This window comes from Halioglobus sp. HI00S01, from assembly GCF_001635445.1.
Lineage (GTDB): Bacteria > Pseudomonadota > Gammaproteobacteria > Pseudomonadales > Halieaceae > Halioglobus > Halioglobus japonicus.
In genome coordinates, this window is the sequence record NZ_LWEE01000387.1 from 115344 (window position 1) to 172160 (window position 56817).

Below are 56817 nucleotides of genomic sequence, written 5' to 3' on the forward strand. Positions count from 1 at the left end.
GCGGCACAGGGCCACGCGGCGGCGTTCACCACCGGAAAGGGTGGTGACGTCGGCGTCCCAGGGCGGCAGGCGCAGGGCGTCGGCGGCCACTTCCAGGCGGTGGTCGAGGTTGTGGGCGTCGGTGGCCTGGATGATGTCTTCAAACTCGGCCTGCTTCTTGGCGAGGGCGTCGAAGTCGGCATCGGGCTCGGCGTAATCGGCGTACACCTTCTCCAGCCCCGCCAGCGCATCGATGGCGTCCTGAACGCCTTCTTCCACGTTGCCGCGCACATCTTTTTCCGGATCCAGCTGCGGCTCCTGGGGCAGGTAGCCGATCTTGATGCCGGGCTGGGGGCGCGCCTCACCGATAATGTCGGTGTCGATACCGGCCATGATTTTCAGCAGGGTGGACTTACCGGCGCCGTTCAGGCCCAGTACGCCGATCTTGGCGCCGGGGAAGAACGACAGGGAGATGTCCTTCAGGATTTCTTTCTTGGGCGGCACGATCTTGCCGACACGGTTCATGGTGTAAACGTATTGGGCCATGGGCGGGTTAATCTCTGGGAGGTTTTGAGACGGGGAATTCTAGCAGATTTTTTAGTCTTCGCTGACCCGGCTTACGTCGACCGAGACGTCTAGCGCCGGCGCGCTGCCACCGCCGAAAATCACACCCTTTACCGGCGTCACGTCGAGGAAGTCGCGGCCGTAGGCTGTGACGATGTGTTGGGTCTGGGCGGCAGTGTCATTGGTGGGGTCGAACTCCAGCCAACCTTCGTCCGGGCAGAAGTAGGCAACCCAGGCGTGGGTGGCATCTGCGCCCACCAGCTTTTCCTCGCCCGGCGCCGGCAGCGTCTCGATATAACCGGACACATACTTGGCGGGAATACCTACGGCGCGCAGGCAACCTACCTGCAGGTGGGCGAAGTCCTGGCAGACACCGCGTTTGTGTTCCAGTACCTCGCTCAGGGGCGTGGCAATGGTCGAGAACTCCGGGTCATAGGTGAAGTCGCTGAAGATGCGGGTGGTCAGCTCCGCCACACAGGACTTCAGTGAGCGGTCAGGGACGAATGAGGGTTGGGCGTAGTTGGTCAGTTCTTCAGTCGCAGCAATCATCGGCGAGTTCAGCAGGTACTCGCGCGCTTCCAGCGCGTGGTGCGAGCGGTTACTGCGCATGTAGTGCAGGGCCTGGGCATAGGAGATGCCGAAGTCCAGGTTGAGATCCGGTTGCGCTTCTGAAATCTGGATCTCGCTCTCGGCGGTAATCACCAGTTCCTTGTGGGCCTTCTGGATCTCAAACTGGTAGGCGTGGTTGCCGAAGTAGTCGGTGCGCGAGCGGCTCACCGCCGGCATCGGCGACACCGTGACTTTGCTGTCCAGGCAGCGCTGGCGCCGCGTGTCTCGCGGCAGCACATTGGCCAGGTTGTAACAGGAGGTTACCCGGGCCGGGTAGCTGTAGCGGGTAGTGTGGCGAACCTTATACCGCATCAGCTGTCACTCCGCGTGTTGGTGAATAGCTGCTGTGGGCCACTGCGATGGTCGAAGTGTTTGTCGCTGATAAAGCGGCTGAACTCGCGCAGCAGCCCGGCCAGCTGGGTCATCAAGGTCTCCACCTCAGGGCGGCGCTTGCCCGCGACCTGCAGCAGATGCGGCACGCGGGTCAATTGCAGGGTGGTCATGGCCTCCAGCAGGCAGCGGTTCTCCTCGTCGAGTTCACCCGCCAATGGCTCGGCATTCGGTAGTTCGGCGAGGTGTTCCTGCAGGCGTTCCATCTGGAATAGCAGCGAGCGCGGGTTGGTGCGGTCCAGCAGGACCAGATCGGCACCCAACTCCAGGCCGCGGTGCTGGCGCCCGCGTCGGCGGTAGGTGATCAGCGCTTCCATCGATGTGAGCATGGCGGTCAGCAGGGTCGCCTGTTCGGTCTCTCCACACGCTTCCGAGAGCAGGCCGCGCACGGTGGCAATGGTCTGCAACGAGCGCTCGATGCGCTTGCCCATGTCCATGAACCGCCAGCCTACGCCGCGAATCATGGATTCCTGGGTAAGGCCCGCGAGGCCTGCCAGGGATGTCACGAGCGGGTCAAGGGCTTCTTCCGGCGCCGAGGCCAGGCCGCCGGACAGGTCTGCGTCTAGGTTGTCCAGAGCGTCCTGCAGGTCGTTGATGACCCGGATCGTGTCAGTGGACAGTAACTCCTTGGATTCGTCGGCCGCCAGCAGCAGGGAATTGATGGTGGAACGCACACTGCCCACGCGGTTGCCGTCGCTGATGATCTCCAGCAGTTCTTCTTCCGGATTGGCCAGTTGCTCGGGGGTGGCCGCGGTGAATCCCGGCAGGGTGTAAGTGATCTGCGAAACGGTTTCCAGCAGGATACGTGTGGCATCCGGGGTGATGCGGTCCTCGCCATTGAGCATCACGAACACGGTGCGCAGCAGGCGCATTGAGGCTTCCGCACGCTCGGCGTAACGGCCCATCCAGTACAGATTTTCCACCACCCGGCTGGGCAGGCTGTCCACCGGCGATTCCTGGGCCAGGCGCAGGCTGTCGATGCTGGCCTCTGTCGTCACCTCACGCTCTGGCTCGGAGGCGATGACCCAGGTGTCCTTGGAAGGGCTGCCTTCCTGCATGGAGATAAGCTGGCCGTTAGTCGAGGTGCCGATACGGGTGAGGCCGCCCGGCAGCACGGTATAGGAGCTGTCGGTAGCCACCGCAAAGGTGCGCAGCAGGGTTGGCCGTGGTTCCAGATTGTAGCCGTTGAAGGCTGGCGTGTAGGATTTGTCGAGCTTCTCTTGTGCAACGTAGTCGAAGGGGCTGTGATGGATTCGCGCCAGCAACGCGGTGCGTTGCTCCTCGTTGAGGTCGCCACCGAAGGCGCTGTTCTCGCCACTGCCGCGCCAGGCGTGTTTGATGATCAACTTGTCGATGTTGCGAGTGATGTGGGCGAGATCGGCTTCATCGCCGGCCCAAAAGGTTTTCACCGTATCCAGGCGCAAGTCGCGGCCCAGCAGGAGCGTAGCAATACCCGGCAGGTATTTCAGCAAAATCGCATTTTCAAGTGCGCCACTGCCGAGCGGATTGCAGACCACGACCCGGCCGCTGCGGACGATTTCCAGCAGCCCGGGCACACCGAGTTGTGAATCCGGGCGCAGTTCCACCGGGTCGCAGTAGACATCGTCGACCCGGCGCAGCAGCACGTCGACTCGTTTTAAGCCGTCCAGGGATTTCATCCACAGGAAACCGTTGCGCACGACCAGGTCGCCGCTTTGCACCAGCGGGAAACCGAGATAGTTGGCGAGGTAGGCGTGTTCGAAATAGGTTTCGTTCTGCGCGCCGGGTGTCAGCAGGGCCACCCGCGGCAGATCGCCAGAGGGCGAGAGTGAGGTTAGTTTGTGGCGCAGCCGTTGGTAGAAGCTGGCGATGCGGTGCACATGGCTGTCGCGGTACAGGCTGGGGAAAACCCGCGACATCACTGTGCGGTTTTCCAGCACATAGCCTGAGCCCGAGGGCGCCTGGGTGCGGTCGGACAAGATACACATCGAGCCATCCGGCCGGCGCACCATGTCCACCGCGTGCATGATCAGCTCATGATCACCGGGCAGCTGGACACCCTGGCAGGCGCGCAGGAAGCCGCCATGGTTGAACAGTGCCTCCGGAGGGAGGGCGCCGTGGCGGATCAGGGTGCGAGGACCATAGAGATCGCGCAGGATCAGGTTGAATAGCTCTGAGCGTTCCTGCAGGCCCGTTTCGATCTGGGACCAGTCGTCGCTGCTAATGATATAGGGAACCGGGTCCAGCTCCCAGCTGCCGCTGGCACTGCCGGGTTTGCCGTATATGTTGTAGGTGGCGCCGTCGTCGCGGAGGATGCGGCGAGCCTTTTCCTCGCGATTGCGCATGACCTCGGGCCCAAGGTCGCGCACCGCACCCAGCAGGTAATCCCAGCCGGGCTTTAACGCGCCGTCGGCGTCGCGGGTCTCATCCAGCAGACCGCCGGGCGCCGGGTAGTCCAGGGCCGAATGCAGGGTTTGTACCTGCGATTGGCCAGACTGGGGGCTGGGCGGTTGCTTGGAAATCATTGCGTGGCTTGTCCTGTTCGCAGGGGGCGAAAAATCGGCCGGTTAATATACGCAATCCCGCTGTCCGGGGCTAGCGCGGTGCGGGGCTGCGCATATCGAGAATATAGGGGTACTCGCCGGCCGGTTCCTCGGGAGGCGGCTCCATTGGGCGCGGCACCGAGTCGTTGGGGAAGAACTCGCGCAGCGCTGAAACCTCGGGCTGGGGGATGAACGGCCCCTGGGTGTGGCTGACCGTGTCGAACCGGTTGATCCGCCGCGACTCGGCCTCGAAGGCGTTGATCGGGAAGGAATCGTAGCTGCGTCCACCGGGGTGGGAGACATGGTAGCTGCAGCCCCCGAGGGAGCGGCCGTTCCAGGTGTCGATCAGATCGAACGTCAGTGGCACATGCACACCGATCATGGGGTGCAGTGCCGAGGGCGGCTGCCAGGCCCGGTAGCGCACACCGCCGACGTATTCGCCGTGTACACCTGTTGGGCGCATGGGTACCCGCCGGCCGTTACAGGCCACCACGTAGCGGCCATCGGTCATGCCGGTACAGCGGATCTGCAAGCGCTCCACGGACGAATCTACATAGCGTGAGGTGCCAAAGCTGGTGGTTTCCTCTCCCAGTACATGCCAGGGCTCCACTGCCCAGCGCAGTTCCAGCTTCACACCGTCGAGCATGACCCGGCCGTAGTGGGGGAAACGAAATTCCTCGAACGGCAACAGCCAGTCGAGGTCGAACGCGAAACCATGTTCACGCAGGTCGTCGACCACGAATTTCATGTCTTCCCAGAGGTAGTGGGGCAGCATGAAGCGGTCGTGCAACTCGGTGCCCCAGCGTACCAGCTGGCCGCGATAGGGTTTGTCCCAGAAGCGCGCTACCAGGCAGCGCAGCAGCAGCGCCTGGACCAGGGCCATGCGCGGGTGGGGCGGCATTTCGAAGCCGCGGAATTCGAGAATACCCAGGCGCCCGGCAGGGCCTGCCGGGGAGTAGAGTTTGTCGATACAGAACTCTGCCCGGTGGGTATTGCCGGTGACGTCAATCAACAGGTTCCGCAGCAGGCGGTCCACCAGCCAGGGCTGAGGCACTTCGCCCTCGGTCATCTGTGAGAAGGCGACTTCCAGTTCGTAGAGCATCTCGTCGCGGCCTTCGTCGACACGCGGTGCCTGGGACGTGGGGCCGATGAACATGCCGGAAAACAGATAGCTGAGGCTGGGGTGGTGCTGCCAGAACGTGATCAGGCTGCGCAGCAGATCCGGGCGGCGCAGCATTGGGCTGTCTGCCGGCGTGGCCCCCCCCAGGGTGATGTGATTGCCGCCGCCGGTGCCGGTGTGGCGGCCATCCAGCATGAATTTCTCGGTGGACAGGCGCGACTGGCGGGCCTCCTCGTAGAGTGAGGTGGTGGTGGCCACAAGCTCGTCCCAGTTATTGGACGGATGTACATTGACTTCGATGACGCCCGGGTCGGGGGTGACCAGCAGTTTTTGCATACGCGGATCTTTCGGCGGCTCGTAGCCTTCGATCAGTACCGGCATTTTCAGGGCGCTGGCGGTTTCCTCCACCGCGGCGATCAGTTCGACGTAGTCTTCCAGGTATTCCAGAGGCGGCATGAACACGCACAGCCGGCCGTCGCGGGCCTCGATGCACATGGCGGTGCGCACCACCTGCTCGTATTCCGGCTCTTCCAGTGGCTCGTCGGCGTTTTCACCCGCGCTCTCCTGAAAAGTCATGTCCTTGCGTGGGGCCAGTTCATCGCGGGTCTCAAACGGGTCTCGGGGGTGCTGGTAGCTGTCGATCTTCTCTGCCAGCTCCGGCAGGTCAGCCAGTGGCAGACGCAGGCCCATGGGCGAGTCACCGGGGATCAGGGTGATGCGCTCCCGTTTCATCGGCCACAGGCTGGAGCGCCAGGTTTTTTCGGCAATGGGCCAGCCGGTGTTGCGTTCCAGTGGCAGTACCAGGCCGGTAGGCACACTGAAGCCGCGTTCGATCAGGCGCGCAAGGCGCCGGCGGTCCAGGTCGTTCTCCACCTTGTGCGATAACACGTCGATGTTCTTGGGCAGGTTCTGCTCCTGCATCAGGTAGTAGAACCCGTCCTCGTAGGCGGGCTGGCTGCTGCCGCGCGGCAGACCGAGCAGGTCGCACAGCTTGCGGCCGAACTTGACGGCGTCCTTGGCGTCGCGTTGGTAATCCTTATCGACCCGGGCGAGCAGGCTGTTGTCCTGCCACAGTGGCTCGCCGTCTTTGCGCCAGAAAACCCCAAGGGCCCAGCGCGGTACTTCTTCGCCCGGGTACCACTTGCCCTGGCCGTAGTGCAGCAGCCCCTGCGGTGCGAACTGGTCGCGCAGGCGCAGCAGCAGGGTTTTCGCCAGGCTCAGTTTGTCTGCGCCCAGCGCATCGGTGTTCCACTGTTCGGACTCCATGTCGTCGATCGACACGAAGGTGGGCTCGCCGCCCATGGTCAGACGGACATCGTTGTTGTCGAACAGGACATCCACGGATTTGCCCAGGGCGAGAATGTGTTGCCACTGGTCCTCGGTATAGGGTTTGGTGACGCGAGGGTCTTCGAGCACCCGGGTGACCGTGTTGCTGAAATCAAACTCCACCTCGCACTCATCGGTTGCCCCGACAATAGGCGCGGCGGAAACGGGGTGCGGTGTGCAGGCGAGAGGAATATGCCCCTCGCTCGCGTACAGGCCCGAGGTTGGGTCCATGCCTACCCAGCCGGCGCCGGGCAGGAAGACTTCACACCAGGCGTGCAGGTCGGTGAAATCCTCGTCTGCACCGGAGGGGCCGTCCAGTGATTTTTCGTCCGGCTCAAGCTGCACCAGGTAGCCTGAAGCGAAGCGCGTGGCCAGGCCGAGGTGGCGCAGCAACTGGGCCAGCAGCCAGGCAGAATCGCGACAGGAACCCTTGGCGAGTTTCAGGGTTTCTTCCGGGGTTTGTACACCCGGTTCCAGGCGCACCAGATATTCGATCTTTTGTTCCAGATCCTGATTCACCGCCACCAGAAAGTCGTTGATCGCGGTCTCTGATCGGTCGACCCCGGCTACCAGCTCATCGAACAGCGGGCCAAAGTCCTCTATTTCCAGGTAGGGTTGCAGCTCTTTTTTCAGCTGCTCTGGATACTCGAAGGGATAGTTCTCGGCATATTCTTCAACAAAGAAATCAAAGGGATTGATCACCGTCATGTCGGCGATCACTTCCACATCCACTTCGAACTCGGTGCATTTCTCTGGGAATACCAGCCTGGCCAGGTAGTTGCCAAAGGCGTCCTGTTGCCAGTTGATGAAGTGCTCTTGCGGCTTGATGTTGAGGCTGTAGCTGTGGATCGGCGTGCGCGAGTGCGGCGCCGGGCGCAGGCGCACGGTGTGCGGCGACATGTTCACCGCCCGGTCAAATTTGTAGGACGTACGGTGGTTGATGGCTACACGGATAGTCATTGCTTAGTTACCGCTCCGGCGGTGAGTTTCAATCGGTTTCGCTGTGGAACCAGGTGCGGCTGATCTCGGCACCGAGCTCCAGCAGGTTTCCCTGGAATTTGTCGATGAATCTGTGCGTGTCGTGTCTGCCTGCCGAGTGCGGATCAAACCGTGCCAGGCTGCGCCGCGAACGGTCGATAATCTTGAGTGCCTGGCGGCTGTTCTGCAGTGGCGCCAGGTCCTCGCGAATACCGCCGAGGCAGAATTTAAGCGAGCGGGGTAGGCTGCCGTCGCGAAAGATGAAGTCTACCACTTCTGACCGCTCCACCAGTGGGCCGATCGTGCGCCGGTAGGTTTCGTGGGCTGAAAGGGAGTCCAGCACGCTAGCCCAGATAAGCGGATCTGCAGTGCTGGGGTTGCGCTCTTCGTTCATCAGTGACCCCACGCCGGCATCGAGTACGCGCGTGGTCATATCGGCCCGTTCCAGCAGGTTGCCGATACGGATAAAACGATAGCTGTGGTCACGGCATAGCGTGGTCATCATTAGGCCATTGATCATCTGGCAGCGGCCGATCACCTGCTCCAGGAAGCCGTGGCGGTTGCGTCGGCCGACACACTTGTCGGCGTTCTCGCGGGTGTAGAGATAGAGTTCGTTGACGTGTTCCCAGACTTCAGCGGGCAAAACGTCGCGGGTGGTGCGCACGTTCTCCCGCGCAGCCTGCACCGCGCTCGCGATGCTGCCCGAATTATCGGGCTCGGCCATCAGGAAACGCAGCACATTGGTTTCGTTGGCCACCCGGTAGCGCTCGGCAAAAGTTGTGTCGGCGTTGAAGGTTTTGAGCAACACCTCCCAGCCCGGCTCCGAGCCCTCTGGAATGTCCATGATCATGTGGGTGTGGGAGCGCATCAGGCGGGCGGTGTCTTCAGCCCGCTCCAGATAGCGCGCCATCCAGTACAGGCGCTCCGCGACGCGTGAGAGTAATCTCATTTGGAGCCCTCCACGATCCAGGTGTCTTTGCTGCCGCCACCCTGGGATGAGTTGACCACGAGCGACCCTTTCACCATGGCCACCCGGGTGAGGCCGCCGGGGGTGACCCAGGTATCTTTGCCCGAGAGAATAAAGGGGCGCAGGTCAAGGTGGCGCGGCTCTATGGTGTTGCCGCAATAAGTGGGTGCGGTAGAGAGTGACAGGGTTGGCTGGGCGATATAGTTGCGCGGGTTGTCCTCAATGAGCTTGGCGAAGGTCTTGCGCTGTTTGGCGGTGGAGTGAGGCCCCACCATCAAGCCGTAGCCACCGGACTCGTTGGCTGGCTTTACCACCAGTTTGTCGAGATTGGCCAGCACGTAGTCGCGCTCTTTCTCGATCATGCACAGATAGGTTTTCACCGAGGCGATGGCGGGCTTTTCCTTCAGATAGTAGCGAATCATGTCGGGCACGAACGCGTATACCACCTTGTCGTCGGCCACGCCGGCGCCGGGGGCGTTGGCGATGGCCACGTTGCCCTTCTTCCAGGCGCGCATGATGCCCGGTACTCCCAGAACGGAGTCGGCGTTAAAGGCCTCCGGGTCAAGGAAATCGTCGTCGATTCGGCGGTAGACCACATCCACGCGCTCGGGGCCGTCCACCGTGCGCATGTGCAGCACGTCGTTTTCGTCGACGAACAAGTCGGTGCCCTCCACTAGTTCTGCCCCCATGCCCCGTGCGAGGAACGAGTGCTCAAAGTAGGCCGAGTTGTAGATCCCGGGGGTGAGCACCACGATGCAGGGGCGTTTGCGCTCCCTTGGGCTCAGAGAAGCCAGGGTCCGATACAGCTGGGCGGGGTAGTCGTCCACCGGCTGGATGCTGTAATTCTCAAACAGTTCGGGGAGCACGCGCTTGGTAATCTCCCGGTTCTCCAACATGTAGGAGACGCCGGACGGCACCCGCAGGTTGTCCTCCAGGACATAGAACTTGCCGTCCTTGTCACGGACCAGATCAGTGCCGCAGACATGCGCCCATGCACCAAAACGGGGCGAAATGCCTGCGCACTGGGGCTTGTAGTTGCCGGAATCCAGCACGATCTCGGCGGGGACAATGCCGTCCTTGAGGATGCGTTGCTTGTTGTAGATATCGTCGATAAAGGCGTTGAGGGCACGGGTGCGCTGGGCTAGGCCCCGGCTCACTTTGCTCCAATCACGGCCGCCAATCACTCGCGGGATGATATCGAACGGCCAGGCGCGGTCGATGTTCTGGCCTTCGGAGTAGATGGTGAATGAGATGCCCATGTCGCGGATCGCCAGCTCAGCGGCATTGCGGCGCGCTTCCATTTCTTCGCGGCTGAGTTTCTGCAGCAGGTTGACAGCCCTGCGGGCCGCCACGCGCGGTTTGCCAGCGTCGGTGATCAGTTCGTCAAAAAATGGGCCGGTGTCGTAGGATTTCCAGCTTTTGTTCATGTGTCCCCACAGTTATTAGTCTAGCCGAGGCATGCAAACGCCGCGCCACTCCTTAGGATATAGACGAGAGCGTTGGAAGGCGCAATTGGACCTTAGTCGAGGCAGGCCAATTTCTCCCCAAACCACCTTCTGTAACAGCGCCTTTTTCGTTAAAATGCGCGCCTTTCCAATCGGGGCCACCCCACCATTTTTTTGCGGGAGACACGCATGTTTGACAGCAACATGACCATTGAGGGTTTTGACGACGAGATCTTTGCCGCCATTGGTGAAGAGGAGCGCCGCCAGGAGGAGCACATCGAGCTGATTGCTTCTGAAAACTACACCAGCCCCCGGGTCATCGCGGCGCAGGGTACTGTGCTGACGAATAAGTACGCTGAAGGCTACCCAGGTAAGCGCTATTACGGCGGTTGTGAGNATGTCGACAAGGCCGAAGATCTCGCCATCGAGCGGGTCAAGGCCCTGTTTGGCGCCGACTACGCCAATGTGCAGCCGCACTCGGGCTCGCAGGCCAACTCCGCGGTATTCCTGGCCCTGGTTCAGCCCGGCGACACCATTCTGGGCATGAGCCTGGCCGACGGTGGCCACCTGACCCACGGCGCCAAGCCCAACTTCTCCGGTAAAAACTACAACGCCATTCAGTATGGACTGAACGCGGACACCGGTGAGGTGGATTATGACCAGGTAGAAGCCCTGGCGCTGGAGCACAAGCCAAAGATGATCATCGCCGGCTTCTCTGCCTATTCTCAGGTCATGGACTGGGCGCGCTTCCGCGAGATCGCCGATAAAGTGGGTGCCTACCTGATGGTCGACATGGCCCACGTGTCCGGCCTGATCGCCGCTGGCGTCTACCCCAACCCGGTGCCTTACGCCGATGTGGTCACATCTACCACGCACAAGACCCTGCGCGGCCCCCGCGGCGGCATCATCCTGGCCAAGGCCAATGAGGAACTGCAGAAGAAATTTAATTCTGCGGTGTTCCCCGGTGGTCAGGGCGGCCCGTTGATGCACGTGATCGCGGCCAAGGCCGTCTCCTTCAAGGAAGCCGCGAGCCCCGAGTTTGTGGAATATCAGAAGCAGGTCGTGGTGAACGCCAAGGCCATGGCAGCAACCTTTATCGAGCGCGGTATTAACATTGTTTCCGGCGGTACCGAGAATCACCTGATGCTCGTGGACCTGATCGGTAAGGCTTACACCGGTAAGGATGCAGACGCGGCCCTGGGCGCGGCTAACATCACTGTGAACAAGAACGCGGTGCCCAATGACCCCCGTTCGCCCTTCATTACCTCAGGCCTGCGCGTAGGTACGCCTGCCATCACCACGCGCGGTTTTGGCGCGGAAGAAACCGTACAGCTGACCCACTGGATGTGCGATGTGCTTGAATCGCTGGAGAACGGCAACTCCGAGCAGGTGATCGAGGAAGTGAAAGGCAAAGTTCTGGAAATCTGCGCCCGCTTCCCGGTCTACAAGTAACCCCGCCTCAGACAACCCTGGGGTCAGGTCTTATTTTTCTGAAACAGCTGTTTCAGAAAAATAAGACCTGACCCCAGGGTTTTTATTAAATTGTGTTATCCTTCAAGCAGTTAGCAGGGGAGAGCTGATATGCATTGCCCATTCTGTGGCGCTGAAGACACCAAAGTGATTGATTCCCGCCTCGTGGCTGAGGGGGACCAGGTGCGTCGCCGTCGCGAGTGCCTGAGTTGTGCCGAACGCTACACCACCTATGAGGTGGCGGAGCTGGTGATGCCGCGGGTGATCAAGCAGGACGGTACGCGCGAGCCCTTTAATGAAGATAAGCTGCGCGCCGGCTTTCTCCGCGCTTTGGAAAAGCGCCCAGTGTCGGTGGAAGACATCGAGGCCGTCATCCACAAAATCAAGAACGCCCTGCGCGCCACCGGTGAGCGCGAGGTGAAGTCGCTGGTGCTGGGCGAACTGGTGATGGACAACCTCAAGAAGCTCGACAAGGTGGCCTATGTGCGGTTTGCCTCGGTATATCGCAGCTTTGAGGATATCTCTGAATTCAAGGCCGCCATCGACGATTTGCAGTCAGAGCCCAGCCACGAACCCGCCAACTGATTCCGCTCCTCGTAATGAGCACTGAATTTGATACCCGCATGATGGCCCGCGCGCTGACCCTGGCGCGACGCGGCCAGTACAGTGCCATGCCCAACCCGCATGTGGGTTGTGTGCTGGTGCGCGACGGCGAGATTATCGGTGAGGGCTTTACCCAGCCTGCGGGCGGCAACCACGCCGAGGTACAGGCACTGCAAGCCGCCGGCGATGCCCGGGGCGCCACAGCGTATGTGACCCTGGAGCCCTGCTCCCACGTGGGCAAAACCGGGCCCTGTGCCGATGCCCTGACTGCCGCTGGCGTCACCCGGGTGGTGGCGGCCATGCAGGACCCGAACCCGATAGTGGGTGGCAATGGTTTTGAAAAGTTGCGCGTCGCGGGCATTGCCGTCGAGTGCGGTTTGCTGGAGGCGGAAGCCGAACGCGTGATTCCCGGATTTGTGTCACGCATGCGTCACGGCCGCGGGCGGGTGCGGGCCAAGCTGGCGATGTCGGTCGATGGCCGCACGGCCATGGCCTCTGGCGAAAGCCAGTGGATTACCGGCCCCGATGCCCGGGCGGACGTGCAGCGCCTGCGGGCCATGAGCTGCGCTATTCTGACCGGGGTAGGCACGGTGCTGGATGATGATTGCTCACTCACCGTGCGCGCCGAAGAACTGGGCCTACCCGCGCCGGAAGCGGCGCTGGCAGCACAGCGTCAGCCACTGCGCGTGGTGATGGATTCCAGGCTGCGCACGCCGGCTGATGCCAAAGTGTTGGATGGAAGCGCTCCTACACTGGTGTGCCACGATGCTGCGCTCACCCCATCCCCGGCGCTACAGGCCACGGGCGCAGAGTGGCTGCCCCTGGAACGAGGCCGGCAGGGTCTGGATTTGTCCACCATGCTGGACCAATTATCCACGCGGCAATGCAACGAAATTCTGGTAGAATCTGGCCCCCATTTGGCTGGGGCCATGCTCCAGGCGGGACTGCTGGATGAATTAATCATCTATATGGCCCCCACCCTGATGGGCAGTAACGCCATGCCCCTGCTGCAATTGCCGCTGGACCGCATGGCCCAGAAAGTGCCGTTGCTGATTGAAGACATTCGCGCCGTGGGCCGCGACTGGCGCATCACCGCCGTACCGGGCTAGCGCATTACGCGAGCCGGTCGCCAGGCACTGCAGCTTTCGGCTGCGATTAACGTTTTTTGAGAAGGTAGATTATGTTCACAGGCATTATCCAGGCCGTTGGCGAAGTTGCCGCGATGCAACCCTCCGGGGGAGACCTGCGCCTGCGCATTAACACCGGCAAGCTGGACCTGGGCGACGTGGCCCTGGGCGACAGCATCTGCACCAATGGCGTATGCCTGACTGTTATCGAACTGCCTGGCGACGGCTACTGGGCCGATGTCTCGGTAGAGAGCCTGAACTTCACGACCTTGGGCGATCTCAAGCCCGGCTCCAAGGTCAATCTCGAAAAAGCGCTGACACCCGCCAGCCGCCTCGGTGGCCATATTGTGAGCGGCCATGTGGATGGCGTGGGTGAAGTGGTGAGCTTGCATGAGGATGCGCGCTCGATCCGCTTCGTGCTACGCGCTCCAGATGACCTGGCCCGCTACATTGCCCACAAGGGCAGCATTACCGTGGATGGCACCAGCCTCACGGTGAACGCGGTGAATGGCGCCGAGTTCGACCTGAACATTATTCCCCAGACCATGGCGGAGACGGTGTTTGGCGATTACCAGCCGGGCACCCGGGTAAACCTGGAAGTGGACGTGATTGCCCGCTACCTGGAGCGCCTGATGCAGGGCGACGATGCGGCCAAGCCCGGCGCGGGTTCGCTGTCGATGGCCACACTGGCTGAAAACGGATTCCTGAAATAACAGCAGAGGCCCACCAGCGGCTTTTGTGAACTGTGAAAATGACTATGCAAGTAAACACTGTTGATGAACTGATCTCTGACCTGCGCCAGGGCCGCATGGTAGTGCTGTTGGACGACGATGCCGACAGTCACAATGAAGGTGTGGTGATGGTGGCCGCCGAGCATGTGGATGCTGACCAGGTTAACTTTATGGCTCGCAAGGCCCGTGGCCTGGTGTGCCTGACCCTCACCGAAGAGCGCTGCCGTCAGCTCGACCTGCCCCCCATGGTGGAAGATGCCATGGGTGAGAAATCCAACTTCACGCTGTCGATTGAAGCCACTGTTGGTATCGATACCGGCATTTCCGCCGCAGACCGTGCGCGCACCGTGCACGCCGCCGTTGCACCCCATGCGGTGCCGGGCGATATCGTGCAGCCGGGCCATATCTTCCCCCTGGAAGCACTGCCAGGTGGCGTGCTTACTCGCGCGGGCCATACCGAAGCCGGCTGCGATTACGCCCGCCTGGCCGGCCTGCTGCCTGCGGCAGTGATTGCCGACATTCTCACCGATGACGGTACCCTGGCCGATGGCCCGGCGCTGGCAGAGTTCGCCGCCAAGCACGGCCTGAAAATTGGCACCGTGGCTGACCTCATTCACTTCCGCATGGTGAACGAGCGCACTATTCGCAAGGTGCGTGAAGGCAAGGTGAATACCGCTCACGGCGAATTCAACCTCACCGCGTACCGCGACCAGACCGCCGGTGACGTGCACCTGGCCCTGTCTATGGGTGAAATCAGCGAGGCCGAGCCCACGCTGGTGCGGGTGCATGTGCAATCGGCATTGCGTGACCTGGTGGGCAGTGAGATTGAGGGCCAGCCCACCTGGAGTATGGCGCGCTGCATGCAGACCGTGGCCGAGGCCGGCAAGGGCGTGATTGTGCTGCTGGCCCGCGAAGAAGGACCCGAGCAGCTACTGAACAGCATCGACATGGCGCTGGGCGGGGAATTTACCGCCGGCAGTGGTAGCGCCGTGTATAACACCGTGGGTCTGGGCTCCCAGATTCTGCGAGACCTGGGGGTGGGAAAAATCCATTTGATGGGCGCCCCAATCAAGTACAATGCGCTCTCGGGTTTCGACCTCGAGGTGCTGGATTTCGTCAGCCCCAAGGCCGACTAAACGCACAAGGAAACCAACATGAACGACATCAAGACCATCGAAGGCGACTTCACCAGCGGCAAAGGCGATTACACCATTGTGGTTGGGCGCTGGAACAGCTTCGTGGTAGAGCACCTGCTGGAAGGCGCGCTGGACTGCCTGCGCCGCCACGGTGTGAGCAAAAGCCAGATCACCATTGTGCGTGCACCCGGCGCGTTCGAGATTCCGCTGGTGTGCAAGCAAGTTGCCGCCAAGGGCAAAACCGACGCCATTATCGCCCTGGGCGCGGTGATTCGCGGCGGGACCCCGCACTTTGAATACGTGGCCGGTGAATGCACCAAGGGCCTGGCCATGGTGAGCATGGAGTACGCTGTGCCTGTGTCCTTTGGCGTACTGACCGTGGACACCATTGAGCAGGCCGTAGAGCGCTCTGGCACCAAGGCCGGCAACAAGGGCGAAGAAGCCGCTATGTCTGCCCTGGAAATGGTCAGCCTGATGGGCAAGATAGACTAAATGAGCAAGCAGCCTCACAACACCCTGGCGGCGGAGCGCCGCAAGGCACGCCACTACTCTATGCAGGCCCTGTACCAGTGGTACATGGCCAGCGCCCCGCTGAACGATATCGAGGCAGAGTTTCGCGCCGAGTACGATTTCGCTCACGTTGACCTGGAGTACTTCCAGGCGGTGCTGCACGGTGTTCCCACCTGCGTGGACGAACTCGAGGCGATTTTCGAGCCGCTGCTAGACCGCAAAATCGATGACCTCGACCCCATCGAACGCACCCTGTTGCGCATGGGTATCTGGGAGCTCAAAGAGCGCATCGATGTGCCCTATAAGGTGGCCATCAACGAGGCGGTGGCCCTGGCTAAGAAGTTTGGTGCCAGCGAAAGCCACAAATATATTAACGGTGTGCTCGACAAGGCCGCGCGGGAATTGCGCCAGGCCGAAACCGGCGCCTGAGATCGCCCCCGGCGAACTCATTGTGATCAGGGGCAACTCATCGTCATCCCTGCGAGCGTACCGTCATCCCGGCGAATTCATCGCTATCTCGGCGCACCCATCGTCATCCCGGCGAAGGCCGGGATCCAGAAACCCTGCGGCCCAAACCCATGCCCAGTGAATTCGACTTAATCTACCGCCACTTCGCCCACCTGGGCGCCGGCCCTGCCGTCGAACTGTCCGTGGGAGACGATTGCGCCATCCTCAAGCTGGAACCCGGCGAACGCCTGGTCACCTCGGTGGATACCCTGGTGGAAGGCGTGCACTTCTTGCCAGACACCTTTCCTGAAATTATCGGCTACCGCGCCGTCGCCACCGCCGTATCGGACCTCGCCGCCATGGGCGCTCGCCCGCTGGGCATGACTATAGCGCTGACCTTGCCCGATGCCGACGAATTCTGGGTGCACAGCTTCAGCCAGGGGTTGGCGGAGGCCGTGTCTGAATATTCACTGCCCCTGGTGGGTGGGGATACCACCCGCGGCCCGCTTACGGTCAGTGTGCAGGTGATGGGCGCAGTGCACGCAGACCAGGCACTGCTGCGCTCGGGCGCTCAGGTGGGTGATGCTGTGTATGTGTCTGGCACACTAGGTGACGCTGCAGGTGGCCTGGCCTTTCTGCAGGATGAGTGGCGCCCCAGCCCCGATGCCGCCGCTTATCTGGTGGAGCGCCACGAGCGGCCCACCGCACGCCTGGCCCTTGGTCAGCAATTGCTGGCGGTGGCCACGGCGACCATTGATATCTCCGATGGCTTGCTGGCAGATGCCGGGCATATTGCCGCTGCCAGTGGGGTAGCCATCGAGCTGGAATCCGCGGCGTTGCCCATATCGCCTGCGTTGGCAGAGGCCGGCGAGCGGGCCACTACCTGGGCGCTTACCGGTGGTGATGATTACGAGCTTTGCTTCACGTTGCCGGTGGGTGTGCCGGCACCCGAGGGCTGTGTGCGCATAGGCACCGTCGTGGTGGGAGAGGGCGTTCGCGTTGACGCCGATATTGACACCGGCGCCGGTTACCAGCATTTTTGACCTCGTCATTCCCGCGTAGGCGGGAATTCATGGAATGCAGACACAGGAAATCATGCCCGATTCAATATCACCAAATCCGCTGAAGTCTCCCATCCAGTTCCTGGCCTTTGGCCTGGGATCGGGCCTCGCGCCCAAGGCGCCAGGCACCTTCGGCACCATTACCGCGGTGCCCCTGTTCTGGCTGCTCTCGCACCTGAGCCTGGGGATGTATACCGTAGCGCTCGTAGTGGCCTTTGTTGCCGGCATCTGGATTTGCGACAAGGCCAGCAAAGAGTTGGGCCTACACGATCATCCGGGCATCGTGTGGGATGAGTTCGTCGGCTACTGGCTGACCATGTGGGCGCTGCCTGCCGACTGGGTGTGGATGCTGGCCGGCTTTGTGGCGTTCCGCATTTTCGATATCGCCAAGCCCTGGCCGATTGGCTGGCTGGACAAGCGCGTGGATGGCGGCCTTGGCATTATGATTGATGACATTGTGGCAGGGCTGATGGCCTGCGGTGTGCTGCATTTAGCTCACACCGTCATCCCCGCGCAGGCGGGGATCCAGTGAAACGTTCGCTCGCAACAATCCTGCTGGCTGTAGCCTTGCTAAGTGCACCCCTGCTTACACTCGCCGCCCCTCATATCGAGATCGAAGGCCTGATGCCCCCCAATGCTGCCGTGGTCAGCGTCGATGGCCAGCGCAAAATGGTCAAGGTGGGGCAGACCTTTCAGGGCGTGACCCTGATCGCTGTCTACACCCGTACTGCCACGCTCGAGGTGGATGGCAATGAGACCGTGGTGGGGCTCTCCCGCAAAGTAGGCGCTAACTATCAGCCGCCCTCAGAGCAGGTGGTGACTATCCAGATCAACCCCTCGTTGCAGTACCGCACCAACGCCACCATTAACGGCCGCCAGGCCGAAGTACTGGTGGATACTGGCGCCAATGTAATGGCGATGAACCTCGGTGAGGCCCGGCGCCTGGGCGTGAAACCTGAGGATGGCTCACCCACCCGGGTGGAAACCGCCAGTGGCAATGTGCGGGCCTACCTGGTGAACCTCAAGGCCGTGGATGTGGGCGGCATCAAGGTGAATAACGTGCAGGCCGCGGTGCTGGAAGGCGATCAGCCCTCTACGGTGCTGCTCGGCATGACCTGGCTAAGACACGTTAAAATTGAAGAAAAACAGGGGGTTATGACCCTCACCAAGGGCCCCTGATACGCCCTCGCGCCCTCTGCCCCAAACCTGTTAGAATACGCGCCCTTTTGCACGGATACGCCCCCTTTGGTTGCACGATACGTAGAATCCTCCCGCCTCCCCACCGCCTGGGGCGTATTCGATATGCATGGCTTTGAGGACGCGGAAACCAATAAGGAGCACATTGTCCTCACCATGGGCGATGTCGGCGACGGCGCCCACGTGCTGTCCCGTGTGCACTCCGAATGCCTCACCGGCGATGCCTTCTCCAGCATGCGCTGCGACTGCGGCCCCCAGCTCGATGCCGCCCTTGAGGCCATTGCCAAAGAGGGCAGGGGCGCGCTGTTCTATCTCCGTCAGGAAGGGCGTGGCATTGGCCTGCTGAACAAGATCAAGGCCTACAAACTCCAGGATGCTGGTGCCGACACCGTAGAGGCGAATGAGCAATTAGGCTTCGGCGCGGATATGCGTGACTACAGCATTCTCAAGCCCATGATTGATCACCTGAGCATTACCGCTGTGCGGCTGATGACGAATAACCCGCGCAAGGTGAAAGCGTTGGAAGAGCACGGGGTGAATGTGGTGGAGCGGATTGCGCTACATACCGGTGCCAATCCGCATAATGAGAAGTATTTGCAGACCAAGGTAGGGAAACTTGGCCATATTATTGAGACTGGTGTCTAGCGGTCCCGCTCCACGATGTATCTGGCCAGTTCTCGTAGCTGCTCGGCCGATTCCCCGAACATCTCCAGCGGTTCCAGCGCTGCCTTTAGCAGCCGTTGCGCCTCCGTCTTGGCGCCATCCAATCCCAGCAGTTTTACGTAGGTAGGCTTGTTCGCCTCCAAATCCTTGCCTGCCGTCTTGCCCAACGTCTCGGAATCCCCCTCAGCATCCAGAATGTCGTCCACGACTTGGAATGCCAAGCCAATGTGGCGACCGTAATCATCTAGCGCTGTCAGTTGTTCGTCGGTGGCATTGGCCACAATCCCCCCCAATGCCAGTGAGGCCCGGATTAGTGCGCCGGTCTTCATGTCGTGCATGGCCTTCAAGTCTTTCAGGCTCATGGCAGAGTCAACTGCCTGAATGTCAATGTACTGGCCACCAACCATGCCTTCGAAACCTGAAGCCTGGGCTAACACCTTGATCATGCGGATTTTTTGCTCAGCCGAGAGGTCTGGTGCATCTGCCAGAAGCTCAAATGCCCTGGCTTGTAAGCCGTCACCGACTAGGATGGCAGTGGCTTCGTCATAGGCCTCGTGTAAAGAAGGCTTGCCGCGGCGCGTATCATCGTCGTCCATGGCTGGGAGGTCATCGTGGATGAGAGAGTAGGTATGAATTAGTTCAAGAGCAGTGGTCGTATAGCTCAGAAGGTAGGGGTCGTCCGTTGCGAGAGCTTTCGCTGCCGAGAAACTAAGCATTGGTCGCATCAGTTTTCCTAAACCTTCAAGAGAATAGCGGGACGCGGCGGCTAGCTCTGCCATTGCGCCAGTATCCCCTGGGTCGATTGGCGAAGCGAGTGCAGAGATGTTGGCACTGCATAATAACTGAGCTTCCTTGATATTGTCGGTGATTGACATCTATAGATCAGCCCTTTGCTTGATGACCTTGCTTGGGTTGTCTGTTTCCAGCAGGTTGTTTACGGTTTGTTCTGCTATTGAAAGCAGCTTCTGAGACCTCTTTATGAGAGATGTCGCCTCCTCATACAACTCGATTGAGCGTTCTAGTGTCGTTCCATCATTTTCTAGGGACACAATCAATTTATGGATTGATTCGAGCGCTTGCTCTAGGGGTATGTCGTTTGTGTTGTTCTCGCTATTGTTCATCAGATAGGCCTTCTAGGGTTGGTGCTCTTGTCGAAAGTCTGATACCAAAAATCAACGAAAAAGTAGGTATTTGCAGTTCGCAGGCTCGATTTCAGGTATTCTCGTGTACGCCACCATATGCGAGATTAAATTCTTACTTCAACCAACAATGCTGAGCTCGATACGAAGACTATTCAACTTATTGACATCACGGCAAAAACGGGATTTTTACCTGCTCCAAATAGTCATGCTGTCTTCTTCTGTGGCGGAGTTAATCGGTACGATATCCATTCTCCCCTTCATGGCGCTAGCCGGGAATCCTGAAATCGTGCACAAGTATGCCGTATTACGGCATCTAAATCTTTGGTTAGGGGAGCCGTCACCCGAATTGTTTCTAATTTATGTTGGTATAGTTTTTACCTTCTTTGTGATTCTTTCGAATAGCCTACTATTTCTCTCGCAGCTACTAATGTCGCGTTACTCTATGAGGCTTGGAGCGGAAATTTCTTCCCGTCTTTATAGATACTATTTGTCTAAAGACATTCTCTATCATGCTCGAACCAATAGCGCCCGCCTTATACAAAATCTCATGCGGGAGTCTCAGCAGATCAGCGTTGGGCTAATTGGCCCTACTCTCCAGCTGAATGCGAGGTTGTTCTCCATTGTGATGTTAACAGCCTTGGTGATATATGTTGATCCACGCGTAGCGCTCTCCGCATTGATCCTGCTTAGTTTTGTCTACCTGCTTATTTACAGGATCGTGCGCAGTCAAGTTCTAAAAAATAGTTCGATGGTCTCTAGGTATAACCGAAGAAGAAATCGGATGCTAAACGAAAGCTTAACCGGTGTGAGAGAGGTAAAATTGTACTCTCAGGAGTCCCGTTTTCTAACGAACTATCGTGAATTGACTAGAAGTTCTACACGTGGGCTGGCCAACAACCAGGCACTAGCGGAATTCCCGTACTATTTCGTTGAGTCAATAGTATTCTCTGGGATGGTACTTCTAGTTCTGATTCTATCGGTTGGCGAAAGAGATCTTGCTGAATCCTTGCCAACATTGACCTTGTTCGGTTTGGCAGGAATCAAATTGGTACCCAAAATACAGCAGAGTTACCGGGCACTTGTGCAGATTCGAGCGGCACAAGCACCATTCGAAATATTGTTCGACGACTTGAAGAACTCAATGGTTGGTTTAGGTCCTGGCGATTTTACAGTTCAGCCTATTCGGGTTGCTGAACGGTTTGGGGTCAAAGATATTGGTTTCTCGTATCCAGATGCCAAGAAGCCATTGTTTCGTGACTTCTCGATTAGCTTGGATGTCGGCGCGTTCACCGCTATTACAGGTCCTTCCGGTGTAGGCAAGAGCACGTTGCTCGATATCATGATGGGGCTGGTAAAGCCCGATGGCGGTTCGATTGTTGTGGACGGTAAGGCAATCCATGAAAGCGATCTCCAGGCTTGGAGAGCTTCGGTCGGCTATGTAACACAAGATATCTATATGGCTGACAGCACCCCTGCAGAGAATATTGCACTTGGCATCAGTCTGGAGGAAATCGATATTGATCGAGTCAGGGCGGTCGCTAAGATGGCGATGATAGATGACTTTATATCGGGCCTTCCACAGGGATATTTCTCACCAGTTGCTGAGGGGGGACGACTCTTTAGCGGAGGTCAGCGACAGCGGATCGGCTTTGCTAGGGCGTTGTACAGAAATGTGAGGATATTGTTCCTGGACGAGGCCACGAGCGCTCTTGATCAACAAACACAGGAGGCGATTCTTCGAAATATCAAAGCATCTGAACAGTTCATCACAGTGGTTATGGTTACTCATCGACGTGAAACGGTGGAACTCGCTGATAGGGTCGTTGACCTTGAGCAATTATGTTAGCTAGTTGTGCAGTCTATTCTTTGCAAAAAGAATGCAGGAGCGTGGACATAAGAATAATGCCGTGGCTTTACGAGCGTTAAGTTTGGCGAGGGTCGGATTGGTATTGGCTATATGATTGCAAAGAAAGTGCGTAGGCAACTGCTAGACTCGGTTCTAGCTCGGGTGTTTGCTGATTATCATCTGGATCCTCTGGAGGTTTTCTATCACAAGGATAATGATCTTGTGTTGCCAATCATCTCCAAGTCTGGTTGCACTTCTTTGAAAGATTCGTTTATACGATCAGTCGTTCCTGGGTTCGACAAACCGTTTGACTTGATTCATAAAATCGACCCCAAAGTGGAAACAAATGGAGCGATAGAGAGACTGTTCTTCGATACTGTAAGCGGATACAAACGTTTTTGCGAAGGGAAAAATGTACGTATTGTCGTACGGCATCCGGAAGCTCGCTTGTTTAGTGCATTCACGGATCATGTAGTTGGTAAGAACCCCGTATACAAATGGAATATTGTGGAAAGAACGCTGTGTGGGATCTGCGAGCAGACCGACTACCCCAGTTTTACTTCTCGCGTCTCACGTATCAGTCCGAATCTATGCGACAGGCATTTCAAGCCTCAGAGCGTATTTTTAATGAGCAACCCTGAAGTAACCCGAACTTATGGCGTCTTGAAACTTGAAGGGCTTGTGGACTCTTGGAAAATAGACCCTATACTGGCCTCTCTGCCAAGTCCACGCATAATGAACAAGAACGCGTATGATGTGAACGATGGAGGTTATGAGCTTTTGGGTGAAAGTGAGTGGTCAGAGCTCGCTAAGCTCTACCTCGAAGACTTTTCATTGTATGGTCTCCTATCTGAACGGGGAGGTGCCCAGCAGTGAGCAAAAATTTGTGGCTTTATTGGGAGAACTTGCCAGGAGTTCAGGAATATCCATATATATCGCTCTGCCGAAAAGTAATCAAGTATCACAGCGAGGGATTGAACCTTAGGGTAGTAACCCCTGACAACCTTAAGCGCTTTCTACCTGATCTACATCCAAATATCGAGAAGATCACTAGAACAGGCTTTGGTTCAGAGCCTTGCCTAGCAATAAAGACGGGGATCATCAGGGTCTTTCTATTGGAGAAGTATGGTGGGTTGTATCTGGATTCAGACGCTATTCCACTGCGTCCTCTTGCGCCGATACTTTATGAACTGGAGCATTATGAATTCATCGGTGTGAGGAGGGTGACGGCACCGACGAAACATGTTGCTAACAATTTCATGGCAACCAATGCACGAGGCGGGCTAATTACAGAGTATGCCAATTTGATTCGTGAGCATTTAGATCATAGATCAGACTTTTACTGGGGTGAAATTGGGGCTCATATGCTAACACCTCTAGTGGATAAAAATTTGGCACATGTAAAGCTCTACCCTGAAGAGAAAATTCATCCCATAGTGGCTGAGAAGCAATATTTGTTCATGAGCAAAAAAGCGAGTATTTGTGACGTAATTCCACGTGATGCTCATATTGCAATGTTGTTCCATGACCTGTTTGTTGGGCCATGTAAAGGGAAGCTCAGGCATGGACTACTACCCAGCAAGAAGGGGTGGCTCAATGGCTGGTCAGAGGAGCGGCTTTATAGCGCGAATATCCTGTTATCGAAGATCTTCCGTCATGCTTATCCTCTTAAAGATGCTCAAAAACTGTTGGATTTGAATTGATTGCGAGTGATGCAACGGAAAATTTTTTGGTCCTTGGTAGGTATACGTCTGCCAAAAGATGAGGATATGCAGTTGTGAAAGTGTTTGTGCTTGGTGGAGATGGGTTCTGTGGTTGGCCCACGAGTTTGCATTTAAGTGCCAGTGGATACGACGTCGTAATCATAGACAACTTGTCGCGAAGAAATATCGACAACGAGTTGGAGGTCAGCAGCCTCACCCCAATAAGTCATATGTCTGAGCGACTTGGGGAGTGGAAAGCTCTTACTGGAAATACCATCAAGTACCACATGTTTGATATTGCGAAGCATTATCATCGGCTAATAACACTGATACTTGAAGAAAAACCAGAAGTGATCGTACATTTTGCTGAGCAGCGGGCTGCGCCATATTCGATGAAGTCTAGTTGGCACAAGAGATATACGGTAGCCAATAATCTAGTTGGAACGAACAATGTGCTGGCGGCAGTAGCTGAGTCTGGGTTAGATGTACACATCGTGCATCTCGGCACGATGGGTGTTTATGGTTATGGGACCGCGGGAATGAAAATTCCTGAAGGCTATCTGACTGTCCAACTGGAAACAGATTTGGGAGAGATGGTCGAGCAGGAGATTCTTTACCCGGCAAATCCGGGTAGCATCTACCATCTAACTAAAACTCAAGATCAACTTATGTTCGCTTTCTATAACAAGAATGATCAGGTTCGAGTTACTGATTTACATCAGGGAATCGTTTGGGGAACGCAGACTGAGGAAACAAAATCTAGTGAATTGTTGATAAATAGGTTCGACTACGATGGTGACTATGGGACAGTTTTGAACCGATTTTTAATGCAGGCAGCGATTGGTTATCCATTGACTGTACACGGAAGTGGAGGACAAACCAGGGCATTTATCAACATTCAAGATACAGTTCGCTGCATCCGGTTGGCGATAGAGAATGCGCCTGTGAAAGGGGACAGAGTAAAAATCTATAATCAAATGACCGAAACGCATCGTATAAGAGAGCTCGCAGATATGGTCTCAGGTATTACCGGAGTGGCTGTGAATTTTACTCCTAACCCTCGGAATGAAGGTGCAGAAAACGAGCTTTATGTTGCAAATGATCAGTTCGTTGGTCACGGCTTAGAGCCTGTCACCTTGGAAAAGGGGCTAATGGGGGAGGTGGTGGATATAGCTCAGAAGTATTCCCATCGTTGCGATAAGAGAAAGATCCCGTGTGAGTCATACTGGAACAAAGACATTGCAGATAGAGAATCAGGTGCGGAATATTGACGTTGGCATAGAGTTCGAACTGTAGAGGTTTGGACCCTATCATTGACGGGAATGACTAATTGTTCGATCGAATGGCTGTGAAAGAATTGGGCTCAGGTCGACCGATTTTCAGTGTGATCGTACCTGCCTACAATGTAGAGGAGTATGTCGCGGAGACCATTAGGTCTGTTCTTTGCCAGTCGGAGAGCAGCGTCGAAGTAATTGTGATAGATGATGGGTCAACTGATTCAACCTTAAGCGTTATATCAGATCTGGCCAGTACCGATTCGCGATTACGCGTATTTACCGGAGAAAATAGGGGACTGTCATCGACACGAAACCAAGGGATATTGCTAGCTACCGGGCGGTACGTTCTGTTCCTTGATGGGGACGACAAACTAAAGCAAAATGCGTTGGAAGTATGCCTGTGCAGTCATACCGAAAGTGGATTGGACTTGTTCTGTTATGCGGCTACAGAATTTGGCCAAATCGAGAGTCGTTCATTGGCTCATAACCGATACTGCAAGCCCGATATACCAGGCCCCTTAAGTGGTCAACAACTCATGCTGGAGTTGGCATCGTCTAAATCGTATACCAGTTCCGCTTGCCTTTATTCTGTCGATAGAGAACTGCTGTTAAATCATCGGTTGCGGTTCGACGATGGATATATTCACGAGGACGAGGCGTTTACACCGAAGGTGCTAGCCTGCTCTGCACGGTCGGCCGTTACTGGGTGCCCCTTGTACATGAGGCGAATTCGACCTGGCTCAATCACTATGTCAGATAAGACTTATGCCAATGTCTTGGGTTATCTACAGGCCGTGGATAGCTTGGGAATGTGGGTTAGATCGCATACTGAACTCTCACCACCAGTAGAGAGTTTTTTCAGGCGGAGACAAAGAACACTTCTACGTACAGCCAGAAAAATTGCGTTAAATTTATGTATGGAGAAGACATACACAAGTGACGTCTCGAGACGGTTTAGCTGCCTAGAGCTGAGTAGGATAGATATTTTCGCTCCTCTATATGTACATCATCCCAAGATATACCAGCGCTTCCGGTTGTTATGGCATGTAGTAAGCGGAGCGGTATTATCCAGCAGCGGAAGAAGAAAGGAAGACTAATTTCGCTGTGAGAGTATCCCCTAAACTACATTGCTACGCAGATAGTTCAGAGGGATATGCAATTAGAGTAGTCTCCGCCGTCCAAGAAGTTGGTGATAACTTCCGGATCATGAATTTGTAGTCGAGTTTCCAGCTCTCTAGCAAAGGCTTTACTTCGAAAAATTGATCTGGGTTGTGATAGATAGATATCAACAATACTGGGCGAACTCGGCATATGGTTTCTTTGGCTCCAAGCAAGAACTTTAGCTCATCGCCCTCTATATCGGCTTTAATTAGTCCTACATCAGCCGCCGTATGTTCTAGAATAAAATCATCAAGTCTTTGTTTTTCTACGACCGATTCTCCTGGCTTGAAAATGGAGTTTCCTTCGGTACCGGAATCATCGAATGTAAAGGTTCCAGATGAATCTGAGAGGGCGACATGAAATAGTCGCACATCTGATATATCAGTGAGAGATGTTAGTTTTATATAACTATCAATATGTCTGGTAGATATTTCAAAAGACATAATTGACATTGGTCTAAAATTTGCCAGCACATAAGCTGAGTCACCGGTGTATGCACCCAAGTCGAGGAACGTTTTGTCTTTAATGTATGCATGAACCGACTGAGGCAGGTGTCTGAGTCCATGTTGGTAGTGCCAAATGTAAGGATCGATTCGGTATTTTTTTAAGATGTGGCTTCTATTTTTTCTGTATTCGGCGAGAATCTCTGAATGATCATGAAGCTCCGCTTTTGTTTTCAAGGGATACTTATTGCGGGATTTTCTGTCCACGAAAAAATCGAGAGATTTCTTGTCTGGCAACTGAATTGCTCTACTCAGGAAAAGGTTAACCGTGTCTTGTGAATCTTTATCGAGTCCACGCAACAGTTCACGAAGTTTCTGTGGCGTATTTTGTTCTAACACATATTGCTTGAAGCTCTCACCGCCAATGTGCCATATCCCGACGTGCAGTCGTCTCAGTAATAGATTGCGTAGCTTGTGCACATATGTCGCGAGTGATTTCATCGGTGACTATTTGTTTGACTGATGGGTATTTGAGCGTAGAAACTATCGTATATCAATCGATACCGATTAACCATGTACATACGTTCAACCACGATATAAGAGAAGTATGAGGAAGCTCACCTCAATGAATACCGCCACTTCTGCGCCACACCTATCGGTCGTTATTCCAACATATGGTCGCCCGGCGTATTTGTCGCGGGCGGTGGACAGTGCGCTGGAGTCTGCGGAGTCTGGTGAAGTTGAGGTGATCGTGATTCCAAATGGCCCGGATGAATCGTGGAAAGGGGTCATGAATAACTACCAGAATCGTACCGATGTAATTGTTCGGCAAATAAGCGTTTCACATGCCAACGTTGCGAGAAATATAGGTCTGAGTTTAGCGCGTGGGAAATATGTCAGATTCCTCGATGACGACGATTTTCTTTTGCCAGCCAAGGCTCGGGAGCAACTCCACTACATGGAACGAGAAATGTCGGAAGTCTGCAGTGGTCGACTTGAGCATCGGAGTGAAGATCAGGTGGCACTAGGTCAAGTGGGATTCACTCGTGAGGCAGACTTCGTTATTGCCTCTTGCGAGAAGAGTGGATTTACGCTCCCTACCGGAAATGTGTTCTTGCGAAGTGCGCTCAAAAATGCATTGTGGAACGAGAACGTGCCTCGCCTACAGGACAATGTCTGGATGCTTGATCTTGCAGGGATGAGGGAGTGGAGATGGAGTGATTTTCCTGAGGTGGTGGGTGTATGGTTTCACCATGGAGGTGATCGCGTATCTTCCGTGTCGGAGGTACGCTCTTACCCCGTTTGGATAATCGACGCTTTACGCGAATTGTGTAGGCGCCTCCAATCAGCCGGAAGACTTAGTCGGGAACGGAGACTTGCTATAGCGACAGCGATATGGAGGGTTTCACATGAATACTTCCCCTTGCACCCAATGATGTGCACTAGAGCTGCAAAGATAGCTATTGAGATGGACGCAACTTCGCGTCCTCCCATCGGTATCTATGATGGCGGACATCCGATGAGTTGGTTTTCACCACTTCTTGTTGAGTGGGTAATGATCCCGAAGAGGTTTTTGAATCACTGGCGCAGGGTCATGATAGAGCGAAAAAATGTGTCACCAAGTATACGCAGGTTGTAACACCTTTGGTGATCAGTCTGGTTGCCGTTAAGATTATTGAAGTTTTCTAGCAGTTCGAATCAATTGAACTCTGTGTGCCTGGGCTCTCGGCTGTAGCCGTAGTTCGTCCAGCCAAGCCATATTCCCTTGATATATGCGAAGAACTGTTCCTTTTTTGAACTCTCCATAATTAGTGTCAGAAACAATCTTGACCCCAGGCTTAGCGTCGTTAGCGCTGCCCAAAGCACGCCCCTCTCCAGTCGAGAGTTCCAGAGTCGATTTCGGCAATCATAAATGCGGCGCCAGGGAGGCATGGAGAGGCAGTAGATTTTCCAGACCTTGAAGTCCACGATGTAACGTGGAATGAGCGGATGTTTTAATACGCTTTCTCTGACCAGAATCAACTTGGCGCCGGCTGCTTTTAAGCGAATGCAGTACTCGAAATCGTCACCCGAAATAAAGTACGAGCGATTGGGTAGTCCTACCCGCTCAACCAGCTCGCTACTTACGGTTAAACCCAGAAAAGGGAGAGTACTTACAAGCTCGGTCTCTTCGCATTCTGACTGCTTCTCTAATAGTCTCGGTTGGTATCTAGGGCTGTTTGGTGCTGCCGGAGCTGGCCAACATAACTCACCTTCCTCACTAGCATTCGAGATAGCAGTGCTTCCATAGGCATGCATGGGATTCTTTGCTTGTTTCATCAGTTCTTTAAAGCATCCCGGCTGAGGCACAGCGTCGTCATCGCTGCTCCAAATCCAATCAGCGCCGAGTTGCATAGCTTTCTGAATCCCGAAGTGGAATCCACCGGCACCGCCCGTATTTGAAGGTAGGGTAAGTATGTGTAATTTAGCGGAGATTTCCAGAGGCAGATTGGCTAGGACTACTTGGGTATCATCGGTAGACGCATTATCTACGACAACTAGAAAATCAAAATCCGAGGCCATAGCAGCTATTGCTGACATAGTTACAGCTAAGTCTACGCAGCGATTATAGGTCACTATTACCAGTGCTAGAGAGTCTTTCATTTTTTGCCTAGCTTCATGCGGTGTATCTTACGAAACACTGCATCAATTGATTTTTCGATCATACTCGCTGGAGATAATCTTCTTCTATAGGGGCCTTTCACTCCGGATTCGACGGCGAGGCCACGCCAATACACAAGTTCATCTACCAGGCAGCGCACAAAGGGGTCGACTGTTCCCTCTACAAAACTGATAGATTCAGTGAGCTGAAGCTCACTCCAGTTTGGTTGCACCGCTGGCATGTTGCCATCAAACAAATCATCGCCCTGCATGTATTTCCCAATTAGCTCCGCATTGCTCTGTGAGTAATGATCTAGAACTTCCTTTCTCTCCTCTAGATCTAGTAGAACGTAAGGCAACTGATCTCGCATTAAACTGGCGTTGCTTGCAGCATTGCCCAGAATTCTGCGTTCGTCATCATTGTAGTTCTCGTGCAGCCGAAGGTGGCGAAGGAGCTCGACCAAGTCTACAGCAGGGCTTTGGTTGGCAGTTTTTTCCATTGCAGGAAAACTCGAACCGGATATTCCAAAAGCCGACAGAACCGCGCTACTAGGGCCTCCTGACGGGTTGGGAGGATCGAACACGATAGGAAGAATGCTGTCCGACCCAAAAACAGAACTCCAGCTTTCAATTAATTTGGAATAGTCGAGCCAATGAAACTCGCCCCCCCGCCATTTTGATAGAAAATCGCTGAACCCAATATGCGCGAGTTCTGAGTTCCATTGCACCTTCACATTTTGAAGGTACCAACTTTCCAGCCAGCGATCCTGTCTTCTGAGCACGACGACGACTTTTACATGAAAGTGATCCCGAAATGGCGCAAAGTGCTGCGGTGTTAGGTACTGAGGCACATCCTCATCGCTGTATATGACAGTGTGTGCGGCAGGATTTCTACTTTCTATGTCAGATTTGATGTCGGCGACGATTCTCTTGGCGCTAGTGCGGCCGTAGAGAAGGCGTTGATTGGTCTTCAGTTGCCTGCCGAGTTGGTAGGGAAGAAGTATTCCCTTTGAGAGCAGGAGATCTTGATTCTCCTGCAGGTACTTCTGGACTGATGTAGTGCCAGTGCGTTGCACGCCGATGTGCAGATATATTGTGGGCTTTGTGGATATCATGCTGCTGAGTGCTGTTTAATATTAGGTTGAGGCATCTGATAAGGAGTTGCTCACATTGGCCATGATACTCTGGCTCTGCAAGGCCCGCTACATGAACCACGATGTGGCGGCAGATCGCTACGCCAGGTTGTTCGAGTTGCCACAGCGGATGTCTGAAGATGCCTCATTACAGGCGGTTTGCCTGGATTATCGGGTTTCAGGCTCTGCACCAGTCCCGCAGGATCTCACCGCCAACTGGCGTCAATTGAACCTGCCCCGTTCGCTGATGCTGGGCTGGGTGCTACAGCTGTTTTTGCTGGCGCGGAAGTTATCCCCTAAGGTGGTCATCGCGAGCTCGGATTGCATCTGTGTGATTATCGGGTACTGGCTTGCCAGAGTCACTGGGGCACGGTTCTACGCTGACTTGTACGACGACTACTCCACCTTTGGCCTGGCGAAATTTCCGGGAATCAGACCGCTTTATCGGCGGGCCCTGGCGGGTGCCGCGGGCTTGTCAGCGGTCAGCAGTACATTGGCCGAGGATTTGCGCAAGGCCTACCCTGAGAAGCCTGTGTTATTGCTGGAGAGCACCGTATCGGAGGGTGTTTTTCGTCCGCTGGATGCAGCAGAGAGCTGTGAGCGTCTGGGGTTGCAAGGCGTTGTTGGAAGTAAGTTGGTCGGCATTTGCGGTGGTCTGAATTCCCTGCATGGGGCGGACACGGTCTTCGCAGCCATTAGGGAGTTCGCGCGTCGTGATCTAGAGGTGACGTTCGTTGTTGCGGGCCGCTTGTCCGATGAGTGCCCGCTTCCCGAGACAAGCAATGTGCTCTACCTTGGCAGCTTGCCGTTTGACGAGATGCCCACGTTTTATAACGCCATGGATCTGATGGTGATCTCTCTTTCCTCAACGCAGTTTGGTTACTACGCATTTCCGCAGAAAGCCTATGAGGTCTTATCTTGTGGCGTTCCAGCCGTGGCTGCCAATGTGGGTGCGCTGGGGCAACTTTTTGAGGACTTGCCGCAGGCGAGGTATGAGCCGTCATCCCCTGAAGATCTAGCTGACAAAATCGCCGATCAACTTGTGCACCAAAGGCAGTTGCAAGTGCCTATACCTACCTGGGGTGACCAGGCCAAAGAGTTGTTGGGCTTCGTCGCGGATTAACATACCCTTGTACCGTTATGAGTAATTCCAAGTCACACCCGCAAGCTACTGAGGATCTCGATATCGAGGAGATCCGCGAGTTCTACGACACCGTCTATTACGGCGACGGCTCTGGCGGTGGAGGCGCATCCTTGCGACGCCACAACGAGGCGTTGGCGAACAAGATTGGTCTCCGAGCTGGTACAAAGGTGCTAGATGTGGCCTGTGGTACTGGTGGCTGGCTTCAGGTTTGCCGCCACAGGGGCTGTGATGTCGCCGGTGTCGATCTATCCCAGAGGGCCATTGAGGCCTGCCAGCAGCAAATGCCAGACGGCGAGTTTTACGCCCAGCCCGCAGAAACCCTGCCTTTCGAAGACCAGCAGTTCGATGTGGTGACCTGTCTCGGTTCCCTGGAACATTTCGTCGACCCACTCAGCAGCCTGCGAGAGATGGTTCGGGTGGCAAAGCCCGGGGCCACCTTCCTCATTCTGGTGCCAAACAAGGACTTTCTGACGCGCAAGATTGGGCTGTTTGCCGGTACGTACCAGGTAGACGCACTTGAGGTCGTCCGGTCGCTGGAGGAGTGGCAGGCATTGTTCGGCGACGCGGGACTGGAAGTCGAGTCCCGCTGGAAGGACCTCCATGTTCTTAACAAGCACTGGATCACCACGGGCAAGCCCTATACCTGGCCATTGCGTGCGGTCCAGGCACTGGCTCTGCCGCTTTGGCCGTTGCGATGGCAGTACCAGGTCTATCATCGGTGTAAGGCGCGTCCGAGCTGACATGAAGGTACTGTTCATCTCGCGGGCCTACCCTCCGGTTATCGGGGGTATTGAAAAGCAGAACTACGAACTGGCTGCGGCACTGGGTCAGAAGGCTGACGTCGAGCTCATCGTTAATACTCGCGGCAAGGCTTGGTTGCCAATATTTCTACCTTGGTCGCTAATTCTTGGCTTGTTCAAGGCGCCTCGCGCAGATGTGGTCTTGCTGGGCGATGCTGTGTTGGCGCCGGTGGGCGCGCTGCTGCGCTTGCTCACCCGTCGCCCGGTTGCGTGCGTCGTTCATGGGCTGGATATCACCTGGGACAATGCGATCTACCAGTCGGTGTGGGTAAAAGGGTTACTCAGTCAGATGAATCGGCTCCTGGCTGTAGGCAATGAAACGATCCGCCAGGCCGTATCCCGTGGTTTGGCGGAGGAGCGCTGCCGTTTTATACCCAACGGCGTTGCTACTCCGGCGACCGCTTCAGAGGTAGACAGTTCAGCAACGTACATCGAAGGTGGCGACGATACGTTTCACCTGCTAACCCTAGGTCGGTTGATAAAGCGTAAAGGTGTTGCCTGGTTCGCAAGCGAAGTGATGCCCAAATTGCCTGAGAATACGCACTACTGGGTAGCTGGTGATGGCCCGTGCCGTGTTCAGCTAGAACAACTAGTCAGCGAGCGCGACTTGCAGGACCGTGTGCATGTGCTGGGGCGCGTGAGCGAGTTGCAGAAGCAGGCGTTGCTCAGCCAGGTGTCCCTCTTTGTGCAGCCTAATATCGCTGTGGAGGGTGATATGGAGGGCTTTGGGCTGGTGGTTCTGGAGGCTGCCGCTGCAGGCCTGCCCGTGGTCGCGTCACGCCTGGAAGGACTACAGGACGCAATTAGCGAGGGAAAGAACGGAGTATTGGTCGAATCCGGCAACGTGGACGCTTATGTGGCCACAATAGAGGCTCTAGCGGCTGATCCTGCTCATGCCACCCATCTGGGCGAGCAGGGCAGGGATTACACTCTGACTCATTGTCTGTGGGATCAGGTCGCCGACCTTTATCTACGGGAGCTTGGCGAGATCAGCGCTCGGTAAAGGCTGTGCAACCAGGGCAAGCCTCTCGCGAATGCGTGCTATCAGGCTGGAGCCGTCCAGGCCGATGGCTGCCAACTGCGCCTTGTGATCACCGTGGTCGATATACTTATCCGGGATACCGCAGTGCAGCACGGGTGTTTCGATGCCTCGAGCAGCCAGTAATTCACTTACGCCGGCTCCGGCACCTCCTGCGACTGCGTTTTCTTCCACGGTTACGAGGAGCGTATGGCAGGAGGCCAATTCCAACACCTTGGCTTCATCCATAGGTTTCACCCAACGCATGTCTACCAGAGTTGCCCTGAGCGCTTCAGCGGCCTCACGGGCGGCAGGCAATAGCGTTCCGAAATTTAGAATTGCCACTTCTGAACCCTTGCGCGCCGTGACCGATTTGCCGATCTCTAGTGAAGACATCTCGGAGGAGATGTCAGCGCCCGGCCCTGTGCCTCGCGGGTATCTCACCGCCGCAGGCCCAGGATGCTGGAATGCGGTGTACAGCATCTGCCGGCATTCGTTCTCGTCTGAGGGGGCGCCAACCACCATATTGGGTACACAGCGCAGGTAGCTGAGATCAAACGTGCCGTGGTGGGTCGGGCCGTCCTGGCCCACGAGGCCAGCGCGGTCGATGCCGAAGGTTACGTCGAGGTTTTGCAGGGCCACGTCATGAATGAGCTGATCGTAGCCGCGCTGCAGGAAGGTGGAGTAGATGGCGACGACGGGTTTGACGCCATCGCAGGCCATGCCGGCGGCCAGGGTGACGGCGTGCTGCTCGGCGATGGCTACATCGTAGTAGCGGTCGGGGAAGCGCGCAGCGAAATCCACCATGCCGGAGCCTTCACACATGGCGGGAGTAATGCCCACCAGCTTGTCGTCCTGTTCGGCCATGTCGCATAGCCACTGGCCGAATACGTCTTGGTATTTGGGTCCCTTTGGTTTGGCTGGCTCAGCTGATTGCGGGCCCTTGGGCTTGGCTTCGACCTTGTTCAGCGCGTGGTAGCCCACTGGGTCTTCCTCGGCCGGCGTGAAGCCTTTGCCTTTTATGGTGCGGACGTGGAGGAATTGTGGGCCCTCCAGATCCTTCATGTTCTCAAGGGTTTTCACCAGCCCGGGCAGGTCGTGTCCGTCCAGTGGGCCGATGTAGTGGAAGCCCAATTCCTCGAACAAGGTGCTCGGCGCCACCATGCCTTTCATGTGCTCTTCGGTGCGCTTGGCCCAGTCCCACAGGAAGCTGAAGCGCTCGAGGAAGCGCTTGGAGCGCTCGCGCATGCCGAGGTAAGTCTTGGTAGCCCAGATCTTGGCGAAGTAGTTCGCGAGGCCACCGGTGTTGTGGCCGATGGACATCTGGTTGTCGTTCAGAATCACCAGCATGTTGGGGCGCTCGTGGCCGGCGTGGGCCAGGGCCTCGAAGGCCATGCCGCCGGTAATGGCGCCGTCGCCAATGACGGCGATCACTTTGCGGTCCAGGCCCTGCTGGCGTGCAGCCAGGGCCATGCCCATGGCCGCAGATATGCTGGTGGAGGAGTGGCCCACACCAAAGGTGTCGTATTCGCTCTCGCTGCGCTTGGGGAAGCCGGAGAGGCCGCCGGCGTGGCGCATGCTGTCCATCTGCTGCATGCGGCCGGTGAGGATTTTGTGCGGGTACGTCTGGTGGCCCACGTCCCACACGATGCGGTCATCGGGGGTATTGAATACGTGGTGCAAGGCAATGGTGAGTTCCACTACACCCAGGCCGGCGCCAAAGTGCCCGCCGGATTGACCGACGCTGTACAACAGATAGGCGCGCAGTTCCTCGGCGAGCTGAGTCAGCTCTTCCGTGCTGAGCTCGCCGGTAGGGCGGCCCGCGTCAATGCCGCTTAACAGCGGGGTGGCAGGCGGAGTGAGGGGAATCTCGGAAAACATCCGCCAATTCTACCCCAATTTGGGGGCGGCGGTCAGGGTTGCAGGGCAGTCTTGTCGAGCTGATTCTGCACTAATGTGGAGAGTCGCAGGTAGCCGTGCTCATTGAGGTTGGAGCCGTCAGAGCGGAAATAGGCGGCCTCGGGCAGGCCCTCGCGGTTCTGCAGCAGCCGGTTGAGGTCCAGCAAGGCCACGTGGGGGTGCTCTTTCACCCATTCCCGGAGAATGACCATGGTCTCATCAATGGTTTCGTGATCGCTGGGGTGGAGCAGGGTTTTGACCGGGCTGATAATGAAAAACTGCTGGGTGATGTGCACCTGTTCGTCGGTGGTCACAAGTTCGGCAATACCCTCGGCGAGATCCTCTGCAGACTTGTTGTCGCGAATATGAAACTCGGTCACGCTGGGCAGGAAGATGACCGTTTCCGGCTGATAGTAGCCGATCAGGTCGTCGTAGTGATAAACGATGTCGTCGACAATGGCGTCGCCAATGCCCCGCATTAACACGGGTTTGGGGGCCAGCAGCTCGGGCAGGCCGTCCCACATTCTGGCGCGCATGCCGCCCACCACCACGATGGGTTTTTCAGGTAATTCGCGGGACATGTCCTCCCGGCGGTAGTCTTCGATGTCATCGGCCCACACTTCCGGCTCGCTGTTGAGGGCGTCGGCGATATCGGATGACATCAGGAAAACCAGGTGCACGAGCGGTACCGCCAGAATGACGATGCAACTAATGCGTATGGCCTGCCACGAGAACATGGGTTATTTTATTACCAAATTCAGTCAGTTAGGTCGCAGTTTCGCGTAAAATGCCTAGTTGGGCAATAAATGATCTATTTGCTTGTGACCTGGTTCGCAGCTTTTCCCGGCCAGAGTATGATTAATCCCTGCAATATGTAGGATTTGACCATGATCTACCAACGCCACATTCCCCGGGAGGAGTTGTTTTCCGCCCAGTTGGAGATGCTCATGCAAAATGGGCAGATGGCGACTGTGGTGGCGAATCTGGTCGGCCTGGTAGCCACCATGGGCATTTTCTGGCCGTTTGTGGAGTTCACCAGCATTATGCTGTGGGGCGCCGCGTTTCTGATTCTGTTGCTGGTGCGTTCGCTGTCCATGAGTAATGCACTGGTGAATCACAGCTATCGCACCAATCCCCGGGGCCTGTTCTGGCGCTTGATTCTCGGCTCTGCCGCCACCGGCCTGGTGTGGTCCTCCGCGTATATTTTTGCCGCCACCCGCGTGCCCATTACCATGCAGTACACCTTCCTGCTGCTTATCGTTATGATTACGGCGATCTCGGTGGGCTTCTCGGTGATTGTGCGCGAGTACTTTATTTCGTTCCTGCTCACCGCCCTGTGGCCTATCGCCTGGTGGAGCCTGGTGCATTACTGGTACGAGCCCTACAACCTGCTGATTGGCCTGGTGCTGCTTGCGTTTAGTGCGGTGCTGATTGTGATCTGTGATCGGGTGCATCGCACGTTCCGCAATATGCTGGCGCTTAACTGGGAGCGGGAAACCATGGCCCGTGAGCTCGGCGATATGGCCGGTTCGCTGCGCGATCGTAACCGCCAGCTGCGCGATGCCCGGCGCCAGCTCACAGATCTGGCCAACATTGACGAGCTCACAGGCCTGGGTAACCGGCGCATGGTGAACACGGCGCTCAAGGCGGAAATCAACCGTGCCCGGCGCACGGCGATGCCACTTTCAGTCATTCTACTGGATGTGGATTACTTCAAGGCCTACAACGACACCTATGGTCACCCAGCGGGTGACGAGGTGTTGCAGCGCCTCGCAGATATCATGCAGAACGCCACCAGCCGTGCGGGTGAAGTGGTGGGGCGTTATGGGGGGGAGGAATTTATTCTTGTGCTGCCGGGCTCGTCGCCGTCATCGGCCATGCGCATTGCCGAGCGCCTCAAGGAATTTATTGCCGAGGCCGCCATCCCGCACGGTGAATCCCAGGTGGCTGACCACATTACCGTGAGCCAGGGCGTGGCCACGGTGCAGGCGGATGCGGATGTCACCCCTGAAGACCTGATCAAACTTGCTGACACGGCCCTGTACAAGGCCAAGGCCTCTGGCCGCGATGCCATTGTGCTGGAAGACGCGCCGCGCCAGCCCCGGGTAGCCGAAGCCTAATTCGATTCCTTGAAACGATGGATCTGCCGGCGCTGCTTTTTGGTGGGGCGGCTGACGGGGCGGTCGATCATGCCGCCGGCGGCCTTGCGCGCTGCTGCGGCCTCTTCACGGCGTTGCACGCTGTCCGCGGTTTCGCGGTAGAGTTGCTGTGCTTCGGGGGCGCCCCGGCGCTTGTCTGACAGGGCCTCGACGATAACCACCTTCTCATCCCAGCCCTGGCGAATCTGTAGTTCATCCCCCACCTGAATCTCCCGGGACACTTTCACGCGCTGGCCGGCCAGGTGGACTTTGCCGCCTTCAATCGCGGCCTTGGCGAGGCTGCGGGTTTTGAAGAAGCGGGCGGCCCACAGCCATTTGTCGAGGCGCAGCTTTTCGGTATTGAAATCGTTCATGGGTCAGGGCTGGGGTTGGTCCGGCATGATTTCGTCGAAGTGGTGAATACCGGGGAAGCGGGTGTCGATGCGCTTCTGACGCTGGCTGTCCGGTTGCAGCAGGGTCAGCAGGTAGGCAATGCCGTAATCGCGGGCGGATTCCAGCACACGCTCGGTGTCGTCAATAAACAGGGTGCGCGCCGGGTCGAAGGGGTGCAGCGCCTGTAGTCGGTGCCAGAAGGCCTGCTCTTCCTTGGGCGCGTCCAGATCATGAGACACCACAATGCGGTCGAACCAGCCGGTGATGTCGACGTGGTCCATCTTGATGTCCAGGGTTTTGCGGTGGGCATTGGTCACCATCACCACGTCCCGGTGGGAGGCATGCAGGCGGGTGAGGAATTCCTCCACGTGGGGGCGCATGGCCACCATGTGTTGAATTTCGCGCTTTAGCGCGGGGATATCCAGCTGCAGCTGTTCCGACCAGTAGTCAACGCTGTACCAGTTAAGCGAGCTCTGATTCTGCTCGAACTTGCTGTGCAGGCGCTCTGTGGACTCGGCTTCGCTCAGCTGGTGTTCCCTGGCATAGGCCTGAGGCACGTACTGCATCCAGAAATAATTATCGAAGTGCAGGTCGAGCAGCGTGCCGTCCATGTCCAGCAGGACGGTATCGATGTGTTGCCAATCAATCATGGCTTGATTATCCGGCCCCGGACGGTCTGCGACAAGAGCGACCTGTCCTGCGGTGGTATAATGGGGCCATGATGAATCTTGCGGCCCTGGTGCCACCCCTGTTCGACCTCTGCCGCGAGGCGGGCGAGTTAATCTGTGAGCACTATCATGCGCCGAGCGCCGATCAGTACGAGGCCAAGGGTGACGATTCACCCCTGACCCTGGCGGATATTGCCTCGCATCACTGTCTGGAAGCGGGGCTGGCTGCGCTTGCGCCTGATATTCCCATTCTCTCTGAAGAATCGCCCCCTGAGGCGGTGGCCAGGCGCCGAGAATGGTCCAGCTTGTGGTTGGTGGACCCTCTCGATGGCACCAAGGAGTTTCTGGGCCGCACCGGGGAATTCACGATCAACATTGCCCTGGTGCACGATGGAGCGCCGGTGCTGGGTGTGATTTACGTGCCCCTGGAGGCCGTGGCATATGTCGGCGTCCCCGGTGAATTTGCCCGCCGGTATGGGCCGGAGGATGAAGTGAACGATATCGCCACTCGGGCGCTGGTTGCCGGTGAGCCCATGCGAGTGCTGGCCAGCCGGCGCCACAAGGGTGAGCGGCTCGGGGCCTGCTTGGCGTGGCTGGAGCGTCACTGGGGTGAGCTGGCCCGGGATAACAGCGGCAGTGCGCTGAAGTTCTGCCACCTGGCGGAGGGGCGGGGCGATTTCTACCCGCGCTACGCGCCCTGTTGTGAGTGGGATACGGCGGCGGGCCAGGCATTGCTGGAAGCAGCCGGCGGTGCGTTGGTGGGGCTCGATGGCCTGCCATTGCGGTACAACGCCCGCGATACCCTGCTCAGCGAACCCTTTCTGGCGGTAGGTGACGCGGGCCATGCGCTATGGCCGCAGCTACTGCAAGAAGCCTGATTTGGGATTGAACACGATCAAAGCTTGTACAGCTATTCCCTGTGGGGTTAGTCTTGCACTTTGATCGAGGATAGCCGTGGTACTGTGCACTAATGAGTGACCCCACCCACATCGGCCCGAATGGCGATGAAAACCCGGAAGCAGCCAACGAGGTGATGACACCCGCCATGCGCCTGCTGGAGCTGCAGGCCAAACACCGGGCGCTGGACCACCGTATCCACGAAATGTATGCCTACCCCTACCAGAACCAGATTCTGTTACAGCGCCTGAAAAAAGAAAAACTGCGCCTGAAAGACCAGATATCACGCCTCAAGGACGAGATGATCCCTGATCTCAATGCCTGAGGCCTATCCACCCGGGAGAACACTATGAAGCCTTTGATGAGCACCCTGGCCGGCGCGTGCCTGGCCGCGCTGATACCCAATTTTGCCGTGGCTGAGGAAGCGCCGCCTGAAGTGACTGTGACACCCATCGCGGGGCCGCTGTATTTTCTGCAGGGGCGTGGCGGCAATGTAGTGGCTTCCGTCGGTGAAGACGGCGCGCTGATCATCGATTCTGACTACGAGGCCTACGCACCGGCCCACCAGGCCGCGGTGGCTGAACTGGCGGGCGGGGAAGGGGCGCCCAGGTTCCTGCTCAATACCCACTGGCACTTCGATCACACCGGCGGCAATGCGTTCTTCGGCGAGCGCGGCAGCGTGATTGTGGCCCACGAAAATATTTATCAGCGCATGAGCACCAAGCAGAACATCAAGGCGCTGGGCCGGGTTACCGAACCCAGCCCCAAGCCTGCGCTGCCGGTGGTTACCTATGGTGATGCGATTGCCATGCACTTTAACGGCGACACCATTGAGGTGCAGCACTATCCCACCAGTCATACCGACGGCGACAGCATCATGTTCTTCGCCGCCGAGAATGTGGTGCACATGGGCGATACCTTCTTTTATGACCGCTTCCCCTTTGTCGACATTAGCTCCGGGGGCAATGCGTTCGGCCTGATCAAGACCATTGAGACCGTGCTGGCGCGTATCGACGATAAAACCGTGGTCGTACCTGGCCACGGCCCCCTGACCGACAAGGCGGGGCTGGCGCGCTATCACAACATGCTGGTGACCACGACCGGCCAGATCACCGCCATGCTCGATGACGGCATGTCGGTGACCGACATTGCGGCTAAGGGCCTTGGTGATGAGTGGGACAGCTGGGGTTCTGGCTTTATCGATGAAGGCCGGTTTATTACGTTTGTTGCCGGTAGCCGCTAGGCGAGGGTGAAAGTGGGCGCTGGCTTAGTCCAGTGCCCCTTCGATATTCAGCAGGGTCTTCTTGGCATCCAGCCCACCTGCGAAGCCGGTGAGGGAACCGTCGCTGCCGATCACCCGGTGGCAGGGAACCACAATAGGAATCGGGTTGCGGCCGTTCGCAGCGCCCACCGCGCGCATTGCCTTGGACTTGCCCAGCTCCCGGGCTATATCGCCATAGCTGCGCAATTCACCGAAGGGGATGCGCGCCAGCTGCGCCCACACCGCATTCTGGAATTCGGTACCCCCTGGCGCCAGTGGCAGATCAAAGCTGCGCCGGGTGCCAGCAAAATACTCCTGTAGCTGTTCAACACACTGCGCCAGCGCGGTGTCGCTCTGTTCGATCTGGCCCGCGGTGTCGCTGTGCTGCTCCGGCCATTCAATGGCGGTAATGTGCTGGCCATCGGACAGCACCCGCAGGGTGCCGATCGGGCTGTTGAGATATTGGTAGTTCATTAGCTGAGGCTCCTCCACAGCAGGTTGGCGGCATAGGAGCGCCAGGGGCTCCAGGGCTCGTAGTCGTGTTTGAGAGTTTTGCTGTTGCCGCCCAGCGCTTCCCAGGCTTTGACCAACCCCAGGTCACCCAGGGGGAATACATCGGGGTGGCCGGCACCGCGAATTGCGACCATGGCCACCGTCCAGGGGCCGACGCCTTTGAACTCGGCCAGGGCTTCGAGTGTCAGGGTTTCTTCGCAGTCGCTGAAGGCCTTGCACAGTGCCTTGAGGGTGTCGCGGCGCCGGCCGGGCATGGGGAAGGCGCTGTCTTCCAGTGCTGCCAGCGCTGCAGCGCGGGGAAACACCAGATAGTTCTCGCTACAGGCAGCGGCGAACCGGCTGCAGATGCTGCGTGCGGCAACCGTGCTCACCTGTTGGCCGACAATCGCCCGCACCGATGCTTCGTAAAGCGACCAGTGGCCAGGTGAGCGGCTGCCCGGGCTGCGCTTGAGTAGCGGGCGAAGCTCCGGGCTGGCGGTCAGGCTCTGGTGAATCACTTCCGGGTTGGCGTCGAGATCAAACATACGCCGCACTCTCTGTACTACTGTGCGCAGCTGGCGGTGGTCCGGCAGGCTGACCGTCAGGGCCAGCGCCGGGCGGTTCTTTACCGGCGTAACTTCCAGCCAGGCGGGCTGCCCGTCGCAGGTAAACTGGCGCCGATACGTCTGCCCGGTGACCTGTTCTACACCTGCGATCTCATGGTGGGCAAAAAAATCGATGACGCCAGCCCAGTCGTAAGGCGGGCGGTACTGCAACTGCAGCGTGATGGTACTGGCTGTATCAGGCCGCCGGCCGCGCCCCCGCAGTTGGGTCGGCGTGAGCCTGAAGTGTTCCTGCAGGGCGCTGTTGAAACGCCTCACGCTGCCAAAGCCGGCAGCGAAGCCGATGTCAGTAATCGGCATTTCGGTTTCCGCGAGCAGCTTCTTGGCGAATAACAGGCGCTGGTTCAGGGCGACAGCCTGGGGTGACACCCCGAGCTCCTGTTCAAACAACTTGCGCAGGTAGCGCTCGCCAATGCCCAGCCGCGCGGCAAGATCCGCCAGGCTGCCGCTATCCAGTGCGCCGGCGCGAATCAGGTTGAGGGCACGATTTACAGTGGTCGCCGTACCTTCCCAGGCCGGGCTGCCGGGGGCCGATTCCGGACGGCAGCGCAGGCAGGGGCGATAGCCGGCACCGGCGGCCTGGCTGGCGAGGCGGTAGTAACTGACGTTTTTTTCTGCGGGGGGGCGCGCCGGGCAGATGGGGCGGCAGTAGATGCCGGTGGTGCGCACCGCTAGGAAGAACTCGCCGTCAAAGCGCGGGTCTCTGGCGAGGCGGGCTCGGCGGCAGGTTTCGTGGTCGAGTTCGGGGCGGTGTGCAGTGTCCATGGGGAGCAATATAACGCCAGCCAGGCCTTGCGACTAGCCAGAATCGGCCCTGGATTGACTGCTGCAATCTGGCGCCCGCCGTATTAGACTCGGCGGTCTTGCTATACCTGTGAGGTGGTCTGTGGACCTGATTGAATTAGCTATTCCCTTTTTCGTGCTGGCCATGCTGGTGGAGCTGGCCTGGGGCGTGAAGAAAGGGCGCAATACTTATCGCCTGAATGACAGCGTCAGTAGTTTGTCGCTGGGCGTGCTCAGCCAGGCGCGGGCCTTTGTCACGCTCGGTGTGGGGGGCTATGTCTACCACCTTGTGACCGAACACTTCTCCCTGCCGCTGATGGATGCCAACAGCGTTTGGACGTGGGTGCTGGCCATTGTGCTTTACGACTTCTGCTACTACTGGCTGCACCGGCTGGGCCACGAGCGCACGATTCTGTGGGCAGCTCATGTGGCCCATCACCAGAGCGAGGAATACAACCTGACGACGGCATTGCGTCAGACCAGCACCGGCTTCTTGTTTGGCTGGCTGTTCTACATTCCCATGTTTGCGCTGGGCATTCCCGCCGAGGTGGTGGTCACCGCCGGCGCGATTAACCTGATCTACCAGTTCTGGGTGCACACCAAACATGTGGGCAAACTGGGCTGGTACGAGGCCATTTTTGTCACGCCGTCCAACCACCGCGTGCATCACGCCCAGAACGATGTGTACCTCGATCGCAATTACGGTGGCATTTTCATCTTGTGGGACCGTCTGTTTGGCACCTTCCAGGAAGAACTGGATGAGGAACCGGTGGTATTTGGTATTCGCGGGCCGTTACGCAGCTTTAACCCGATTCATGCACTCACCCATATCTATGTCGATATGGCCAAGGACAGCTGCCGCGCACAGCGCTGGTCCGACAAGCTGCGGGTGTGGGTGGCGCGCACGGGATGGCAGCCAGCGGATGTGGCCGAGCGCTATCCACGTCACAAGAATGATCTGTCCACCTTTACCAAGTACGACCCAGAGGTGCCCGCCATTGTCTCCCGCTACGGCTTTTTCCAGCTGGTGGTGGTGATTGCGCTACTCGTGTACCTGCTGCTGTCTGAGCTGAGCTACTGGCAGGGCGTTGCTGGCTGGGCCATTTTACTGGCTACCACGATGACCACCGCCTACTGGCTTGAAGGGCGGGCGGTGCAGGCGGTGATGCGCTGGGAGTGGNTGCGCCTGGTCGCACTGGGGCTGGCCATGGTGTGGAGCGGGGCCGGGGCCGGCCTGGTCACTGCGGCGGGCATTTATGGCCTCGTGAATGTCGCGTGGCTATGGTGGATGGGGCGCGACACAGCGGTAGCGGCGCAACCTGTCACCTGATCAATGCAGCCGTGTCGGTTCCACGCTGATCGACGCTGAGCCGTTGTCGATGTAGATCACGCCACCGGCCACGCTGATATTTAGCTGCATGGTGCGCGTGACCATCTCCGCCAGGGCCTGGGCATCGTCCCAGTCAATTTGCCAGACCTGTAGCCTTGGCAGTGCGGCGATGGCTTCGCCGTTCAGCTTCCACCAGGTAGCGGCACTCTTGCCAAAGGCATACACCATAACTTCGCCCGCGCGGCCTGTGGCCTTGCGCAGGCGCGGTTCTTCGGGCTGGCCTACCTCAATCCACTGCTCCAGTTCGCCGCCGTCGCTGTGGCGCCACAGGTCGGGCTCGTCGGTGGTCGACAGGCCCCGAGTAAACTGCAGGCCCCGGGCATTGTTGAGACAGAACGCCAGCAGGCGCACTCCCATGCGTTCCACCGTTTCTGAGGGGTGTTGGGCCAGGGTCATTGCCAGGCTTTCATAACAGTGGCGATCGCTGTCGGCGAGTTCAACTTGGGCTTTGTAAATTGTCGGTTTAAGGGCCATGGATAGTTAAGCGTTGTTGCTCAGTTGGGCGGCGGCGTGCTCGGCGAAGCCGGCACCGGCCTGGGCGTAAAGGTTAAAGACGGATATGCCGTGTGTCTCGAGCTCTTCGGCTTCCTCGCGGAATCGCACCACCGCAGCCACGCGACCCTGGTAGTCCAGCTCGCGCAGAAGATCTGCCACCAGCACATTCTCGGGGTGATTGGTCAGTGCGAGCAGCACCAGGTCCACCTCGGTGAGGTCGACCTGCACCCAGAAGTCGGGGTCGGAAGCGTCGGCGGGCACGACACGCCGATGCCGGCGTGTATGCTCGGCAAGCTTTGCTTCGTTTAGATCAACCCCGAGTACTTCTGCGCCGTGGGTTTCTGCGAGCGTATCGTAGGCACCGGTACCAATGTTACCCATGCCGAGTACGATGATGCGTGCGCCGCTGGTGTCAGGGCGCTCCCGGCGTAATCGGTCTGACTCAAACTTTCGCCAGAAGCTGTGGTACTTCCAGTACAGCTCATGGGCGTAGCGGTTGAGCGGCGCGGAGATAACAAAGCTGATCGCAATGGCGAGTGAAATGGCACTGGCCCACTGGGCATCCAGCCAGCCGGCCTTAGCGGCCACGGCCACCACCACCAGGCCGAATTCACTGAAATTGCCCATGGCACAAGCAGCCAGTAGAGCGGTGCGCGGGCCGGTGTGCAGCTTCGTCATCAGCGGGAAGTACAACGGAATTTTGACGATGGCCAGTACCCCGAGCAGTACCGCGAGGATCAGCGCTTCCTGTTGCGGCCAGCCGCCCAGGCCAATGGATAGAAAGAAGCCCACCAGGAACAAGTCCTTGAGGTTCATCAGGTTGCGGCTCAGTTCCTTGCCTTTTTGCGAGCCGGACAGCAGTGCGCCGATGATCAGCGCGCCGAGGTCACCCTTAATGCCGACAAACTCAAACAGGGCGGCCCCGCCGAGGGCGAGGGCCATGCCGGCCAGGGTGAACAGTTCGCCGTGGCCGGCGTAGCTGAGCAGCCGCAGCACGGGCGCGCGCAGCAGCCAGAGCGCAGGTAGTAACAACGCAGTGGGCTCGGGCCACATGCCCTTGGTAGCTGACAGAAACAGTACCGCGGCCAGATCCTGGATGACCAGAATGCCAATGGCGAGATTGGCATGCCGCGAGGACATCTCGCCTTTCTCCTGCATGACCTGGATAACGAACACGGTGCTGGAGAAGGTGAGGCCAAAGGCAATCACCAGAATCTCGGTAAAACTCATGTTCATGCTGGGGACCAGCGAGTCGTAGAGCCACAGCACGCCCATGAAAAACAGCTGCATGAGCTGCATGTGTATCAGCGTGGTGCCCCAGACCTTGGCCTGTAACAGGTCGCGCGGTGACAGCTTCAAGCCAATGGTGAACAACAGTAATGTGACACCCAGATCGGCCAGGTGATTTAGCAACGAGCCGGCTTCGATGTTGGTTTCGTGCAGAACAAACCCGGCGGCTAGATAACCTATCAGCGCAGGCAAGCCGGTAATGCGCGCCACCAGGCCACAGCCCAGGGCAATTAGAATAATGAGAGGGTCGAGAATCATCAGCCGGGCGTTTGTTTCCAGCGCAGGATTAACACCGCGATGCAGCATAGCATTGCGGTGGTATCGGTCGCTATGGCCAGTTGGGTGATAGGTGTCAGTGGCTCAGGCAAGGCTTGCAGAGACATGAGGATGTTGACCGCGCACAATGCGGTGGCCACAAATAGGGTGAAGCGCGATTGTCCGAACAGGCCGAGCCCGACGATGAGGTAAGTGGCGCCGAGCACAATCGCCATCACCGCGGCGGCGTCCAGCGGCCTGAACCAGGGAGAGGCGAGGTAGGCTACGCCGCTGGCACACACCAGCCAGGCCGCAAAGGTTCGAATCGTGGATGCGCGCGAGGACAACATGCGCGCAATGTACCACGGTTATATGACAAGTGCTCTCGCCGCGCGCGAACCGGTCTCTCTGCCGAGGGCGGCGGAGATGCGATTGCCCGCCGCGATCAATTTTTCGAGATCGACGCCGGTTTCAATGCCGAGGCCATCGAGCATGTAGACCACGTCTTCCGTGGCGACATTGCCGGAAGCACCCTTGGCGTAGGGACAACCACCGAGGCCCGCCACGGACGCGTCCACAGTGGCAATGCCGTACAACAGTGCAGCGAGAATATTCGCCAGTGCCTGGCCGTAAGTGTCGTGGCAGTGCACCGCAAGTTGGTCGGCCTGGAATTCGGCGAGCAATACATCCAGTAATCGGCTCATGCTGCCTGCGGTGCCGGTGCCGATGGTGTCGCCCAGCGACACTTCGTAGCAGCCCATGTCGAGCAGGGTGCCGGTAACACCCTCAACCGCCTCGGGGGCAATCTCCCCCTCGTAGGGGCAGCCCAGCACGCAGGAGACATAGCCGCGCACGGGAATGTTATGGGTCTGGGCAGCGGCCATGACATCCTCGAAGCGCTGCAGGCTTTCGCTGATACTGCAGTTGATGTTCTTGCGTGAGAACGATTCAGAGGCAGCCGCAAACACGGCAACTTCATCTGCCCCGGCTGCCAGTGCCCGCTCGAAACCCTGTAGGTTGGGGGTGAGTGCGGTATAGCGCACGCCGCTACGGCGCTGCAGCCCGGCGAAGACCTGCTCACTATCGGCCATTTGCGGTACCCACTTAGGGTTGACGAAACTGCCAGCTTCGAGCACTTGCAGGCCGGCTTCGGCCAGGTCATCAAGTAGGGTCAGTTTGGTCTCGAGGGGAATAGTTCCCGCCTCGTTCTGCAGTCCGTCTCTGGGACCCACTTCAACGAGAGTGACGCGTTCTGGCATGCTCATGACTCAGTCTTCCGCTGTTTCAAAGGCGAGTAGCTCGGCGCCGCCATCGACGAGATCTCCTGGTTGGTAGTAAAAGCTGTCGACGGTGCCGTCGGCGGGCGCGCGAATCGTATGCTCCATTTTCATGGCTTCCATCACAAGCAGGGCATCGCCTGTATTTACTTGCGCGTTTGGCTCAACCAGTAGTTCAACAATGGTGCCGTTCATGGGGGCATTGAGGCCGCCATCGGTGCCGCTGCCGTCAGCCTCGCCGGTGTCGGGGAGAACCTCGTGGAAGTGGCAGGCACCGTCGCTCATGTACAGGGTGAAGCCATCGTGCGTTTGCGCCAGCGTAGCGCGCAGGCGATGGCCCTCGCGGTCGATGAGTAATTGCTCGCGCTGTAGTTCACCGCGCAAGGGGGTTTCCTTGTCGGCTGCACGGACAAGGTAGAGATCGCCGCGTTGCTCAACTTCGACGCTGTGGTCGGCCTGATGGCAATGTACCGTCAGGCGATGCACGTGCGGCTCGTTCATGCGCCAGCCGCTGCTGTCATTCCAGGGCGATGAGGAATCGCTGTTTGCGGGTGCGGCGGCGTTCTGTTGCTTGTTCAGGAGCAGCGCCAGGGCGGCCAGGGGGAGTTCCTGGGCGAGATCCTGATGGCGGTCATGGAAGATCAGGTCGCTGTGCTTCTCGATAAACCCGGTGTCGAGCTTAGCCTCTACGAACGGGCGTGAAGTGCTCAGGTTGTAGAGAAACTCGAGGTTGGTGACGGTGCCGCCGATGCGGTATTCCGCCAGTGCCGAGGCGAGGCGCTGCAGCGCGCGCTCGCGGTTCTCGTCCCACACGATGAGTTTGGCAATCATGGGGTCGTAGTAAACGCTGATCTCATCGCCCTGGCGTACACCGGTGTCGACGCGCACATGGCGTGATTCGGCCGGTGGTTGCAGGTACCCGAGCGTGCCGGTGGCGGGCAGGAAATCATTGTCTGGGTCTTCGGCGTAAACGCGTGCCTCGAACGCGTGGCCGTTGATGCGTACCTGCTCTTGCGTCAGTGGCAGCGGCGCGCCGCTGGCTACCAGTAATTGCCAGCGCACCAGGTCCTGGCCAGTAATCATCTCAGTGACGGGGTGTTCCACCTGGAGGCGGGTGTTCATTTCCATGAAGTAGAAGCTGCCGTCTTCATCGAGCAGGAACTCCACAGTACCCGCGCCGCGATAGTCGATGGCGCGTGCGGCGGTGACGGCCGCGTCGCCCATGCGCTGGCGCAGTGCCTCGGTCATGCCAGGGGCGGGGGCCTCCTCGATCACCTTCTGATGACGGCGCTGCACGGAGCAGTCCCGCTCGGCGAGGTACACGCCGTTGCCGTGGTTGTCGCAGAAGACCTGCAGCTCTACATGGCGCGGCTTGGTCAGGTATTTTTCAACCAGCATGTTGTCGTCGCCAAAGCCTGCCATGGCTTCGCGCTTGGCGGCGGCCAGTGCTTCATCGAATTCGTCTGCTGACCAGACCTGGCGCATACCCTTGCCACCGCCACCGGCGGTGGCTTTGAGGAGCACGGGGTAGCCCATGTTGTCGGCGGATTGCTTGAGAATGGCGGGGTCCTGATCGTCGCCGTGATAGCCGGGCACGAGCGGCACGCCGGCCTGCTCCATGATGCGCTTGGCCGCAGATTTGGACCCCATGGCTTCAATCGCCGTCGTGGGGGGGCCGATAAAGACCACACCGGCATCGGCGCAGGCCTGGGCGAAGCCGGCATTCTCAGAGAGGAATCCGTAACCGGGATGGATGGCGTCTGCATTGGNGGTGACCGCCGCATCCAGAATGCGCTCGGCGAGTAGATAGGAGTCACGGGCGGGCGAGGGGCCGATATGGATGGCTTCGTCGGCCATATGCACATGCAGCGCCTGGCTGTCGGCGTCGGAGTAGACGGCCACGGTCGCGATGCCCATTTCCCGGGCCGTTTTGATCACTCTGCAGGCGATTTCGCCGCGGTTGGCGATGAGGATTTTGTTAAACATACCTTACTCTCCGGCTATCCAGCGCGGTTGTCGTTTGTTCAAGAAGGCACCCAGACCTTCCTGGCCTTCCTCGGAAATGCGAATACGGGCAATGGCCTCGCAGGTGCCTTCAACGAGGGCAGGGGTGATGGGGTGGCCCGCCACATCGTGCACCAGCTTCTTGGCTTCACGCACGGCCAGCGGGCCATTTTGCAGCAGTGCTGATATCAGCGAATTCAGCACGTTATCCAATTCATCGTCACTCGCCAGTTCGCTGATCAAGCCCAGGCGCAGCGCCTGGGCTGCTTGAAATCGTTCGGCGGTGGTGAAGTAACGCTGGGCGGCGCGTTCGCCCATGGCCTTGATCACGTAGGGGCTGATGGTGGCGGGGATCAAACCGACCTTTGCCTCGGAAAGCGAAAAGCTCGCCCTTTCGCTGGCCACTGCCATATCGCAACAACTCACCAGCCCTACAGCGCCGCCAAAGGCCGCGCCCTGCACCCGGGCAATAGTGGGTTGAGGCATGTCGTAGAGTGCCTTGAGCATATCTGCGAGCAGGCGCGCATCCGCCAGGTTGTCGCTGTAGTCATACGCTGCCATGCGCTTCATCCAGCCCAGGTCTGCGCCGGCGCTGAAGCTCTTGCCCTCAGAGGCGAGCACGACCACGCGCACGGTGTCATTGGCTGCCAGTGCATCAAAGGCCGCCCGTAGTTCGGCAATCACCACATCGTCGAATGCATTGTGCTTGTCGGGCCGATTGAGCGTGACAGTAGCCACGCCTCGCTCGTCAATTGTTGTGCTTACTGTGTCCATCTTATCCATCACTGCATCGCGTTCTCTTCAGACAACCCTTGGGGTCAGGTCCTAAATGTCTCAGACATTCAAGACCTGACCCCAGGGTTGTCTGAGAAATTTGAGACCTGACCCCATGGTTTACATGCGGAAGACGCCGAACTGGGAGTCTTTTACCGGGGCGTTTAGGGCGGCGGAGAGGGACAGGCCGAGGACCATGCGGGTGTCTGCAGGGTCGATGACGCCGTCGTCCCAGAGGCGCGCTGAGGCGTAGTAGGGGTGCCCCTGTTTTTCGTAAAGCTCGAGGGTGGGATGCTTGAAGGCTGCTTCCTCTGCTTCGGTCATGGCCTTGCCTTCGCGGGCCAGTTGTTCCTGTTTGACAGTGGCCAGTACGCCGGCGGCCTGCTCGCCGCCCATGACGGAGATGCGGGCATTGGGCCACATGAACATAAAGCGAGGCTCATAGGCGCGGCCGCACATGGCGTAGTTGCCGGCGCCGAAGGAGCCGCCGATGATTACGGTGAACTTGGGCACCTCGGCGCAGGCCACGGCATGGACCATTTTGGCGCCGTGGCGGGCGATACCACCGTGCTCATACTGTTTGCCCACCATGAAGCCGGTGATGTTCTGCAGGAACACCAGCGGGATTTTGCGCTGGGCACACAGTTCCACGAAGTGGGCGCCTTTTACCGAAGACTCGGCGAACAGAATGCCGTTGTTGGCGAGAATGCCCACCGGATAGCCGTGAATGCGGGCAAAGCCACACACCAGAGTCTCGCCATAGAGGGCTTTGAATTCGTCGAACTCGGAGCCGTCGACAACCCGCGCAATCACTTCGCGCACGTCGTAGGGCTGCTTGGCATCGGCGGGGATAACGCCGTAGATGTCTTCTACCGGGAAGGCGGGCTCAATACTGTCGCGCACATCAATGTCGATCTGCTTGACACGATTCAGGCGGCCAACGCTGCGGCGCACCAGCTCCAGGGCGTGGTGATCGTTGTTGGCGTAGTGGTCGGTCACACCGGAGGTGCGGCAGTGAACATCGGCACCGCCCAGTTCTTCCGCTGACACAATTTCACCGGTGGCAGCCTTAACCAGCGGCGGGCCACCCAGGAAAATCGTGCCCTGGTCTTTCACGATGATGGATTCATCCGCCATGGCCGGCAGGTAGGCGCCGCCTGCGGTGCAAGAACCCATAACAGCAGCGATCTGGGGGATGCCCTGCGCCGACATACGCGCCTGGTTGTAGAACGCATGGCCGAAGTGATCTTTGTCGGGGAATACTTCGTCCTGCAGGGGCAGGAACGCGCCGCCGGAATCCACCAGGTAAATGCAGGGCAGGTTGTTCTCCGCGGCAATGGTCTGGGCGCGGCCCTGCTTTTTGACGGTAAGCGGGTAGTAGGTGCCGCCTTTTACCGTGGCATCGTTAACGAAGATCATGCACTCCTGGCCTGCCACGCGGCCGATGCCGGTGATGATGCCCGCAGCGGGTACGTCGTGTTCGTACACGTCGTGGGCGGCCAGCTGTGACAGCTCCAGGAACGGTGAGCCGGGGTCGAGCAGCGCATTGAGGCGCTCGCGGGGCAGCAATTTGCCGCGGGAGACGTGGCGCTCCTGGGCCTTGGCGCCGCCGCCCTGGCGAACCTTGTCGACCAGCTGGCGCAGGTCGTCTACCTGGGCCTGCATGGCGTCGCGATTGGTGGCGAAGGCCGCGTCGCGGGTATTAATGCGTGATTGCAGCACGTTCATGAGAGTGCTCCGTGATTTATTTGGTGGTGTTAAACAGTTCGCGGCCGATCAGCATGCGGCGGATCTCCGAGGTGCCCGCGCCAATTTCATACAGCTTGGCATCGCGCAGCAGGCGCCCGGCGGGTGTGTCGTTGGTGTAGCCGATGCCACCCAGTGCCTGAATGGTCTGCAGCGCCATCTGGGTGGCTTTCTCGGCGGTGTAGAGAATGACCGCTGCGCAGTCCTGGCGAGTCTCCTCACCTCGGTCACAGGCGGAGGCCACGGCGTACAGGTAGGCGCGACAGGCATTCATGTCGGCGTACATGTCAGCCAGCTTGCCCTGCATGAGCTGGAATTCGCCAATGCTCTGGCCGAACTGCTTGCGGTCGTGCAGGTAGGGCAAGGTGACGTCGATACAGGCCTGCATAATGCCAACCGGCCCGCCGGAAAGAACGGTGCGCTCGTAGTCCAGGCCGGACATCAGAATCTTCACGCCGTCGCCCTCATTGCGCAGCACGTTTTCGGCCGGCACTTCGCAGTTCTCGAACACCAGTTCGCAGGTGTTGGAGCCGCGCATGCCGAGCTTGTCGAGCTTGGGCGAGCGGGAGAAACCGGGAAAATCGCGTTCAACGATGAAAGCAGTAATGCCTTTGGAGCCGGCTTCGGGATCTGTCTTGGCATAAATAATGTAGGTGTGGGCGTCGGGACCGTTGGTAATCCACATCTTGGCGCCGTTGAGGATGTACTTGTCGCCCTCCTTGCGCGCATTTAGGCGCATGCTGACCACATCGGAGCCCGCATCCGGTTCTGACATGGCCAGCGCACCAATGTGCTCACCGCTGCACAGCTTGGGCAGGTATTTCTGCTTCTGGGCCTCGGTGCCGTGTTTGCTCAGCTGGTTGAGGCACAGGTTGGACATGGCGCCGTAGGACAGGCCGACCGAAGCGGAGGCGCGGCTGATCTCTTCCATGATGATGGAGTGCGCGAGGTAACCCATGTTGCTGCCACCGTACTCCTCTTTAACGGTCACACCCAGCAGGCCCATGTCGCCAAACTTGCGCCATAGATCCATGGGGAATTCGTTGTCCTTGTCGATGGCCTCTGCCCGGGGGGCGATTTCCTTCTGGCTCATCTGGTAGACCGCATCGCGCAGCATGTCGATTTCTTCGCCAAGGCCGAAGTTTAGGGTGGGGTAGCTGGTATTCATGAAACTGTCCTGGGTTAGTTGTCTCTTGTGGGCGTGGCTGGGGTTTTCTTCAGGGCTTGTTCACACAGGCCCTGAACTTCGTCCAGGCTGGCCATGATGTCGTTGATGTCGCGGATTTGTTGTTCGAAGCGGGCGCGCTTTTCTTTCACCGTGGCGATAAGAGAGTGTAGCTGTTCGCTGTTGTTGTGCTCGGGGTCATACATGTCGATGACCTCGACGGATTCATCGAGGGTCATGCCAATGCGTTTGCCACGCAGAATGAGCTTGATACGCACCCGGTCAGCGGGGGTATAGAGGCGCGTCTGCCCCTGACGGGCAGGCGTCACCAGGCCTTTTTCTTCGTAGAAACGAATCGTCCTGGGGGTGACCCCGAACTCCTTGGCCAGCTCTGAAATGGTATAGGTTTTCCGTTCTGCCACAGTGGGATGCCCACGGTTGGGAAACAGGCCAGGGAATCTAGCACAGGTTTACGTTAACGTAAACGTTATATAGTGCGGTCTCGATCGCGTATGTGAGCCCTGTTGCCCTGCGGCGGGTCTGCTATTATCGCCGCTTTCCACAAGGACCCGGCTCATGCCCAACACTGATTTACTGCCCCTGCTGGCCAGTGGCGATTTTGTCTCTGGCCAGGAGATCGCCGATGTCCTGGGCGTGAGCCGCACTGCGGTCTGGAAACAGCTCAATAAGCTGTCTGAGCTCGGCCTGGAGGTGGAGTCCGTCAAGGGGCGTGGCTATCGCATCGAAGGTGGCATCGACTTGCTGGATGGTGCCGCCGTTCAGGCAGGTATGAGCGCCGCGGCGCAGGCACTGCTGACAGAACTCGATATTCATCAGGGTATTGGTTCCACGAATGCAGAAGCGATGTCCCGGGTCGCGGCTGGCGCGGGCTCCGGCTATGTCTGCACTGCAGAGCAGCAAACCGCTGGCCGCGGCCGGCGCGGGCGGGCCTGGGTCAGCCCTTATGCACGCAACCTCTATGTGTCTGCCGTATGGGAGTATCAGGGCGGCGCCGCAGCGCTGGAAGGCATGAGCCTGGCGGTGGGTGTGGCAGTGGCCCGCGCCCTGGCGGCCTGCGGTGTGCCGCCGGTGCAGCTCAAGTGGCCGAATGACGTGCTACACGAGGGTGCCAAACTCGGTGGCATTCTGCTGGAGATGACCGGCGACGCCGCCGGTGTGTGTCAGGTGGTGGTTGGCATCGGTCTGAATGTTGATATGCCTGCCCAGCAGGGAGGGGACATTGACCAGGCCTGGACGGATGTCCGCCATGTAAATGGAGGCGACCCCGTATCCCGCAGCCAGCTACTGGGTGTACTGCTCAGTGAATTACTGCCCCTGCTGGCGGGCTTTGAAGCGACTGGCTTTGCGCCCTGGCGGGAAGCCTGGCAGGGCCTCGACGCCTACGCAGATACCGAGGTGGTCTTAAGTAGCGGCGAGCAGCAAATGGCAGGCGTTGCCCGGGGCGTTGATGATCGTGGGGCCCTGCAGCTCGAAACGGCCACCGCCGGCATCAAGCCGGTGTTTGGCGGCGAAATTTCCCTGAGGCCGCAGGCATGATGCGTTGCCTCCAGTTTGATGTGGGTAATAGCAGTGCCAAGTGGCGGCTGGTGATTGATGGTCAGGTGACGGCGCGCGGCAGCTACCGGCAGGACGACGCCGGCGCCAAAAAGGCTCTGCTGGCGTGCGCCGCTGGGCTCGATGCAGTGTGGATCTCCAGTGTGGCCGAACCGACGGGTGAAGCGCATCTTGCGTCCCTGGTGCACGAGCAGTGGGGGATAACGCCCTGGTTTGCCCGCACCGAGGCGCGCAGCGCTGACCTGGTGAACAGTTACGCTGAGCCTACCCGAATGGGTGTGGATCGTTGGCTGGCCATGCTTGGCGCAAGGGCCCGCAATGGGGCGCGGATCTGTGTCGTCGATGCGGGCTCCGCGCTGACGATTGACCTGGTGAGCGCTGGCGGTGTGCACGAGGGCGGTTACATTATCCCCGGGCCCGCACTTATGGAGCGGGCCCTGCTGCTGGACACCGACCGGGTTCGTTTCGACGAGGATGTGGGTTACGACCTGGCCCCGGGGCGCTCCACCGCTGAAGCCGTGCGCCATGGCATTGCTCTGGCCCAGGTGGGGGCGGTCGCGGTGGCCCTGGACCAATGCAGCGCGGATCAGCCCGCGCTGTTCTTCACTGGCGGCGCCGGTGAAGCCCTTCAGGGGTTGCTGGGCCGCGGCGGCACCTACGCGCCGGATCTGGTGTTTGAAGGCCTGGAAGTTATGGCCGGTCTGGCCGGGCTTTAAACGCGGTGGCGGGTTCCAAAAGCAGGTGCTCGCCGAGATAGTTGGAACCTTGCAGAGACAAATGTGAGCGGTCGCGGTACAGCACCTGGTCGCCTTGCATAACCCGACACTGCCCCTTGGCGCAAAACGCGCTGGAGGTATCCCACACCTGAATGTCAGGGTGTGCGGCTGTCACCTCGGCAATCACCTCACGATAAACCCTGTTGCGCTGCTGGTGGCGGGCATTGCTAACCGTGCATTCGGCGCCTTGGAATGCAGTCAGGCGCAGTGGGCGGGTATCGACACAACGCTTCGGATCAAAGTGCAGCGAGGGCCAGTCTACGACCACCACCACCTGTTTGCCGGCGGCCTTCAGTTTCGCGACGGTGTCGCTGAGCCCGTGGGCAAACACATCGCGGTGCTCGGTGAGTTCAGGCCGTTCCTTTATCTCCAGCGAGAAGCGTTGCTGCCCCGGATTCACGTACATGGGGCCAAGTGAAGATAGGTAGACGGTGTCGAGTTGATCATTGCCCGCTACCCAGTCGATATTGATGTTATTGGCGGCGCGGCAAGTGTCGGTATTGTCCCGGTCTCGAATTGCGGTGTTGTAGAGCGGCGGGCAGCCCCCTTTGCCCAGGCGAATCACTCCTCGCTCGCTATCGCGGTAGTGATGGGCCAGCGCGAAGAAGGTATTGGTGCTGTGGCTGTCGCCGAGCACGACGATGGTGGAGGGTTTGCCGTCGCGCAGACAGCGCCCGGCAGTCCCGAATGTTGTGGAGCAATCATCGCGTACTTGCAGACCCAGTTCCTGCCAGTAGAACTGGGCGGCGATCTCATTTTGCGGCGCTGTGCGATCGGGCAAGCCGCCGTTTTTGAATATGACCAGGCCTACAGCGCCCACTGCCAGCAGGCTTGCACTAATCGCCCAGGGCGTGAGCTCCCCGGGGCGATATCGCAGCGGCGTTTCCACCCAGCGATAGCTGGCCCAGGCCAGCGCAACAGCGAGTAGTACGGCTGCGCTGCGCAGTATGGGTGAAGGCTCCCCATCCTCCATAATTCTGGCAAAGCTGAGTAACGGCCAATGCCAGAGGTATAGCGGGAAGCTGATTTTGCCGACGAATACCAGCGCACGATGGCCGAGCCAACGGTTGCAGGCGTTGTGGGCGCCTGAGGCAATCACCAAGGCGGCGCCTGCGGTGGGCAGCCAGGCCCACCAGCCGGGAAAGGTGCGTTGTGCCGAAATCAGGCTCACCGCCGCAAGTAGTAGCAGCAGACCCGGCGCCGCTGCGGCGATCCCCAGTTCTCTGGCGTGACCGCGCATTTGCTGCCAGGCCAGCAGGGCCCCTACCAGTAATTCCCAGGCGCGGTAGTGGGGCAGGAAGAAGCTGGCGGCGCGGTCGCTGTCCCCGGTGATACCCAAGGAAAAGGACGTTGCCAGCAAGATGGCGATTAGCAGGCCGGTATTCATCCCCAGACGAGCGCCTGCCAGCAGGATAAGAGGCCAGGCGAGGTAAAACTGCTCTTCGACACCTAGCGACCACAGATGCAGGAGCGGCTTGAGCTTGCTGTCGACGTCGAAATAGCCCGCCTCTGCCCAGAACACCAGATTGGGTACAAATGTTGAGGCAGCTGCGGTGTGCTTCCCCAGTTGCGCGTATTCTGCGGGCAGCAGTGCGAAGTATCCCAGTGCCAGGCAGAAGATCAGTACGGGAATCAGGGGCGGGAAGATGCGCTGCACGCGGCGGCGATAAAATCCGGCCAGGCTGAATCCTGAATCCGCGATTTCCCCGAGGATAATGCGGGTAATGAGATAACCCGAGATTACGAAGAACACGTCCACGCCGA

At 58.2% G+C, this 56817-nt stretch carries 54 protein-coding genes (2 of these 54 running past the window's edge); 27 read left to right on the forward strand and 27 right to left on the reverse strand.

The genetic code is table 11. The features are described 5' to 3' along the window. The 6 genes from ettA to A3709_RS21530 form a co-directional block, all read right to left on the reverse strand. Nucleotides 1-525, reverse strand: the 5' end (the start) of a protein-coding gene (gene ettA / locus A3709_RS21505) for an energy-dependent translational throttle protein EttA (RefSeq protein WP_066059621.1). Its footprint begins 1140 nt before the window's first position; only the first 525 of its 1665 coding nucleotides appear in the window; the start codon lies at nucleotides 523-525; its stop codon lies off the left edge, out of view. Between the two features lie 51 nt (nucleotides 526-576). After that, the gene (locus A3709_RS21510) at nucleotides 577-1464 is read right to left on the reverse strand and encodes a transglutaminase family protein (RefSeq protein ID WP_066059624.1); all 888 of its coding nucleotides are present in this window, start codon (nucleotides 1462-1464) and stop codon (nucleotides 577-579) included. Beyond that, nucleotides 1464-4046: a circularly permuted type 2 ATP-grasp protein gene (locus A3709_RS21515; protein WP_082850297.1), complete on the reverse strand. Its 2583-nt coding sequence runs from the start codon at nucleotides 4044-4046 to the stop codon at nucleotides 1464-1466. Before A3709_RS21515 ends, A3709_RS21510 begins: the two co-directional genes overlap by 1 nt. Before the next feature lie 70 nt (nucleotides 4047-4116). Beyond that, on the reverse strand, nucleotides 4117-7470 hold the full coding sequence (locus A3709_RS21520) for a DUF2126 domain-containing protein (RefSeq protein WP_066059628.1): 3354 nt from the start codon (nucleotides 7468-7470) through the stop codon (nucleotides 4117-4119). 28 nt (nucleotides 7471-7498) lie between these two features. Then, a complete protein-coding gene (locus A3709_RS21525) occupies nucleotides 7499-8437 on the reverse strand; it encodes an alpha-E domain-containing protein (protein ID WP_066059632.1) in 939 nt (312 codons plus the stop codon). Beyond that, nucleotides 8434-9882: a circularly permuted type 2 ATP-grasp protein gene (locus tag A3709_RS21530; protein ID WP_066059634.1), complete on the reverse strand. Its 1449-nt coding sequence runs from the start codon at nucleotides 9880-9882 to the stop codon at nucleotides 8434-8436. Before A3709_RS21530 ends, A3709_RS21525 begins: the two co-directional genes overlap by 4 nt. Nucleotides 9883-10089: 207 nt before the next feature. Between A3709_RS21530 and glyA the strand changes: the two genes are divergently transcribed. The 11 genes from glyA (at nucleotide 10090) to ribA (ending at nucleotide 18827) form a co-directional block, all read left to right on the forward strand. Continuing rightward, nucleotides 10090-11352: a serine hydroxymethyltransferase gene (gene glyA, locus A3709_RS21535; protein WP_066059636.1), complete on the forward strand. Its 1263-nt coding sequence runs from the start codon at nucleotides 10090-10092 to the stop codon at nucleotides 11350-11352. Nucleotides 11353-11481: 129 nt separating this feature from the next. Further along, nucleotides 11482-11955, forward strand: a complete 474-nt coding sequence (gene nrdR / locus A3709_RS21540; protein WP_066059638.1) for a transcriptional regulator NrdR — start codon at nucleotides 11482-11484, stop codon at nucleotides 11953-11955. Nucleotides 11956-11969: 14 nt separating this feature from the next. Further along, on the forward strand, nucleotides 11970-13082 hold the full coding sequence (gene ribD, locus A3709_RS21545) for a bifunctional diaminohydroxyphosphoribosylaminopyrimidine deaminase/5-amino-6-(5-phosphoribosylamino)uracil reductase RibD (protein WP_066059639.1): 1113 nt from the start codon (nucleotides 11970-11972) through the stop codon (nucleotides 13080-13082). 71 nt (nucleotides 13083-13153) lie between these two features. Further along, a complete protein-coding gene (locus tag A3709_RS21550; protein WP_066059641.1) occupies nucleotides 13154-13813 on the forward strand; it encodes a riboflavin synthase in 660 nt (219 codons plus the stop codon). Between the two features lie 44 nt (nucleotides 13814-13857). Then, a complete protein-coding gene (ribB, locus tag A3709_RS21555) occupies nucleotides 13858-14967 on the forward strand; it encodes a 3,4-dihydroxy-2-butanone-4-phosphate synthase (protein ID WP_066059643.1) in 1110 nt (369 codons plus the stop codon). Nucleotides 14968-14985: 18 nt separating this feature from the next. Then, a complete protein-coding gene (gene ribE / locus A3709_RS21560) occupies nucleotides 14986-15459 on the forward strand; it encodes a 6,7-dimethyl-8-ribityllumazine synthase (RefSeq protein ID WP_066059646.1) in 474 nt (157 codons plus the stop codon). Further along, complete coding sequence (nusB, locus tag A3709_RS21565; RefSeq protein WP_066059647.1) at nucleotides 15460-15906, forward strand: transcription antitermination factor NusB; 447 nt, start codon at nucleotides 15460-15462, stop codon at nucleotides 15904-15906. Nucleotides 15907-16055: 149 nt separating this feature from the next. After that, complete coding sequence (gene thiL, locus A3709_RS21570) at nucleotides 16056-16967, forward strand: thiamine-phosphate kinase (protein ID WP_066059649.1); 912 nt, start codon at nucleotides 16056-16058, stop codon at nucleotides 16965-16967. 34 nt (nucleotides 16968-17001) lie between these two features. Beyond that, nucleotides 17002-17517, forward strand: coding sequence for a phosphatidylglycerophosphatase A (locus tag A3709_RS21575; RefSeq protein ID WP_231871284.1), 516 nt, complete (start codon nucleotides 17002-17004; stop codon nucleotides 17515-17517). Continuing rightward, on the forward strand, nucleotides 17514-18164 hold the full coding sequence (locus tag A3709_RS21580) for a TIGR02281 family clan AA aspartic protease (RefSeq protein WP_066059651.1): 651 nt from the start codon (nucleotides 17514-17516) through the stop codon (nucleotides 18162-18164). The genes A3709_RS21575 and A3709_RS21580 overlap by 4 nt, the downstream gene beginning before the upstream one ends. Before the next feature lie 66 nt (nucleotides 18165-18230). Beyond that, nucleotides 18231-18827 (forward strand): GTP cyclohydrolase II, encoded by a 597-nt coding sequence (ribA, locus tag A3709_RS21585; protein WP_082850298.1) that lies wholly within the window; start codon nucleotides 18231-18233, stop codon nucleotides 18825-18827. Here the strand turns inward: ribA and A3709_RS21590 are convergent. Both A3709_RS21590 and xseB read right to left on the reverse strand, forming a co-directional pair. Beyond that, nucleotides 18824-19720, reverse strand: a complete 897-nt coding sequence (locus tag A3709_RS21590) for a polyprenyl synthetase family protein (protein ID WP_066059656.1) — start codon at nucleotides 19718-19720, stop codon at nucleotides 18824-18826. The two genes, ribA and A3709_RS21590, sit on opposite strands and share 4 nt — an antisense overlap. Next, nucleotides 19721-19966 carry an exodeoxyribonuclease VII small subunit gene (gene xseB, locus A3709_RS25140; protein ID WP_066059658.1) on the reverse strand — a complete coding sequence of 82 codons (246 nt, stop codon included), beginning with the start codon at nucleotides 19964-19966 and terminating at the stop codon, nucleotides 19721-19723. It lies immediately after the preceding gene. Nucleotides 19967-20069: 103 nt separating this feature from the next. On the opposite strand from xseB, the gene A3709_RS21600 reads away from it, so the two are divergent. The 5 genes from A3709_RS21600 (at nucleotide 20070) to A3709_RS25145 (ending at nucleotide 25910) form a co-directional block, all read left to right on the forward strand. Beyond that, on the forward strand, nucleotides 20070-21833 hold the full coding sequence (locus tag A3709_RS21600) for an ABC transporter ATP-binding protein (protein ID WP_156507893.1): 1764 nt from the start codon (nucleotides 20070-20072) through the stop codon (nucleotides 21831-21833). Between the two features lie 111 nt (nucleotides 21834-21944). After that, nucleotides 21945-22709 carry a sulfotransferase family 2 domain-containing protein gene (locus A3709_RS21605; RefSeq protein ID WP_066059662.1) on the forward strand — a complete coding sequence of 255 codons (765 nt, stop codon included), beginning with the start codon at nucleotides 21945-21947 and terminating at the stop codon, nucleotides 22707-22709. Further along, nucleotides 22706-23536: a glycosyltransferase gene (locus A3709_RS21610; RefSeq protein ID WP_066059664.1), complete on the forward strand. Its 831-nt coding sequence runs from the start codon at nucleotides 22706-22708 to the stop codon at nucleotides 23534-23536. The genes A3709_RS21605 and A3709_RS21610 overlap by 4 nt, the downstream gene beginning before the upstream one ends. A 74-nt stretch (nucleotides 23537-23610) precedes the next feature. After that, a complete protein-coding gene (locus A3709_RS21615) occupies nucleotides 23611-24807 on the forward strand; it encodes an NAD-dependent epimerase/dehydratase family protein (protein WP_066059666.1) in 1197 nt (398 codons plus the stop codon). 71 nt (nucleotides 24808-24878) lie between these two features. Next, entirely contained in the window at nucleotides 24879-25910 is a 1032-nt protein-coding gene (locus tag A3709_RS25145; protein WP_082850299.1) for a glycosyltransferase family 2 protein, read from the forward strand. A 33-nt stretch (nucleotides 25911-25943) separates the two neighbouring features. Here the strand turns inward: A3709_RS25145 and A3709_RS21620 are convergent, their stop codons facing one another. Next, a complete protein-coding gene (locus A3709_RS21620) occupies nucleotides 25944-26918 on the reverse strand; it encodes an FkbM family methyltransferase (RefSeq protein ID WP_082850300.1) in 975 nt (324 codons plus the stop codon). 124 nt (nucleotides 26919-27042) lie between these two features. On the opposite strand from A3709_RS21620, the gene A3709_RS25150 reads away from it, so the two are divergent. After that, on the forward strand, nucleotides 27043-28056 hold the full coding sequence (locus tag A3709_RS25150) for a glycosyltransferase family 2 protein (protein ID WP_197484359.1): 1014 nt from the start codon (nucleotides 27043-27045) through the stop codon (nucleotides 28054-28056). 59 nt (nucleotides 28057-28115) lie between these two features. Here A3709_RS25150 and A3709_RS21630 read toward each other — a convergent pair whose 3' ends face one another. Together A3709_RS21630 and A3709_RS21635 are read right to left on the reverse strand one after the other, a co-directional pair. After that, nucleotides 28116-29060 (reverse strand): glycosyltransferase, encoded by a 945-nt coding sequence (locus tag A3709_RS21630; RefSeq protein ID WP_066059674.1) that lies wholly within the window; start codon nucleotides 29058-29060, stop codon nucleotides 28116-28118. Then, a complete protein-coding gene (locus A3709_RS21635; RefSeq protein ID WP_156507895.1) occupies nucleotides 29057-30133 on the reverse strand; it encodes a hypothetical protein in 1077 nt (358 codons plus the stop codon). The genes A3709_RS21630 and A3709_RS21635 overlap by 4 nt, the downstream gene beginning before the upstream one ends. 100 nt (nucleotides 30134-30233) lie before the next feature. Here A3709_RS21635 and A3709_RS21640 point away from each other — a divergent pair, with 100 nt between their 5' ends. From A3709_RS21640 to A3709_RS21650, 3 genes are read left to right on the forward strand one after another with little or no spacing between them, the layout of a single operon-like run. Beyond that, nucleotides 30234-31313 (forward strand): glycosyltransferase, encoded by a 1080-nt coding sequence (locus A3709_RS21640; RefSeq protein ID WP_066059677.1) that lies wholly within the window; start codon nucleotides 30234-30236, stop codon nucleotides 31311-31313. Nucleotides 31314-31330: 17 nt separating this feature from the next. Beyond that, entirely contained in the window at nucleotides 31331-32074 is a 744-nt protein-coding gene (locus A3709_RS21645) for a bifunctional 2-polyprenyl-6-hydroxyphenol methylase/3-demethylubiquinol 3-O-methyltransferase UbiG (protein WP_066059679.1), read from the forward strand. Nucleotide 32075: 1 nt separating this feature from the next. Further along, nucleotides 32076-33137: a glycosyltransferase family 4 protein gene (locus A3709_RS21650; protein ID WP_066059681.1), complete on the forward strand. Its 1062-nt coding sequence runs from the start codon at nucleotides 32076-32078 to the stop codon at nucleotides 33135-33137. On the opposite strand, the gene dxs is transcribed toward A3709_RS21650, so the two are convergent. Further along, nucleotides 33105-35033 (reverse strand): 1-deoxy-D-xylulose-5-phosphate synthase, encoded by a 1929-nt coding sequence (dxs, locus tag A3709_RS21655; protein ID WP_066059683.1) that lies wholly within the window; start codon nucleotides 35031-35033, stop codon nucleotides 33105-33107. The genes A3709_RS21650 and dxs overlap by 33 nt on opposite strands. Nucleotides 35034-35065: 32 nt before the next feature. Further along, complete coding sequence (locus A3709_RS21660; protein ID WP_066059685.1) at nucleotides 35066-35788, reverse strand: hypothetical protein; 723 nt, start codon at nucleotides 35786-35788, stop codon at nucleotides 35066-35068. Nucleotides 35789-35938: 150 nt separating this feature from the next. On the opposite strand from A3709_RS21660, the gene A3709_RS21665 reads away from it, so the two are divergent. Next, nucleotides 35939-37171: a diguanylate cyclase gene (locus tag A3709_RS21665; protein WP_066059687.1), complete on the forward strand. Its 1233-nt coding sequence runs from the start codon at nucleotides 35939-35941 to the stop codon at nucleotides 37169-37171. Here A3709_RS21665 and A3709_RS21670 read toward each other — a convergent pair. Together A3709_RS21670 and yrfG are read right to left on the reverse strand one after the other, a co-directional pair. After that, nucleotides 37168-37563 (reverse strand): RNA-binding S4 domain-containing protein, encoded by a 396-nt coding sequence (locus A3709_RS21670; protein WP_066059690.1) that lies wholly within the window; start codon nucleotides 37561-37563, stop codon nucleotides 37168-37170. The two genes, A3709_RS21665 and A3709_RS21670, sit on opposite strands and share 4 nt — an antisense overlap. Before the next feature lie 3 nt (nucleotides 37564-37566). Continuing rightward, complete coding sequence (gene yrfG, locus A3709_RS21675; RefSeq protein WP_066059692.1) at nucleotides 37567-38232, reverse strand: GMP/IMP nucleotidase; 666 nt, start codon at nucleotides 38230-38232, stop codon at nucleotides 37567-37569. 68 nt (nucleotides 38233-38300) lie between these two features. Here yrfG and cysQ point away from each other — a divergent pair, with 68 nt between their 5' ends. The 3 genes from cysQ (at nucleotide 38301) to A3709_RS21690 (ending at nucleotide 40390) form a co-directional block, all read left to right on the forward strand. After that, nucleotides 38301-39128 carry a 3'(2'),5'-bisphosphate nucleotidase CysQ gene (gene cysQ / locus A3709_RS21680; protein WP_066059694.1) on the forward strand — a complete coding sequence of 276 codons (828 nt, stop codon included), beginning with the start codon at nucleotides 38301-38303 and terminating at the stop codon, nucleotides 39126-39128. A gap of 92 nt (nucleotides 39129-39220) precedes the next feature. Beyond that, a complete protein-coding gene (locus tag A3709_RS21685; RefSeq protein WP_082850301.1) occupies nucleotides 39221-39472 on the forward strand; it encodes a YdcH family protein in 252 nt (83 codons plus the stop codon). Nucleotides 39473-39496: 24 nt separating this feature from the next. Beyond that, complete coding sequence (locus A3709_RS21690; protein ID WP_066059696.1) at nucleotides 39497-40390, forward strand: MBL fold metallo-hydrolase; 894 nt, start codon at nucleotides 39497-39499, stop codon at nucleotides 40388-40390. Between the two features lie 24 nt (nucleotides 40391-40414). Here the strand turns inward: A3709_RS21690 and A3709_RS21695 are convergent, their stop codons facing one another. Both A3709_RS21695 and A3709_RS21700 read right to left on the reverse strand, forming a co-directional pair. Further along, nucleotides 40415-40882 (reverse strand): methylated-DNA--[protein]-cysteine S-methyltransferase, encoded by a 468-nt coding sequence (locus tag A3709_RS21695; RefSeq protein WP_066059698.1) that lies wholly within the window; start codon nucleotides 40880-40882, stop codon nucleotides 40415-40417. Then, entirely contained in the window at nucleotides 40882-42288 is a 1407-nt protein-coding gene (locus tag A3709_RS21700; protein ID WP_066059701.1) for a DNA-3-methyladenine glycosylase 2, read from the reverse strand. Before A3709_RS21700 ends, A3709_RS21695 begins: the two co-directional genes overlap by 1 nt. Before the next feature lie 121 nt (nucleotides 42289-42409). Here A3709_RS21700 and A3709_RS21705 point away from each other — a divergent pair, with 121 nt between their 5' ends. Further along, the gene (locus A3709_RS21705) at nucleotides 42410-43636 is read left to right on the forward strand and encodes a sterol desaturase family protein (RefSeq protein ID WP_066059703.1); all 1227 of its coding nucleotides are present in this window, start codon (nucleotides 42410-42412) and stop codon (nucleotides 43634-43636) included. On the opposite strand, the gene A3709_RS21710 is transcribed toward A3709_RS21705, so the two are convergent. The 9 genes from A3709_RS21710 to A3709_RS21750 all read right to left on the reverse strand — a co-directional run bounded on the left by A3709_RS21710 (nucleotide 43637) and on the right by A3709_RS21750 (nucleotide 53124). Continuing rightward, nucleotides 43637-44170 carry a YaeQ family protein gene (locus tag A3709_RS21710; RefSeq protein WP_066059706.1) on the reverse strand — a complete coding sequence of 178 codons (534 nt, stop codon included), beginning with the start codon at nucleotides 44168-44170 and terminating at the stop codon, nucleotides 43637-43639. It lies immediately after the preceding gene. Between the two features lie 6 nt (nucleotides 44171-44176). After that, nucleotides 44177-45739 (reverse strand): cation:proton antiporter family protein, encoded by a 1563-nt coding sequence (locus A3709_RS21715; protein WP_066059708.1) that lies wholly within the window; start codon nucleotides 45737-45739, stop codon nucleotides 44177-44179. Next, on the reverse strand, nucleotides 45739-46086 hold the full coding sequence (locus tag A3709_RS21720) for a hypothetical protein (protein ID WP_066059711.1): 348 nt from the start codon (nucleotides 46084-46086) through the stop codon (nucleotides 45739-45741). Before A3709_RS21720 ends, A3709_RS21715 begins: the two co-directional genes overlap by 1 nt. Nucleotides 46087-46104: 18 nt before the next feature. Continuing rightward, a complete protein-coding gene (locus A3709_RS21725) occupies nucleotides 46105-47001 on the reverse strand; it encodes a hydroxymethylglutaryl-CoA lyase (RefSeq protein WP_066059713.1) in 897 nt (298 codons plus the stop codon). Nucleotides 47002-47004: 3 nt separating this feature from the next. Next, complete coding sequence (locus A3709_RS21730) at nucleotides 47005-48999, reverse strand: acetyl/propionyl/methylcrotonyl-CoA carboxylase subunit alpha (protein ID WP_066059715.1); 1995 nt, start codon at nucleotides 48997-48999, stop codon at nucleotides 47005-47007. 3 nt (nucleotides 49000-49002) lie between these two features. Then, nucleotides 49003-49791 carry an enoyl-CoA hydratase/isomerase family protein gene (locus A3709_RS21735; protein ID WP_197484363.1) on the reverse strand — a complete coding sequence of 263 codons (789 nt, stop codon included), beginning with the start codon at nucleotides 49789-49791 and terminating at the stop codon, nucleotides 49003-49005. A gap of 120 nt (nucleotides 49792-49911) precedes the next feature. Then, the gene (locus A3709_RS21740) at nucleotides 49912-51519 is read right to left on the reverse strand and encodes a carboxyl transferase domain-containing protein (protein ID WP_066059718.1); all 1608 of its coding nucleotides are present in this window, start codon (nucleotides 51517-51519) and stop codon (nucleotides 49912-49914) included. Between the two features lie 16 nt (nucleotides 51520-51535). After that, nucleotides 51536-52705, reverse strand: coding sequence for an isovaleryl-CoA dehydrogenase (locus tag A3709_RS21745; protein WP_066059720.1), 1170 nt, complete (start codon nucleotides 52703-52705; stop codon nucleotides 51536-51538). 14 nt (nucleotides 52706-52719) lie between these two features. Then, a complete protein-coding gene (locus A3709_RS21750) occupies nucleotides 52720-53124 on the reverse strand; it encodes a MerR family DNA-binding transcriptional regulator (protein WP_066059722.1) in 405 nt (134 codons plus the stop codon). Nucleotides 53125-53278: 154 nt separating this feature from the next. Here A3709_RS21750 and birA point away from each other — a divergent pair, with 154 nt between their 5' ends. Then, the gene (gene birA, locus A3709_RS21755) at nucleotides 53279-54259 is read left to right on the forward strand and encodes a bifunctional biotin--[acetyl-CoA-carboxylase] ligase/biotin operon repressor BirA (protein WP_066059724.1); all 981 of its coding nucleotides are present in this window, start codon (nucleotides 53279-53281) and stop codon (nucleotides 54257-54259) included. Further along, on the forward strand, nucleotides 54256-54993 hold the full coding sequence (locus A3709_RS21760; RefSeq protein ID WP_066059727.1) for a type III pantothenate kinase: 738 nt from the start codon (nucleotides 54256-54258) through the stop codon (nucleotides 54991-54993). The genes birA and A3709_RS21760 overlap by 4 nt, the downstream gene beginning before the upstream one ends. Here A3709_RS21760 and A3709_RS21765 read toward each other — a convergent pair. Continuing rightward, on the reverse strand, nucleotides 54968-56817 hold the 3' portion of the coding sequence (locus tag A3709_RS21765; protein WP_066059728.1) for an acyltransferase family protein. It continues 112 nt past the right edge of the window; the window shows 1850 of its 1962 coding nt (coding positions 113-1962); the start codon falls outside the window, past its right edge — the gene reads right to left on this strand; its stop codon occupies nucleotides 54968-54970. The genes A3709_RS21760 and A3709_RS21765 overlap by 26 nt on opposite strands.

What these genes read in the sequence shown, in the direction of transcription:
- cysQ (WP_066059694.1), top strand. Translation starts at nt 38,301, where the DNA reads ATGATGAATCTTGCGGCCCTGGTGCCACCCCTGTTCGACCTCTGCCGC.
- dxs (WP_066059683.1), bottom strand. Translation starts at nt 35,033, where the DNA reads ATGTTTTCCGAGATTCCCCTCACTCCGCCTGCCACCCCGCTGTTAAGC.
- A3709_RS21685 (WP_082850301.1), top strand. Translation starts at nt 39,221, where the DNA reads ATGAGTGACCCCACCCACATCGGCCCGAATGGCGATGAAAACCCGGAA.
- A3709_RS21700 (WP_066059701.1), bottom strand. Translation starts at nt 42,288, where the DNA reads ATGGACACTGCACACCGCCCCGAACTCGACCACGAAACCTGCCGCCGA.
- A3709_RS21645 (WP_066059679.1), top strand. Translation starts at nt 31,331, where the DNA reads ATGAGTAATTCCAAGTCACACCCGCAAGCTACTGAGGATCTCGATATC.
- A3709_RS21695 (WP_066059698.1), bottom strand. Translation starts at nt 40,882, where the DNA reads ATGAACTACCAATATCTCAACAGCCCGATCGGCACCCTGCGGGTGCTG.
- A3709_RS21725 (WP_066059713.1), bottom strand. Translation starts at nt 47,001, where the DNA reads ATGAGCATGCCAGAACGCGTCACTCTCGTTGAAGTGGGTCCCAGAGAC.
- A3709_RS21525 (WP_066059632.1), bottom strand. Translation starts at nt 8,437, where the DNA reads ATGAGATTACTCTCACGCGTCGCGGAGCGCCTGTACTGGATGGCGCGC.
- nrdR (WP_066059638.1), top strand. Translation starts at nt 11,482, where the DNA reads ATGCATTGCCCATTCTGTGGCGCTGAAGACACCAAAGTGATTGATTCC.
- A3709_RS21650 (WP_066059681.1), top strand. Translation starts at nt 32,076, where the DNA reads ATGAAGGTACTGTTCATCTCGCGGGCCTACCCTCCGGTTATCGGGGGT.
- A3709_RS21550 (WP_066059641.1), top strand. Translation starts at nt 13,154, where the DNA reads ATGTTCACAGGCATTATCCAGGCCGTTGGCGAAGTTGCCGCGATGCAA.
- birA (WP_066059724.1), top strand. Translation starts at nt 53,279, where the DNA reads ATGCCCAACACTGATTTACTGCCCCTGCTGGCCAGTGGCGATTTTGTC.
- A3709_RS21665 (WP_066059687.1), top strand. Translation starts at nt 35,939, where the DNA reads ATGATCTACCAACGCCACATTCCCCGGGAGGAGTTGTTTTCCGCCCAG.
- A3709_RS21690 (WP_066059696.1), top strand. Translation starts at nt 39,497, where the DNA reads ATGAAGCCTTTGATGAGCACCCTGGCCGGCGCGTGCCTGGCCGCGCTG.
- A3709_RS21510 (WP_066059624.1), bottom strand. Translation starts at nt 1,464, where the DNA reads ATGCGGTATAAGGTTCGCCACACTACCCGCTACAGCTACCCGGCCCGG.
- A3709_RS21660 (WP_066059685.1), bottom strand. Translation starts at nt 35,788, where the DNA reads ATGTTCTCGTGGCAGGCCATACGCATTAGTTGCATCGTCATTCTGGCG.
- A3709_RS21760 (WP_066059727.1), top strand. Translation starts at nt 54,256, where the DNA reads ATGATGCGTTGCCTCCAGTTTGATGTGGGTAATAGCAGTGCCAAGTGG.
- xseB (WP_066059658.1), bottom strand. Translation starts at nt 19,966, where the DNA reads ATGAACAATAGCGAGAACAACACAAACGACATACCCCTAGAGCAAGCG.
- thiL (WP_066059649.1), top strand. Translation starts at nt 16,056, where the DNA reads ATGCCCAGTGAATTCGACTTAATCTACCGCCACTTCGCCCACCTGGGC.
- A3709_RS21640 (WP_066059677.1), top strand. Translation starts at nt 30,234, where the DNA reads ATGATACTCTGGCTCTGCAAGGCCCGCTACATGAACCACGATGTGGCG.
- A3709_RS21590 (WP_066059656.1), bottom strand. Translation starts at nt 19,720, where the DNA reads ATGTCAATCACCGACAATATCAAGGAAGCTCAGTTATTATGCAGTGCC.
- A3709_RS21735 (WP_197484363.1), bottom strand. Translation starts at nt 49,791, where the DNA reads ATGGACACAGTAAGCACAACAATTGACGAGCGAGGCGTGGCTACTGTC.
- A3709_RS21620 (WP_082850300.1), bottom strand. Translation starts at nt 26,918, where the DNA reads ATGAAATCACTCGCGACATATGTGCACAAGCTACGCAATCTATTACTG.
- ribB (WP_066059643.1), top strand. Translation starts at nt 13,858, where the DNA reads ATGCAAGTAAACACTGTTGATGAACTGATCTCTGACCTGCGCCAGGGC.
- ribE (WP_066059646.1), top strand. Translation starts at nt 14,986, where the DNA reads ATGAACGACATCAAGACCATCGAAGGCGACTTCACCAGCGGCAAAGGC.
- yrfG (WP_066059692.1), bottom strand. Translation starts at nt 38,232, where the DNA reads ATGATTGATTGGCAACACATCGATACCGTCCTGCTGGACATGGACGGC.
- A3709_RS21670 (WP_066059690.1), bottom strand. Translation starts at nt 37,563, where the DNA reads ATGAACGATTTCAATACCGAAAAGCTGCGCCTCGACAAATGGCTGTGG.
- A3709_RS21715 (WP_066059708.1), bottom strand. Translation starts at nt 45,739, where the DNA reads ATGATTCTCGACCCTCTCATTATTCTAATTGCCCTGGGCTGTGGCCTG.
- A3709_RS21515 (WP_082850297.1), bottom strand. Translation starts at nt 4,046, where the DNA reads ATGATTTCCAAGCAACCGCCCAGCCCCCAGTCTGGCCAATCGCAGGTA.
- ribD (WP_066059639.1), top strand. Translation starts at nt 11,970, where the DNA reads ATGAGCACTGAATTTGATACCCGCATGATGGCCCGCGCGCTGACCCTG.
- A3709_RS21745 (WP_066059720.1), bottom strand. Translation starts at nt 52,705, where the DNA reads ATGAATACCAGCTACCCCACCCTAAACTTCGGCCTTGGCGAAGAAATC.
- A3709_RS25145 (WP_082850299.1), top strand. Translation starts at nt 24,879, where the DNA reads ATGGCTGTGAAAGAATTGGGCTCAGGTCGACCGATTTTCAGTGTGATC.
- nusB (WP_066059647.1), top strand. Translation starts at nt 15,460, where the DNA reads ATGAGCAAGCAGCCTCACAACACCCTGGCGGCGGAGCGCCGCAAGGCA.
- A3709_RS21520 (WP_066059628.1), bottom strand. Translation starts at nt 7,470, where the DNA reads ATGACTATCCGTGTAGCCATCAACCACCGTACGTCCTACAAATTTGAC.
- A3709_RS25150 (WP_197484359.1), top strand. Translation starts at nt 27,043, where the DNA reads ATGAATACCGCCACTTCTGCGCCACACCTATCGGTCGTTATTCCAACA.
- A3709_RS21530 (WP_066059634.1), bottom strand. Translation starts at nt 9,882, where the DNA reads ATGAACAAAAGCTGGAAATCCTACGACACCGGCCCATTTTTTGACGAA.
- A3709_RS21720 (WP_066059711.1), bottom strand. Translation starts at nt 46,086, where the DNA reads ATGTTGTCCTCGCGCGCATCCACGATTCGAACCTTTGCGGCCTGGCTG.
- A3709_RS21575 (WP_231871284.1), top strand. Translation starts at nt 17,002, where the DNA reads ATGCAGACACAGGAAATCATGCCCGATTCAATATCACCAAATCCGCTG.
- A3709_RS21605 (WP_066059662.1), top strand. Translation starts at nt 21,945, where the DNA reads ATGATTGCAAAGAAAGTGCGTAGGCAACTGCTAGACTCGGTTCTAGCT.
- A3709_RS21630 (WP_066059674.1), bottom strand. Translation starts at nt 29,060, where the DNA reads ATGAAAGACTCTCTAGCACTGGTAATAGTGACCTATAATCGCTGCGTA.
- A3709_RS21740 (WP_066059718.1), bottom strand. Translation starts at nt 51,519, where the DNA reads ATGAACGTGCTGCAATCACGCATTAATACCCGCGACGCGGCCTTCGCC.
- A3709_RS21710 (WP_066059706.1), bottom strand. Translation starts at nt 44,170, where the DNA reads ATGGCCCTTAAACCGACAATTTACAAAGCCCAAGTTGAACTCGCCGAC.